Source organism: Rhizobium mulingense (assembly GCF_029194105.1).
GTDB lineage: Bacteria > Pseudomonadota > Alphaproteobacteria > Rhizobiales > Rhizobiaceae > Rhizobium > Rhizobium mulingense.
Window position 1 is genome coordinate 333,584 of the sequence record NZ_JARFVE010000006.1, and the last position, 56,424, is coordinate 390,007.

A 56,424-nucleotide genomic window follows, 5' to 3' on the forward strand; every position below is an offset into this window, starting at 1 on the left:
CTTGCCGAGGGCAGCGACATCGTCGTGATCGGTTTCCACACCGACCGCCCGACCGGCTACGGCCGCCTGCTCGTCAAGGACGGTGAATTGATCGCCATCCGCGAAGAGAAGGATGCGACCGATGCCGAGCGCACTGTGACCTGGTGCAACAGCGGACTGATGGTGATCAACGGCCGCAAGGCGCTCGATCTCCTCTCGCGCATCGGCAATTCCAATGCCAAGGGCGAATTCTATCTGACCGATCTCGTCGAGATCGCCCGCTCGCTCGGCTGTCGCGTCACCGCCGTCGATGCCCCCGAAATCGAAATGACCGGCTGCAACAACCGCGCGGAACTCGCGATTATCGAGCGCTTGTGGCAGGAGCGCCGCCGCCGCGAGATGATGCTGGCGGGCGTCACCATGATCGCACCGGAAACGGTGTTCCTCTCCTACGATACAGTCATCGGCCAGGATGCGCTGATCGAGCCGAACGTTGTCTTCGGTCTCGGCGCCGTGATCGACAGCGGCGCCGTCATTCACGCTTTCTCGCATATCGAAGGCGCTCATGTCAGCCGGGGCGCGACCGTTGGTCCCTTCGCGCGGCTGCGGCCGGGTACCGATCTCGCAAACGGCGCGAAGGTCGGCAATTTCTGCGAAGTCAAGAATGGCCGGTTGGGTGAGGGCGCCAAGGTCAACCACCTCACCTATATCGGCGATGCCGTCATCGGCGCCGGCAGCAATATCGGCGCCGGCACGATCACCTGCAATTATGACGGGGTCAACAAGAGCGAGACGGTGATCGGCGAGAACGCCTTTATCGGCTCCAACTCCTCACTGGTCGCGCCGGTGACGATCGGCGACGGCGCTTATGTCGGCTCCGGTAGTGTCATCACCGCCGACGTGCCGGCCGATGCGCTGGCGCTCGGCCGTGCCCGCCAGGAGATCAAGCCCGGCCGTGCTTCCCTGCTGCGCGAGCGCGCACTCGCCATCAAGGCGGCGAAGAAGGCCAAGACTTAGAGCCCGCTTTCCGTAACCGGCGGAAATTGAAAGTGACCGCCGAGACCATTGAGAAATAAGCCGAAATCGTTAGGACTGGCCGCGTTATCGGAGGCTTAGGGGATATTGCATGTGCGGAATTGTGGGGATCGTCGGAACTCAGCCTGTTGCCGGGCGCCTGGTCGATGCGCTGAAGCGCCTCGAATATCGTGGTTATGATTCCGCTGGCGTCGCCACCGTCCACGAGGGGGTGATGGATCGCCGCCGCGCCGAGGGCAAGCTCTTCAACTTGGAAAAGCGCCTCGACGTCGAACCGCTGCCCGGCACGGTCGGAATTGCCCATACGCGCTGGGCTACCCATGGCGTGCCCAATGAGACCAATGCCCATCCGCATTTCGTCGAAGGTGTCGCCGTCGTCCATAACGGCATCATCGAAAACTTCTCCGAGCTGCGCGACGAACTGACCGCGGACGGCTCGGTCTTCGAAACCCAGACCGACACCGAAGTCGTCGCCCAGCTGATGGCGAAATATCTGCGCGAAGGCCTCGAGCCGCGCGCCGCCATGCTGAAAATGCTCAACCGGGTGACCGGCGCCTATGCGCTGGCCGTCATGCTCAAGGCCGATCCCGACACGATCATGGCCGCCCGTTCCGGCCCGCCGCTTGCCGTCGGCTACGGTCGCGGCGAGATGTTCCTCGGCTCGGACGCCATCGCGCTTTCGCCCTTCACCAACGAGATCACCTATCTCGTCGACGGCGACTGCGCCGTCATCACCCGCGATAGCGTCTCGGTCCTGGATTTCGCCGGCAAACCGGTCAAGCGCGCCCGGCAGATCTCGCAGGCGACCGCCTATGTCGTCGACAAGGGCAATCACCGCCACTTCATGGAAAAGGAAATCTACGAGCAGCCGGAGGTGATCTCCCATGCGCTCAGCCACTATGTCGATTTCGCCGAGAACACCATCGGCGCCAATGCCGCAGCGATTGACTTCAAGGCGGCGACCGGCCTGGCGATCTCGGCCTGCGGCACCGCCTATCTCGCCGGTCTCGTCGGCAAATACTGGTTCGAGCGTTATGCCCGCCTGCCGGTCGAGATCGACGTCGCCTCTGAATTCCGTTACCGCGAAATGCCGCTCTCGCCCTCGCAGGCGGCACTCTTCATCTCGCAGTCCGGCGAAACCGCCGATACGCTGGCCTCGCTGCGCTACTGCCGCGACAACGGCCTGAAGATTGGCGCCGTCGTCAACGTCCGCGAATCGACGATCGCCCGCGAATCCGATGCCGTCTTCCCGATCATGGCCGGCCCGGAAATCGGCGTCGCCTCGACCAAGGCCTTCACCTGCCAGCTCGCCGTGTTGGCGTCGCTGGCGATCGGCGCCGGCAAGGCGCGCGGTACGGTGAGCACTGAGGAGGAGAGGGCCCTGGTGCGTCATCTCGCCGAAATGCCGCGCGTCATGAGCCGGGTGCTGAACCTCATCCAGCCGCAGATGGAAAGCCTGTCGCGCGAACTGTCGAAATGCAAGGACGTGCTTTATCTCGGCCGCGGCACCAGCTTCCCGCTTGCCATGGAGGGGGCGCTGAAGCTCAAGGAAATCTCCTATATCCACGCCGAAGGTTATGCCGCCGGCGAATTGAAGCACGGGCCGATCGCGCTGATCGACGAAAACATGCCTGTTATCGTCATTGCGCCCTACGACCGTTTCTTCGAAAAGACCGTTTCCAACATGCAGGAGGTCGCAGCCCGCGGCGGCCGCATCATTTTCATCACCGACGAAGCGGGTGCCGCGGCCTCGAAGCTGCCGACCATGGCGACGATTACCCTGCCTGTCGTCGATGAAATCATCGCGCCGATGATCTTCTCGCTGCCGATCCAGCTGCTTGCCTACCACACAGCCGTCTTCATGGGCACCGACGTCGACCAGCCCCGCAACCTGGCGAAATCCGTGACCGTGGAATAAGCCTGTAATGCCGGATTTCCGGCGCCGAAACATGTTGTACGACGCCCCGAATTCTGGCAATTTTGGAGTGCGGACAAGGGGGAGGGCCGGCGTTCCGGCCTGTCCAGGACTAGATGGAGTTCATCAGGAAACGATGACCGACAATACCCCCAGAATGCCGGTGGCAACCCGGCTGAGAAACAACTTTCTCGCGGGCCTGATTATCTGCGCGCCGATCGCCATTACCATCTGGCTGACCTGGACCTTCATCCACTGGTCGGACAGCTGGGTGAGGCCCTATATTCCGGCGCGCTGGAATCCGGAAAGCTATCTGAATTTCGCCATTCCCGGCTTCGGGCTGCTGATCGCCATCGTGCTGATCACCGTCGTCGGCTTCCTCGGCAAGAACCTCATCGGCCAGAGCATCGTCCGTTTCGGCGAATCGATCGTCCAGCGCATGCCGCTGGTTCGCACGATTTATAGAAGCGTGAAGCAGATCTTCGAAACCGTGCTGAAGGACCAGTCGAACTCCTTCAAGAAAGTGGGCCTCATCGAGTATCCGGGGCCTGGCCTCTGGGCTCTGGTTTTCGTCGCCACCGACGCCAAGGGCGAGATCGCATCGAAGTTCAACGCCATGGGTCAGGACATGGTGGCCGTTTTCCTGCCGCCGACCCCTGTGCCGACAGCCGGTTTCCTCATTTTCGTGCCGCGCGAAAAGATCGTCATGCTCGACATGAGCGCGGAAGACGCCGCCAAGTTCCTGATCTCCGGCGGCCTGGTGGCTCCCGAACACAAGCCGTCCGAGCCGAAGCAGAAGCATTTGCCGCGGCCGAAGCCGGTGGCGGTTTCGAAAGCCGATTAACCAGCCCTCAGGAAGCGGATCGCCTCGTCGCGGCGGAACAGATAGAGAAGCGTGCGAATCGCCTGTCCTCGTTCGCTCGTCAGCTCCGGATCGCGCTCGATGAGATAGGCCGCATCCTTGCGGGCGATCTCGAGCAGATCGGCATGCGCCTCGAGGCTGGCGATGCGAAAACCCGGCGTGCCGGACTGGCGGGTTCCGAGCAGCTCGCCTTCGCCGCGCAGCTTCAGATCCTCCTCGGCGATGCGGAAACCGTCTTCCGTCTCCCGCATGATCGAAAGCCGGGCATGGCCGGTTTCGCCGAGCGGCCCCTTGTAGAGCAGGATGCAGGTCGAGGCCTCGTCGCCCCGTCCGACCCGGCCGCGCAGCTGGTGTAATTGCGCCAGGCCGAAGCGTTCGGCATGTTCGATCACCATGATCGTCGCATCCGGCACGTCGACGCCGACCTCGACGACGGTGGTGGCGACGAGCAGCCGGGTTTCGCCGTTCTTGAACGCCATCATCGCCGCATCCTTCTCCGGCCCGCTCATGCGGCCGTGGATGAGGCCGATATCGGGGCCGAGTGCCGAGACCAACGTCGCATGCCGCTCCTCGGCCGACATCAGGTCGAGCTCTTCGGATTCTTCGACCAGCGGGCAGATCCAGTAGGCCTTCTTGCCCTCGGCAAGCGCGCTCTGCAACCGGCCGACGATCTCGCCGGTGCGCTCCATTGGCACGGTGATCGTCTGGATCGGCTTGCGGCCGGCCGGTTTTTCCGTGAGCTTGGAAACATCCATGTCGCCGAAGGCGGCGAGCACCAGCGTGCGCGGGATCGGCGTTGCCGTCATGACGAGCATGTGCGGCGAGATGCCCTTGGCGGTCAGCCGGAGGCGCTGATGCACGCCGAAACGGTGCTGTTCGTCGACGACGGCAAGCATGAGATTGGCGTAAGTGACGCTGTCCTGGAACAGCGCATGTGTGCCGACGACGATCTGTGCTGCGCCCGAGGCGATGCGCTCCAGGATCTCCTCCCGCTCGCGCCCCTTGGTGCGACCGGTCAGCACCTCGATGCCGAGGCCGGCGGAGGCGGCGAATTTGGAGATCGTCGCGTGGTGCTGGCGCGCCAGGATTTCGGTCGGCGCCATCAGTACCGCCTGGCCGCCGCTCTCGATCACCGCTGCCATCGACATCAGCGCAACCAGGGTCTTGCCGGAACCGACATCGCCCTGCAGCAGCCGCAGCATGCGTTCGGTGCCCGCCATGTCCTTCAGAATGTCGGCGATCGCCTCGTTCTGACTTGATGTAAGTGAGAAGGGTAGGGTCTTCTGAATCTTGGCGCTGACCGCCCCCGTCGCCTGCACCGGCTGGCCCGCTACCTTGCGCAGCCTCTGACGCACCAGGCTCAGCGAAAGCTGGCCGGCGAGGAACTCGTCATAGGCGAGCCGCCGCCGCGATGGGGCCTGAGGGTCGATATCGGACGGGTCGCGCGGCTCGTGCAGCATGTGGAAGCTGTCGCGGATCGACGGCAGCCCCTGCTTCTGCGCCAGCGCCGGGTCTATCCATTCCGGCAGCTCAGGAAAACGCGGCAGCGCGGCATCGATGATCTTGCGCAATGTCTTCGGCGAAAGCCCTGCCGTCAGCGGATAGATCGGCTCGACCAGCGGCAGGTTCTCGGCTTCCTCCGCTCTGACGATGTAGTCCGGATGCACCATCGAGGCGCGGCCGTTGAACCAGTCGACCTTGCCGCTGACCGTCACCTCGGCATCGATCGGCAGCTGCTTTTCCAGCCAGGCCGCCTGTCCGCGGAAGAACACCAGCGTCAGCTCGCCGGTCTCGTCATGCAGGAAGACGCGGTAGGGCACATTGCTTTTGCCGCGCGGCGGCACTTGGTGGCGGTCGACGCGCGCGGTGATCGTTACGATCGCGCCCTGCGGCGCCAAGGCTACCCCAGGCTGGTTGCGCCGGTCGATCAGCGAGAAGGGCGCATGGAAGAGAAGATCGATGACCCGGCAATCCTCCACCGTCTCGCGCCCGAGCAGCTTGACGAGTAGTTCGGCGATCTTCGGGCCGACGCCCGGAAGGCCCGAAATGGGGGAAAACAGCGGATCGAGAATGGCGGGGCGCATGAGGCCAAAATGCGATGAACAATGCGGCCTTGGCAAGGCTGACAAGCCGCTTTCGAGGGGCTATAGAGGCGCATCAACAGGAAGGTAATGCCATGACAGGTGTCACGCTCACGAGTGCCGGTCTCGACCCGCGCCGCCGCCGCATCCTTTTCCGCTGCTGGCATCGCGGCATCCGGGAGATGGATCTGGTCTTCGGTCAGTTCGCCGAAGCCGAGATCGCGACGCTTTCGGAAGCCGAGCTCGACGAGTTCGAAACGATCATGGCCGAGGAAGACAATGATCTCGTCCGCTGGATCATGGGAACCTGGCCGGTGCCTGAGCGTTTCCAGACACCGATGTTTGCCCGCCTTGCGGCCTATACGCCCGATTTCGACAAGCCCCTCAGGACGCCGGAATGATCCCTGGTTTCGATGCGAATAAGCTGGCGGCCATTGCCGAGCCGCTGACGATCGGCAATGTGCCTGCCGGCCTTGAACCGCTGCTGCTCGCCGAACTCGCCCGCACGGGAGAGCCGGTCGCCTATGTCATGTCAGACGGCCATCGCATGGTCGATCTCGAGCAGATGCTCGGCTTCGTCGCCCCCGACATTCCGGTTCTCACCCTGCCGGCCTGGGACTGTCTGCCCTATGATCGCGTCTCGCCGAGCGCCGATACCTCGGCCCGCCGGCTGGCCGCGCTCGGCGGCCTCATCGCCCATCGCAAAAAGCCGCATGCGGCAATCGTGCTCGTCACCGCCAATGCCATGTTGCAGAAGGTGGCGCCGCAGGACGTCATTGAAAGCCTCAGCTTTTCGGCCCGTCCCGGCAACCAGCTACGCATGGACGATCTCGCCGGATGTCTGGAGCGCAACGGTTTCGATCGTGTCGCGACCGTTCGCGAGGTCGGCGAATATGCCGTGCGCGGCGGCATTCTCGACGTCTTCGTGCCGGGATCGGAAGAGCCGGTCCGCCTCGATTTCTTCGGCGATACGCTGGAATCGATCCGCAGCTTCGATCCGGCGAGCCAGCGCACGACCGGCCAGGTACGTTCGCTCGATCTCAACCCGATGAGCGAGGTGACGCTGACGCCGGATACGATCAGCCGCTTCCGCAAGAATTACCTGTCGGCTTTCGGCGCGACGACTCGCGATGACGCGCTCTATCTCGCCGTCTCCGAAGGCCGCCGTTACCCCGGCATGGAACACTGGCTGCCGTTCTTCTACGAGAAGCTCGATACCGTTTTCGATTATCTCAGCGGTTTCCGAGTCGTCACCGACAATACCGTCCGCGAAGCCGCGGAAGAACGCTCCAAGCTCGTCCTCGATTATTTCGACGCCCGCCTGAATTCCGGCCAGCCGGCCAAGGGCCAGATGGCGCAGGGCACGCCCTACAAGCCGGTGGCGCCGGGGCAGCTCTACCTGGACAGCAAGCTTTTCGCCAAGACTCTCGACGCGCTCGGCTCGATCCGCATCAGCCCCTTCAACGAGATCGAGGGTGAGGCGAGGCGGGTCGTCAATATCGAGGCCCGCCAGGGCCAGCGCTGGGCCCGCTCGAGTGCCGAAGGCGGCGGTGACGCCGAACGTGTCAATATTTTCGACGTCGTGGTCAAGCATATTGCCGACCGGCGCGCCGGCGGGGCGAAGGTGCTGGTCACCGCCTGGACCGAAGGCTCGCTGGAGCGGCTGCTGCAGGTGCTGAACGAGCATGGCCTGGAAAAGGTGAAGCCGGTCGAGGCGCTGAAGGATCTCGGGGCGCTGGGCAAAGGCGAGGCCGCTGCCGCGGTGCTCAATCTCGAATCCGGCTTCGAGGCCGGTGATCTCGTCGTCATCGGCGAACAAGATATTCTCGGCGACCGCATGGTGCGCCGCTCCAAGCGTCGCAAGCGCGCCGCCGATTTCATCGCCGAGGTCGCCGGCCTCGACGAGGGCTCGATCGTCGTCCATGCCGAACACGGCATCGGCCGCTTTATCGGCCTCAAGACCATCGAGGCGGCAGGCGCCCCGCATGCCTGCCTCGAACTGCAATATGCCGACGAAGCCAAACTCTTCCTGCCGGTCGAAAACATCGATCTCCTCTCGCGCTATGGCGGCGAGGGGACGGATGCTCAGCTCGACAAGCTCGGCGGTGGCGCCTGGCAGATGCGCAAGGCCAAGCTCAAGAAGCGGCTGCTCGACATGGCGGATGCGCTGATCCGCATCGCCGCCGAGCGCCTGACGCGCCATGCGCCTGTTCTGACGACCCCGGACGGACTTTACGACGAGTTTGCCGCCCGCTTCCCCTATGACGAGACCGAAGACCAGGACAATGCCATCGAAGCCGTACGCTCCGATCTCGGCGCCGGGCGACCGATGGATCGCCTCGTCTGCGGCGACGTCGGCTTCGGCAAGACGGAAGTGGCCTTGCGCGCCGCCTTCGTCGCCGCGATGAACGGCGTCCAGGTTGCCGTCGTCGTGCCGACGACCTTGCTCGCCCGCCAGCATTTCAAGACTTTCTCCGAGCGTTTTCGCGGCCTGCCGGTGCGCATCCAGCAAGCCTCGCGGCTTGTCGGCGCCAAGGAACTGGCGCTGACCAAGAAGGAAGTCTCCGAAGGCAAGACCGATATCGTCGTCGGCACCCATGCTCTGCTCGGCGCCGGCATCAAATTCGCCAATCTCGGCCTGCTCGTCATCGACGAAGAGCAGCATTTCGGCGTGAAGCACAAGGAGCGGTTGAAGGAGCTGAAGAGCGACGTGCATGTGCTGACGCTTTCCGCGACGCCGATCCCGCGCACGCTGCAGCTCGCCATGACCGGGGTGCGTGAACTGTCGTTGATCACCACGCCGCCGGTCGATCGCATGGCGGTGCGCACCTTCATCTCGCCTTTTGACAGCCTGGTCATCCGCGAGACGCTGATGCGTGAGCACTATCGCGGCGGCCAGAGCTTCTATGTTTGCCCGAGGCTCGCCGATCTCGCCGATGTGCATGCCTTCCTGCAGTCCGACGTGCCGGAGCTGAAGGTCGCCGTCGCCCATGGCCAGATGCCAGCCGGCGAACTCGAAGACATCATGAACGCCTTCTATGAAGGCCGTTACGATGTGCTGCTGTCGACCACGATCGTCGAATCCGGCCTCGACGTGCCGACAGCCAACACGCTGATCGTCCACCGCGCCGATATGTTCGGCCTTGCCCAGCTCTATCAGCTGCGCGGCCGCGTCGGCCGCTCGAAGGTGCGCGCTTTTGCGCTCTTCACCCTGCCTGTAAACAAGGTGCTGACGGCAACGGCCGACCGTCGGCTGAAGGTGCTGCAGTCCTTGGATACACTCGGCGCCGGCTTCCAGCTGGCAAGCCACGACCTCGATATCCGCGGCGCCGGCAATCTGCTCGGCGAGGAGCAGTCCGGCCATATCAAGGAGGTCGGCTTCGAACTCTACCAGCAGATGCTGGAAGAGGCGGTCGCCGAGGTCAAGGGCATCGACGAAATCCATGATACCGGCTGGTCGCCGCAAATCTCGGTCGGTACGACGGTGATGATCCCGGAAGATTACGTTCCCGATCTGCATCTGCGCATGGCGCTTTACCGCCGTCTCGGCGAACTCACCGAACTCAAGGAGATCGACGGCTTCGGTGCGGAGATGATCGACCGCTTCGGCCCGATGCCGATCGAAGTCCAGCATCTCCTGAAGATCGTCTACATCAAGTCGCTCTGCCGCACCGCCAATGTCGAAAAGCTCGACGCCGGCCCGAAGGGCGTCGTCGTGCAGTTCCGCAACAAGGAATTCCCGAACCCGGCAAATCTCGTCTGCTATATCGGCAAGCAGGGCACAATGGCGAAGATCCGCCCCGATCACAGCCTGTTCCTGACCCGCGACCTGCCGACCCCGGAAAAGCGCCTGCAGGGCGCCGCTGTTATCATGACGCAACTGGCCGAGATGGCGAAATAAACAGAGGGAGGGAGGCAGGCATGGCCACATACGGCGCAACGATCGCCTGGGAGCGCAACGGCGAAACCTTCACCGACAGCCGCTACAGCCGCGCCCACCTCTGGACCTTCGACGGCGGCATCGAGGTGAGGGCGTCCTCCTCCTCACATGTCGTTCCGCTTCCTTATTCCGCCGGAGACGCCGTCGATCCGGAAGAGGCTTTTGTCGCCTCGCTCTCCAGCTGCCACATGCTTTGGTTCCTGTCGATCGCCGCCAAACACCGCTTTTGCGTCGACAGCTACACCGACGCCGCCGAGGGCATCATGGAGAAGAATGCCGAAGGCCGTCTCGCCATGACCGTCGTCACGCTCCGCCCACATGTGGCCTTTTCCGGCGACAAGCAGCCCTCGTTGAGCGAGCTCGAAGCGCTGCACCATCGCGCCCACGACGAATGTTTCATCGCCAACTCCGTGAAGACCGAGGTGCGCTGCATCCCGGTTCTGGGCTGAAAGCCGATACCGTTCAGTCGGCTGGCGGTTCTGACCAACCGATCAGTCTTGCCCATTCATTGGCGCCATCCATGATGATGTCAAACACCGGGTCCTTGATGTCGTAGTAGAAGTCGACGTCGTCGGGAAAACGCTGAGCGAGTCGCTGTTTGATTAGCGCATAGGCATTCGCTGCCGTCCCATGGGCACGCAGGAAGTCGCGGCAGAGAAGAGAGTAGCGCTGATTGAACCGGCCGTTTTCTCGGATGTGCAGATTGGCCGGGCGTCCTCTGCTGCGATAGAAGGCCTTGTGCAATTCGCCTTCCGCCAACTTAACTCCCGGAGGACAGTGGTCGATGACGATTGGCCTGTGCTCGAAACCGACCTGTTCGAATGCCTCGACATCAACGTCGGCCAGATCATTCACGGTCAGCTGGATATCGATGATATCCTTCGCGGGAAGGCCGGGAATGGCCGTCGATCCGATGTGATGCAGATAGGCTCCGGCAGGAGCTACGAGCATGATGGCGCGCTTGAGCGCAGCGAAATCCTCGGCCCAGCTTTGTTGCGGCTCTTCGATCTCGATGCGCGTCGGCACCTCAGTTGAGCCCCGATCGCGCCTCGGCCTTCGCCTTGGCAATATCGCGCAATGCACCCGCCAGCACATCGGGCGTCTGTGCGCCGCTGACGGCATACTGCTGGTCGAAGATGAAGAACGGCACGCCGTTGACGCCCATATCCTGCGCCGCCTTGATTTCGGCGACGATCAGATCGCGATCGGCGTCGGAAGCGAGCAGCGAGGCGATGACCGAGCGGTCCAGGCCGACCTTTTCGGCGATATCGAGTAGCACCGCATGATCGCCGACATTGCGGCCCTCTTCGAAATTCGCTTTGAACAGCGCTGCGACGACCGCGTCCTGCTTTTCGCGGCCTTCGATCATCGCCCAGTGGATCAGCCGATGCGCATCGAGCGTGTTGGGGCCAATTTTGATCGCCTCGAAATCGAAGGCGATGCCGACCTCGCGGCCGAGATCGGTCAGCATCTTATGGGCTTGCGCCACACGCTCCTCGCCGCCGAGCTTCTCAGCCAGCGCCTTCTTCTGATCGACGCCCTCTTTGGGATAGTCAGGATTGAGCCGGTACGGCCGCCAGTTGATGTCGACGCCGATCTCGTCCTGCACTTCGGCGATTGCGAGTTCCAGCCGCGCCTTGCCGAGATAGCACCAGGGGCAGACGACATCCGAGACGACGTCGATGGTAATACGCTCCATGATCACTTTCCTTATTCTCTGTGTCTCAGGAGGAGACATCGGCCCGAGGCGTTCGGCCGCTTCTATTGGGCGCTTGTATCCCACCATATAGGCAGCTGATAGCCGTAAAGCGGCGTCGTATCGGGATGGCCGATACGCTTGCTGCGCGCCACCCATTGCTGGTCCATATGATAGAGCGGCAGCACGTAGTGGCTGGACAGCAGCAGCCGGTCGTAGGAGCGAACCGCCGCGGTGAATTCTTCCGCCGAGCGCGCCCTCAGCAGATGATCGATCAGCGTGTCGAGATCTGCATCGTTGGCGCCGGCAAAGCTGTCCGTGCCCTCGCGCGTGCGGGCAGCCGAAGACCAGCGGCCGAGCTGCTCGTTTCCAGGCGACAGCGACGAGGTGAAGGACTTCATGATCATGTCGTAATCGAAGGTGTTCGTGCGGCTCTGATACTGCGAATCATCGACCGTGCGGATCGACGCGGCGATACCGATCGCCTGCAACGAACGCTGGTAAGCGACGGCGAGCTTCTCCTGGTCGGCATTCTGCGTCATGATTTCAAACGCGAGCTGGTGCCCTGAGGCGTCGGCCATCTTGCCGCCCTGAATCGTATAGCCGCTCTGTTTCAACAGCCCAACCGCCTGCTTCAGCACGTTGCGGTCGCGGCCGGAGCCGTCGGTGATCGGCAGCTTGTAGGTACCGTCGAGAATTTGGGGAGCGATCTTGTCCTTGATCGGTCCGAGTAGCGCAAGCTCCGCGGCATTGGCGGGCACGCCGAAGCTCGAAAGCTCGGAATTCTGCCAGAAACTTTGAGTGCGCTTGTAGGCGCCGGAATAGAGGTTTTTGTTCGCCCATTCGAAATCGAACACCAGTGACAGGCCCTCACGCACTTTCGGATCGGCAAAGATCGGCCGCCGCGTGTTGAAGACGAAGCCGAGCATGCCGCTCGGCAGTTTCGGCGTGAACACGTCCTTGATGATCGCCCCGGAGGTGGCTGCTGGGAAATTGTAGGCATTGGCCCAGTGACCGGGATTGCCGTCGGGATAGACGTCGACATCGCCCTTCTTGAAGGCTTCGAACAACGTCGTGTCCTGAAGATAATACTGGACGGTGATCTGATCGTAATTGTCGGTGCCGACCTTAGCAGGAATGTCCTTGCCCCAGTAATTCGGGTCGCGTTCATAGGTGATGCTTTCGCCGGGCTTCACCACCTTCACCTTGTAAGGACCGGAACCGACGGGGGGCGTCAGCGATGTGCGGTCAAAGGTTTCGGGATCGATCGCATGTTTCGGCAGCACCGGGAAAAGACCGAAAATCAAAGGCGTCTCTCGGTCGGCCTTGTCATTGAAGGTAAAGCGCACGCTGTGTTCGCCGACCTTCTCCATTTCAGCGACGACCTTGAGGCGGTTGGAGAATGGGACGCGGCCTTTGTCACGTAACAGCTCGAAGCTGAACATTACATCTTCGGGCGTCACCGGCTGGCCGTCGGACCATTTCGCCTTCGGATTGAGGTTGAACTGGATGAAGCTCCTGTCGTCGTCCCATTCGACCGTTTCGGCAAGCAGGCCGTACAGCGTGAAGGGCTCGTCCCTGGAGCGCTGCATTAGTGATTCGTAGACGAGGTTGCCATAGTCCGGGTCCCACATGCCGCGTGCCGTCGTGCGCATGCTCTTCAGAATGAACGGGTTGAGATTGTCGAAGGTGCCGACGACGCCATAGGTGATCTTGCCTCCCTTCTTGACGTCGGGATTGACGTAAGGGAAGTGCTTGTAATCGGGCGGCAGAGCCGGCTCGCCATGCATGGCAATGCCGTGCAGCGGCTCAGCGGCGACGGTGCCGCAGAGCAGCGAAAGGACGAGGGGGACGACGATCCGGAGCATTCGGCATTCCTTGAAATCCGCGAAAATGGGCACGATTCACGCCGGAGATTAGCATGGGGCCGACCGATTCCAACACGCGGACGCGATTTCTTTGCGCCGCCGATGAAATAGCTGCTCGAATTGCCAAAGAAATGCTGGATATCTTGAACGCTGCGATGTAACAGGTGAACCCGAAGTTTCGGGGTCATGCATTTGCCTCATTTTTCTATGAGGTGAGTGCCGAACGACCCGATGGTTGGGGCGGCACGTCGCTGCTCCGAACGGATATCAGGAGACGGAATTCGTTATGATGTTCAAGTCTGAAAAGAAAATGCGGGCAGCACTGTCCGTTCTGGCAGTGATGTTCGGCGCCGCTTCGGCTCCGGTCTCCTCCTTCGCGCAGGATGCAGGGGCACAGGCTCCGGCCCAGGGCGTCGGCGCTCCCAAGCTTGGTTGGTACAAGACCTGCAGCAAGCAGGAAGACAACGACATCTGTGTCGTCCAGAACCTGATCCTCGCCAATGGCGGCCAACTCGTCACGGCCGTCGGCCTGATCTCGGTCACCGGCAAGATCAACCGCAAGCTCCTGCAGGTTTCCGTTCCGACCGCGCGCCTGATTCCGCCCGGCATCATGATGCAGATCGATGGTGGCAAGGGCCAGAAGCTCGATTACGCCGTCTGCCTGCCGGACAAGTGCACGGCCGAAATCCCCCTGACCGATGCAATGATCGCCAGCCTGAAGAAGGGCAGCGACGTAATCTTCACCTCGATCAATTTCCGCCGCGCCCCGAACCCTATCAAGATCTCGCTCGAAGGCTTCACCGGCGCTTATGACGGCGAACCGGTCACCGAAAACAAGCTTGCTGAAAGCCAGCGCAGCCTGCAGGAAGGCATGCAGAAGAAGGCTGACGAAGCCCGCAAGAAGCTTGAAGACGCCCAGAAGGCAGCCAAGGCGCAGTAATCCTGCCGCCATATTGAATTAGAAACCCGGCTTCAGGCCGGGTTTTTTGTTGATAGGCATCTGTCTCACTTCGGCATTGGTAGTGGCTGTCCGGTTCGGACCGCGAATTTGCCCTCGCCCTAATCCTTGCCGAGGGCGAGCTGGTCTCGACCCATCCTGCGGAGGGCTTCCGAGCGACAAGCAAAGGCCGGATCTGGTGCCAAAAGAAAAAGGCCTCGCTGGGAGAGGCGAGGCCTTGTTTCATGGAGGGGACGCCTGACTTAATGGGCGAAGCTCATCTTGGGTTTGAACTGCCCTGACGGGCTCTGATCGAAAATCTGGTAGACCTGCTGGTTGCGAAGCGGCGTGCCGCTTTCGTCGTTCACCAGGTTCTGCTCGGAGACATAGGCGACATATTCGCTTTCGTCATTTTCCGCGAGCAGGTGGTAGAATGGCTGGTCTTTGCTGGGGCGCACCTCGGCGGGAATGGAATTCCACCATTCCTCCGTGTTCGCGAACTCCGGATCAACGTCGAAGATGACGCCGCGAAACGGGAAAACCTTGTGCCGGACCACTTCGCCGATACTAAACTTTGCTACTCTTTCTTTCATGGTACGACTTCCTTTCATCACCAAATTTGGTGATTGGTGTCGTGCAAATCAAGATTTTTGCACTTGTCCGTCACATGAACGTCATATCCTCCTTCTGCCGTTCATGACCTGGGGAGATGAAAGGCCCGGCGAACCGGGACTTTCAATATTCGCAGCCGATCAGGCCGAATAGTACATGTCGTATTCGACAGGGTGCGGCGTCATCTCGAAACGCATCACCTCTGCCATCTTCAACTCGATGAAGGCATCGATCTGATCGTCGTCGAAGACGCCGCCGGCCGTCAGGAACTTGCGGTCCTTGTCGAGGCTTTCAAGCGCTTCACGCAACGAGCCGCAGACGGTCGGGATCTTCTTCAGTTCCTTCGGCGGCAGATCGTAGAGATCCTTGTCCATGGCCTTGCCGGGATGGATCTTGTTTTTGATGCCGTCGAGCCCGGCCATGAGCATGGCGGCGAAGGCGAGATAGGGGTTGGCGGTCGGATCCGGGAAGCGGACTTCGACGCGCTTGGCCTTCGGATTGGAGCCGAACGGAATGCGGCAGGAGGCCGAGCGGTTGCGGGCCGAATAGGCGAGCAGCACCGGCGCTTCATAACCTGGAACGAGGCGCTTGTAGGAGTTCGTCGAGGGATTGGTGAAGGCGTTGATCGCCTTGGCATGCTTGATGATGCCGCCGATATAGTAAAGGCAGCTCTCGGAAAGACCGGCATACTCGTCGCCGGCAAAGGTCGGTTTGCCGCCCTTCCAGATCGATTGGTGCACATGCATGCCCGAGCCGTTGTCGCCGAAGATCGGCTTCGGCATGAAGGTCGCGGTCTTGCCATAGGCGTTCGCCACCTGGTGCACGACGTATTTGTAGATCTGCATCTTGTCGGCGTTGCGCACCAGCGTGTCGAACTTGATGCCGAGTTCGTGTTGGGCGGCTGCCACTTCATGGTGATGCTTTTCGACGACGACGCCCATTTCGGAAAGAACCGTCAGCATTTCCGAACGCATATCCTGGGCGCTGTCGACCGGCGGAACCGGGAAATAGCCGCCCTTGACGCGCGGGCGATGGCCGAGGTTGCCAGTTTCGTAATCGGTGTCGTCGTTCGACGGCAATTCGGTCGAATCCAGCTTGAAGCCGGTGTTGTAGGGATCGGCCTTGTACTTGACGTCGTCGAAAACGAAGAATTCGGCTTCCGGGCCGACGAAGATCGTGTCGCCGATGCCGGAGGCCTTGAGGTAGGCTTCGGCCTTTTTGGCGGTGCCGCGCGGATCGCGATTATAGGCCTCGCCGGAGACCGGATCGAGGATGTCGCAGACGATGACCATGGTCGACTGGGCGAAGAATGGGTCCATATGCACCGTTTCCGTATCGGGCATCAGCACCATGTCGGACTCGTTGATGGCCTTCCAGCCGCCGATCGAGGAGCCGTCGAACATCACGCCGTCGGCGAACATGTCTTCGTCGACGACGGCAACGTCCATCGTTACATGCTGCAGTTTGCCCTTCGGGTCGGTGAAACGCAGATCGACGAACTTCACGTCGTTTTCCTGGATCTGCTTCAGAATTTCGCTTGCGGTCGCCATTAAATACCTTCCTCCAATTTGCAATGACAATAGGTGGGCGCGGTGACGGTATCGGACTTTGCCCGGTAGGCAAAGTGGTCAGATGGCATCGATGCCGGTCTCGCCGGTGCGGATGCGGATAACCTCTTCGACATTGGAGACAAAGATCTTTCCGTCGCCGATGCGGCCGGTTTGCGCCGCCTTGCGGATCGCGTCGATGACCGCTTCCGCGTTCTCGTCGGCCAGCACGACCTCGACTTTCACCTTCGGCAGGAAATCGACGACGTATTCGGCGCCGCGGTAGAGTTCCGTGTGGCCCTTCTGACGACCGAAGCCCTTGGCTTCTGTGACTGTGATACCCTGCAGGCCGACTTCCTGAAGGGCTTCCTTCACTTCGTCCAGCTTGAAAGGCTTAATGATCGCTTCGATCTTTTTCATGAGAAAATGCTCTCCGCTTCTCCCGTTGTGGCAGGATGTTTCCCGCTCGCCGGATATGATGCAGATATCGTGCCAGTTTGAAATCCGTCTTTTCGAAAAAATACGCCGATTCTGTCAAAACCGGCGCGTTTGCGGGGCATTCGATGTGGTTTTGGTGATGGAGAAGTGAAAAAACATCGCCTCCTGCCTAAAATCAGATCGAAAACCGCGATAGTCAGATTTTCCAGCGATTGCTAAAGCAGATATCTGTGCGGTGAAAAGATAGGCAAATGCATAAAATAAGGGCTTCTGCTTGATCGTTCATGCGGTTGTTTTTTGTGCGTTTTTTGAATTGAATAGGCTGATGAGCAAACATCTGTCCGACCTTCTCCTTACGCCAGCCGAAATGGCAGCCGTCGATAAGGCTGCCGCCGCGTCCGGCATCGACTCCTTCGGTCTGATGGAACGAGCGGGCGCTGCGGTCGCCGCTGCCGCGCTCAGGCTTCATCCGGCTGCTCTGCGTTTCGTCGTGCTCTGCGGCCCGGGCAATAATGGCGGCGACGCCTATGTCGCGGCAAGGCATCTGCAGGAAGGCGGAGCGACAGTGGCGCTTTTCCATCTCGGCGATCCTTCCAAGCTGGAGGGCGACGCCGCCCGCGCTCGGGCCGGCTGCGCACTTCAGGCGCAGGGGCTTGAGCTCTACCGGCCCGAAAGCGGCGATGTCATCGTCGACGGCCTGTTCGGGGCCGGGCTCGGGCGCGCGGTGCCGGCCGCTGTCCGCACAGTGATCGAGCAAGTTGATGAGGCCGATATCCCCGTGCTTGCGATCGACCTGCCCTCCGGTCTGGACGGCCGCACCGGCAAGGTGCTGGGCGCAGCCTTCCGCGCGCGCAATACCATCACCTTCATGACGCGCAAGCCCGGCCATCTGCTGATGCCGGGCAGGGAGCTTTGCGGTGAGCTTGCCGTCTTCGATATCGGCATACCCGCCCGCATCGTCAGGGCCGAGGCAGGCGGTATCATCGCCGAGAACAAAACGGATGCCTGGAAGGCCGTGCTGCCGCCCGAGCAGTTGGAGACGCATAAATACAAACGCGGCCATCTGGTCGTCTTCTCGGGCGAGGCCGACAAGACGGGCGCCGCGCGCATGTCGGCGGCCTCCGGCCTGAGGGCCGGCGCCGGCCTGGTGACCGTCGCAGCGCCCCATGCGGCGATCGCCGCCAATGCCGCGCATCTGACGGCCGTTATGCTGCATGCGATTGACGGCGAGGCCGAACTCGAAGACTGGCTGTCCGACTCCCGGCTTCAGACCTTCGTCCTCGGTCCCGGCTTCGGCGTCGGCGCCAGGGCGCGCGCCTATGTCACTGCCCTTGCCGATCGCCGGCTGGTGCTCGACGCCGACGGCATCTCCTCGTTCAAGGACGATCCGCACCAGCTTTTCGATCTTTTCCAGGGCGAGCCGCGCCTGGTGCTGACGCCGCACGAGGGCGAGTTTTCGCGGCTGTTTCCCGATATCGGCGGCAACGATGCGCTGGGCAAGGTCGACAAGGCGCTCGCCGCTGCCCGCCGCGCCAATGCCGCGGTCGTCTATAAAGGCGCCGATACCGTCATCGCATCGCCGGACGGCCGCGCGCTCATCAATACCAATGCGCCGGCTTGGCTTGCGACCGCCGGTTCCGGCGATGTGCTCGCCGGCATTATCGGTGGATTGCTCGCCCAGGGCCTGCCGGCCTTTGAGGCGGCAGCCGCCGGCGTCTGGCTGCATGGAGAGGCCGCCCGCCGCGCCGGCAAAGGGCTGACGGCGGAAGATCTCGCAGCGGCGGTACTGCCGTTATAGCCAGATTTATTTCTCGAGCAATTTCTGCAGGGCGATCGCCCCATGCGGCGCATTCACCTTGCCCTCATGGATCATGAAGGCGAGGACGTCGCGCGGCTCGACCTTGACCTTACGGCCTTTATCGATCAGCGGCAGATCGTCGGGTACCTTGCCTTCCGCCCAAGTCTCGAGCCGGTCGGCCCAGGCCTTCAACTCCTTGTCGGGATAGCAGGTCGCAATATCGTCGGATCCCTTCTGCAGCCTGGCATAGACGAAATCCGCCGAGACGTCGGCGATCATCGGATATTCGAAGTGTTCCGCGCAAACTGGTGCCACGCCGTATTTGGCAAGCAGGGCCACGAATTCCGGCACCTTGAAGGAATTGTGCCGGACCTCGACAACGTGGCGAAGCGCCAGCCCGTCCTGTTTTGCCGGCAGCAGCTTCAGGAAGGCCTCGAAATCTTCCGGATCGAACTTCTTCGTCGGCGCGAACTGCCAGAGCAGCGGCCCGAGATGATCGCCGAGTTCGCTAATGCCTGACGTCAGGAAGCGCTCCATCGATTCTCCGGCTTCGGCAAGCACCCGCCGATTGGTGACAAACCGCGTCGCCTTCAGCGAAAAAATGAAACCGTCGGGCACATCGGCTGCCCATTTGGCAAAGACCGCCGGCTTCTGCGTGCTGTAATAGGTGCCGTTGACCTCGATGACCTTCAGCTGCCGGCTGGCATAATGCAGCTCGTCCTTCTGTTTGAGATCATCGGGAAAGAAATGCCCGCGCCAGGGCTCGAAGGTCCAGCCGCCGATGCCGGTGCGGATAGTGCCGGATTTCGTCATGTCGTCCTCCCCTTTGGCAGCCGCTCAGGCCGCAACAATCTCTTTCGCCATGTCGACGAGCGTCCATCCTGGCCGATAAGGATTTGGCCGGCGACCCGTTTCCTGAAACCCGAAGGCGCGATAAAGCGCGACGTTCCGCTCCATCCGCGCATTCGTATAGAGCCGGATCTCCGGCGTGGCCCATTCCCGCGCCTTGCCTTCAAGCCAGCGCAGCATCGCAAGCCCGTGCCCGGCGCCCTGAAAGGCAGGCGAGACCGCGATGCTGAACAGCATGAGGTGCTCGGGATGCTGCTCGACGACCACGAGGCCGGCCGTTTCATCGCCGATCTCGCGCAGCCAGACCTCGCCGCGTTCGATGCGCGGGACGTAATCTTCGGTCACTGGCACCGGTGGAGCGCCGAAAAGTTCGGTATAGGGCAGATAGGCGGCTGCCGTCAGCGAGGTGATCGTTTGGAGATCGTCGCGCGACGCCAGCCTCATCGTCATTCCGCCGCAGCCGCCCTCTTGGCCGGGCGCCGCTCCAGCAATTCCTTGAGGAACTGTCCGGTATAGGAACGCTTCTCCTTGACGATTGACTCGGGCGTGCCGGCTGCGACGATCTCGCCGCCGCCATCGCCGCCCTCGGGGCCGAAGTCGAGCACCCAGTCGGCCGTCTTGATGACTTCCAGATTGTGCTCGATCACCACAACCGAATTTCCCTGGTTGACCAGTTCGTGCAGCATTTCGAGCAGCTTGGCCACGTCGTGGAAATGCAGGCCGGTCGTAGGTTCGTCGAGAATATAGAGCGTGCGCCCGGTCGAGCGTTTCGACAGTTCCTTGGCCAGCTTGACGCGCTGCGCCTCGCCGCCCGAAAGCGTGTTGGCCTGCTGGCCGACCTTGATGTAACCGAGGCCGACATCCTTCAGCGATTGCAGCTTGTCGCGCACCGCAGGCACCGCCGCGAAGAAATCGACGCCTTCCTCCACTGTCATGTCGAGCACGTCGGCGATCGACTTCTGCTTGAAGGTGACGTCGAGCGTCTCTCTGTTATAGCGCTTGCCATGGCAGACGTCGCAGGTCACGTAGACATCGGGCAGGAAGTGCATCTCGATCTTGATGACGCCGTCGCCCTGGCAGGCTTCGCAGCGTCCGCCCTTGACGTTGAAGGAGAAGCGGCCCGGCTGATAGCCGCGCGCCTTGGCTTCCGGTAGGCCGGCGAACCAGTCGCGGATCGGCGTGAAGGCGCCGGTATAGGTCGCCGGGTTCGAGCGCGGCGTGCGGCCGATCGGCGACTGGTCGATGTCGATCACCTTGTCGATATGCTCGAAACCATCGATCCGGTCGTGGTCGGCGGGGATTTCGCGCGCACCCATGACGCGGCGCGCCGCCGATTTATACAGCGTCTCGACGAGGAAGGTGGACTTGCCGCCGCCGGAAACGCCGGTCACCGCGGTAAAGACGCCGAGCGGGATCGAGGCCGTGACATTCTTCAAATTGTTGCCGCGCGCGCCGACGACTTTGATCTCGCGGCCCTTCTTCGGCTTGCGGCGCTCGTCTGGAACCGGCACGCCGAGTTCGCCCGAGAGATATTTTCCGGTCAGCGACTTCGGATTGTCCATGATGTCCTGCGGCGTGCCGTGGGCGATAACCTGGCCGCCATGGATGCCGGCCGCCGGGCCGATGTCGACGACGTCGTCGGCCGTCAGGATCGCATCCTCGTCATGTTCAACGACGATGATCGTATTGCCGATATCGCGCAGGTGCTTGAGCGTGTCGAGCAGCCGGGCATTGTCGCGCTGATGCAAGCCGATCGACGGCTCGTCGAGCACGTAAAGCACGCCGGTCAAGCCCGAGCCGATCTGCGAGGCGAGGCGAATGCGCTGGCTCTCCCCGCCCGACAGCGTGCCGGAATTGCGCGACAGGCTGAGATACTCCAGGCCGACATCGTTGAGGAAGCGCAGCCGGTCGCGGATTTCCTTGAGGATGCGCACGGCGATCTCATTCTGTTTGGCGTTGAAGCTGGCTGGCAGCGTTTCGAACCAGTCGCGCGCAACACGGATCGACATCTCAGTCACTTCGCCGATATGCAGCCTGTTGATCTTCACGGCGAGCGCTTCCGGCTTCAGGCGATAGCCGCTGCAAGCCGGGCAGGGGGCTGCCGACATGAAACGCTCGATATCCTCGCGCGCCCAGGCGGAATCCGTCTCCTTCCAGCGGCGCTCGAGATTGGTGATGATGCCTTCAAAATTCTTGTGGGTGGTATAGGAGCGCGCGCCGTCGGCGTAGTGGAACTCGATCTTGTCGTCGGTGCCGTTGAGAATGACGTCCTTGGCGACGTCGGAAAGATCGTTCCAGCGGGTGCCGAGCTTGAAGCCGTAATGTTTGCCGAGCGCTTCCAGCGTCTGATTGTAATAGGGCGACGTCGATTTGGCCCAGGGCGCGATCGCCCCGTCACGCAGCGTCCGCTCCGGCTCGGGTACGATCAGATCAGGGTCGATCTTCTGCTGGGCGCCGAGGCCGTCGCAGGTCGGGCAGGCGCCGAAGGGATTGTTGAAGGAAAACAGCCGGGGTTCGATCTCCGGGATGGTGAAGCCCGAGACCGGGCAGGCAAATTTCTCCGAAAACAGCACGCGCTCATGCGTCTCGTTCAGCGACTTGTTGGCCGAGCCGCCGGCCGAGGTTTCCTCCGGCGGCAGCGGCTTGTCGGCGAATTCGGCGACTGCCAGCCCGTCGGCGAGCTTCAGGCAGGTCTCCAGGCTGTCGGCCAGGCGCGCCGAGACATCCGAGCGCACGACGATGCGGTCGACGACGACGTCGATGTCGTGCTTGTATTTCTTGTCGAGAACCGGCGCCTCGGCGATCTCGTAGAACTGACCGTCGACCTTGACGCGCTGGAAGCCTTTCTTCATCAGCTCAGCCAGTTCCTTCTTGTATTCGCCCTTGCGCCCGCGCACGAGCGGCGCGAGAATATAAAGACGGGTGCCTTCGCCGAAAGCGAGGATGCGGTCGACCATCTGGCTGACCGTCTGGCTTTCGATCGGCAGGCCGGTCGCCGGCGAATAGGGAACGCCGACACGGGCAAAGAGCAAGCGCATATAGTCGTAGATCTCGGTGACGGTGCCGACTGTCGAGCGCGGGTTGCGCGAGGTGGTCTTCTGCTCGATCGAAATGGCCGGCGACAGCCCGTCGATCTGGTCGACATCGGGCTTCTGCATCATTTCGAGGAACTGCCGGGCATAGGCCGACAGGCTCTCGACATAGCGCCGCTGGCCCTCGGCGTAGATCGTGTCGAAGGCGAGCGAGGATTTGCCCGAGCCCGAGAGACCGGTCATGACGATCAGCTTGTTGCGCGGCAGATCGAGATCGATGCTCTTCAGATTGTGCTCGCGCGCGCCGCGGATGGAGATCGTCTTCAGTTCGCTCATCGTCTCTGCTTTGGTTTTCTGGGTAACAGCCCTTATTTAGTGATGCCGGCGGGCGAGTCGAGGCTGAATATCCGGGAAGGTTCAAGGTTTTCGATTCTGTTGACAGGATCATACGGATAAACTAGAACAAATAAAGAACAAAATTCCTGATGAATGCATGCGGCTTTCTGATGGATAAACATGTGGATTAAATGCCGCCCATGCGCATCGGCGGTCCGTGATGGTTTAAGGTGCGCCGATCGATTGAAACGCCGCCGGGCAGGGCGGCAGGCAGGGTGAGAAGCATGGCTGGTAGCGTGAACAAGGTAATTCTGGTTGGAAATGTGGGTGCAGATCCCGAAATCCGCCGGACTCAGGATGGCCGGCCGATCGCCAATCTCCGTATCGCGACCTCGGAGACCTGGCGTGACCGCAATTCCGGCGAACGCCGCGAAAAGACCGAATGGCACACCGTCGTCGTCTTCAACGAAGGCCTCTGCAAGGTCGTCGAGCAATATGTGAAGAAGGGCGCCAAGCTCTATATCGAAGGCCAGCTGCAGACCCGCAAATGGCAGGACCAGCAGGGCCAGGACCGCTATTCGACGGAAGTGGTGCTGCAGGGCTTCGGTTCGACGCTGACCATGCTCGACGGACGAGGCGATGGCGGCGGTGCCAGCTCCGGCTTCGGCGGCGGCCGCGGCAGCAGCAACAATGATTACGGCGACGATTACGGCGCCCCGGCATCGTCCTCATCGTCGAACCGCGGTGGTGGCGGCGGCAACTTCTCGCGCGATCTCGACGACGATATCCCGTTCTGATCGGTCATAGTTCCTGATTTTATGAGCAGCTGAGAGCATGATGTCCTGAACGGCATCATGCTCTCTCTGTTTTCCCGCGACGATTGCTTCCGCCGACGCCTTTGTCAGTGCGGCGTCGCGCTGATGAGATTGAGTGCCGATTTCGCCCCGTCGACGACGAATTGCGCCGCTAGCGCGGCGAGGATGACGCCGAGCAGCCGCGTCAGGATTGCCCGGCCGGTGACGCCGAGGAAACGGTCGAGTCGTTCGGCGACGAGCAGCATCAGGAAGGTCAGCAGCAGGTTGGCGGCGATGACGCCGATCAGTTGCGCCTTCTCGATCGAGGTCGCGAGCGTCCCCGCAAGCAGGATCGTCGCCGAAATCGCCCCGGGGCCGGCGATCAGCGGCAGGGCGAGGGGAAAAACGGCGACATTTTCGATATGATCCTTGGTGATCGCCACCTCGGTCGCCTTCTCCTTGCGGTCCTGTCGCTTCTCGAAGACCATCTCGAAGGCGATCCAGAAGAGCAGCAGCCCGCCGGCGATGCGGAAGGCACCGATCGAAATTCCGAGCACGCCGAGTACGCCGGCGCCGAACAGGGCGAAGACGGCGAGGATGATGAAGGCGATGGTCGAGCCGCGTAGCGCCACCTGCGTGCGCTGGGCTCTGCTCATGCCGCTCGTCAGCCCCAGGAAGAGTGGTGCCAGCCCCGGCGGATCGATGGTAACGAGAAGCGTCGTGAAGGCATTGATCAGTTGGTCGGCGCTTGCCATCGTCTCTCCGGAAGCCCATATGGGTGCGTGGTTTTCGACGATTGTGAAGCGGGGTTTTCGATTTGGCAAATAAACCGCGGCGGTCCGCGGCGGATTTGCCAGGCCTGGCTGCACAACTCCCGTGTTTTACCCTTTTTCGGCCGCAAAAGCCTGTTCAAAACGCACTCGGAAATTGGCGCGGCAACAGGCTTTCCGCTATAAATCTTCAAGTGATTCTAGAAGAGATCGTGATCTGTTTTGACTGAGCAAACACCCACCGGCGGCGGGAAGCTCCCGCCAGGCATCGAGCCCATCTCCATCATGGAGGAAATGCAGCGGTCGTACCTCGATTACGCCATGAGCGTCATCGTCAGCCGCGCGCTGCCCGACGTGCGCGACGGCCTGAAGCCCGTGCACCGGCGCATCCTCTACGGCATGTCCGAGCTCGGCATCGACTGGAACAAGAAATACGTCAAATGCGCCCGCGTCACCGGTGATGTGATGGGTAAATACCATCCGCACGGCAATGCCGCGATCTATGATGCGCTCGCCCGCATGGCGCAGCCTTGGTCGCTGCGGCTGCCGCTGATCGACGGTCAGGGCAATTTCGGCTCCGTCGACGGCGATCCGCCGGCGGCCGAACGTTACACCGAATGCCGCCTGGAGAAGGCCGCCCATTCGCTGCTCGACGATCTCGACAAGGAAACCGTCGATTTCCGCGACAACTATGACGGCACGCTCTCCGAGCCGGTGGTGGTTCCCGCCAAGTTCCCGAACCTGCTCGTCAACGGCGCCGGCGGCATCGCCGTCGGCATGGCGACCAACATTCCGCCGCATAACCTGTCGGAAGTGATCGACGGCTGTATCGCGCTGATCAACGATCCGGCGATCGAACTGCCGGAACTGATGCAGATCATTCCCGGCCCGGATTTTCCGACGGGCGCAAAGATCCTCGGTCGCGCCGGCATCCGCTCGGCCTACGAGACCGGCCGCGGCTCGGTCATCATGCGCGGCGTCGCGGCGATCGAGCCGATGCGCGGCGACCGCGAACAGATCATCATCACTGAGATTCCCTATCAGGTGAACAAGGCGACGATGATCGAGAAGATGGCCGAATTGGTGCGCGAAAAGCGCATCGAGGGCATCTCCGACCTGCGCGACGAATCCGACCGCCAGGGCTATCGCGTCGTCATCGAGCTGAAGCGCGACGCCAATGCCGAGGTCATCCTCAACCAGCTCTATCGTTACACGCCGCTGCAGACCTCCTTCGGCTGCAACATGGTGGCGCTGAACGGCGGCAAGCCGGAGCAACTGACGTTGCTCGACATGCTGCGCGCCTTCGTCTCCTTCCGCGAAGAAGTCGTTAGCCGGAGAACGAAATTCCTGCTGCGCAAGGCTCGCGAGCGTGCCCATGTGTTGGTCGGTCTCGCCATTGCGGTCGCTAATATCGATGAAGTCATTCGCGTTATTCGTCAGGCACCCGATCCGCAGTCGGCCCGCGAAGAACTGATGACCCGCCGCTGGCCGGCGGAAGATGTCGAAAGCCTGATCCGTCTCATCGACGATCCACGCCATCGCATCAACGAGGACATGACGTACAACCTGTCGGAAGAGCAGGCCCGCGCCATTCTCGAACTGCGTCTTGCCCGCCTCACGGCCCTTGGCCGTGACGAAATTGGCGACGAACTCAACAAGATCGGCGAGGAAATCCGGGATTATCTCGATATTCTGTCCTCGCGTGTCCGCATCCAGACCATCGTCAAGGATGAACTCACCGCCGTGCGCGACGAGTTCGGCACACCGAGACGCACCGAGATCGTCGATGGCGGCCTCGAAATGGACGATGAGGATCTCATCGCCCGCGAGGACATGGTCGTTACCGTCTCGCATCTCGGTTATATCAAGCGCGTACCGCTGACCACCTACCGCGCTCAGCGCCGTGGCGGCAAGGGCCGCTCCGGCATGACTACCCGCGACGAGGATTTCGTTAGCCGGCTATTCGTGGTCAATACCCATACGCCGGTTCTGTTCTTCTCGTCGCGCGGCATCGTCTACAAGGAGAAGGTCTGGCGCCTGCCGATCGGCACGCCGACCTCGCGCGGCAAGGCGCTGATCAACATGCTGCCGCTCGCACCCGGCGAGCGCATCACCACCATCCTGCCCTTGCCCGAGGACGAGGCGAGCTGGGACAATCTCGACGTCATGTTCTCGACGACGCGCGGCACGGTTCGCCGCAATAAGCTGTCGGACTTCGTCCAGGTGAACCGCAACGGCAAGATCGCCATGAAGCTCGAGGAGGAGGGTGATGAAATCCTCTCCGTCGAGACTTGCACGGAACATGACGACGTTCTGCTGACGACCGCGCTCGGCCAGTGCATCCGCTTCTCCGTCGACGACGTTCGCGTCTTCGCCGGCCGCAACTCGATCGGCGTGCGCGGCATCAATCTCGGCGAGGGCGATCGCATCATATCGATGACGATTGTCGGCCATGTCGATGCCGAGCCGTGGGAGCGCGCCGCCTATCTGAAGCGCTCTGCCGCCGAACGCCGCGCGACGGGCGTCGATGAAGAAGATATCGCTCTCGTCGGCGAGGAGGTCACCGAAGAGGGACAGCTCTCCGATGAGCGTTATGAAGAGCTGAAGGCACGCGAGCAATTCGTGCTCACCGTCTCCGAGAAGGGCTTCGGCAAGCGCTCGTCGTCTTATGACTTCCGCATCTCCGGCCGCGGCGGCAAGGGTATCCGCGCTACCGACACGTCGAAAACCGGCGAAATCGGCGAATTGGTCGCCGCTTTCCCGGTCGATGACGGCGATCAGATCATGCTGGTTTCGGATGGCGGCCAGCTGATCCGCGTGCCGGTCGGCGGCATCCGAATCGCCAGCCGCGCCACCAAGGGCGTCACCATCTTCTCGACGGCCAAGGACGAGAAGGTCGTTTCGGTCGAGCGCATCAGCGAGCCGGAAGAGGACGACACGGAGGAGGCTGCCGACGTCGCCGAAGGCTCCGCGGCCGCCGGCGAGGCGCCGTCCGCCGATGGCGATCCGGCGAGGCCTGCCGAGGAATGATCAAGTGAAAGGGCGGCTTCGGGCCGCCCTTTTCTTTTGCGTTAGCCTGGCTTATCCCCAAGAAAAAAGCCGGACGCTGGGTGCATCCGGCTTTGAAGGACCCGAGGCGGCTGAAGGGTGCCGCTCTTGGGTGGGGAAGGGAGGAATGTCAGAATGCGCTATGTTTTTCGTTCAGCGCTTTCACCTCTGCGTCTTCGCGCCGGAGCGCTGAAATCGTCGAGGCCACAGACACGATGAACATCACGCTGATGAGGGCGGTGAGTGCGGTCAAGATCGTGAACATAGGCATTCCTTTCACTGGGGAGTTGCGTCCTCGCCCCTCAGTACTGGCCCAGTACGGCCGTGCGGGCCGAAGCATAGGGACCATAAACCTTGGACGTATCGACCTTCTGATCATAGAGAGCGACAGTTGCGGTGAGCATGCCCGTGACCATTACCATCCAGAGCACGTTAATCATCGTAATCTTGCCGGGCATCTTTAGTCCTTCCTGCCGCGATAATCGCATCTATGGGTCGGTTGAGTGAACGCATCCGTTTGAAAATGGTTCCGCCGGATGTTGAGGGGGTGTTTACCAATGACGATCTGAAGCCTCCTTGAATGTCTCGTTCATCTGGCGTTCAGATTCGAGACTCGGTTTTGTTCGCGCAGCCGGCCTTGGGCGCGCATGATCGCGGCATGTTCGGCAAGCTCCGGCCGCACCCAGCTCACCTCGTAGCGATCGGCGAAAAAGCCATAGGCCATTTCAGCGGCGAAAGAGAAAAGGACGGCAAGCGCAACGAGCACGATCAGCATGGATATGGTCTTTCGGGGAACGCCGGATGCCGGAATGGCATCGGCTGCCTTGATGATCCGAGTTAAGCAGCTTCTGTCTGAAACAGCCTTGAATGGCATGTTCATTCGCCGTTCAGCCATGGGAAATGGCGGGGCAAATCACTTGCGGCAAGGCAGCATCCATGACAAAAGGCGTCAAACCAACGGTCGAGCCAGATGACGACAGCTTTTTATCCTGGGTCCTTCGACCCGATCACCAACGGACATGTGGATGTTCTGGTCCAGGCCCTGAACGTCGCCGAAAAGGTGATCGTCGCGATTGGCATCCATCCTGGCAAGGCACCGCTCTTTTCGTTCGACGAGAGAGCCGAGCTGATCCGCCTTTCCCTGGCGCAAGCGCTGCCCGGCAAGACCGGCGACATCACCGTCGTGGCCTTCGACAATCTGGTCGTCGATGCCGCCCGTGCCCATGGCGCAGCGCTTTTGATCCGCGGCCTTCGCGACGGAACCGACCTCGATTACGAAATGCAGATGGCCGGCATGAACAGGGCGATGGCGCCCGACATCCAGACCATCTTTTTGCCGGCGGGCACGGCTTCGCGGCCCATTACCGCCACATTGGTCCGCCAGATCGCCGCCATGGGCGGCGATGTCAGCGCTTTCGTGCCGGCCGCCGTCCTGCAAGCCCTCACATCCAAGCGCCCGAACTAGCAAGTAAGAAGTCTCGCAAGCGCAAAGACCAGGCGGAACCCGCCGCAACGGAGCCCATATGAAACTCTTTTATCTCGCATTTGCCGGCGTGCTGTATCTGGCCTCCTTCGCGGGGGATGCCTTCGCTCAGACGGCCGATCACTATCTCACCATCCAGCTGAAGAACGGCCCTGTCGTCATCCAGTTGATGCCTGATGTCGCACCGAAGCACGTTGCCCAGATCGAGGCGCTGGCCAAGAAGGGCGAATATGACAACGTCGCCTTCCACCGCGTCATCGAGGGCTTCATGGCCCAGACTGGCGACGTCAAATACGGCAACATGGAAAAGGGTTTTGATGCCAGCCTTGCCGGCACCGGCTCCTCCGATCTGCCCGATATTCCGGCTGAGTTCTCCAAGACCCCGTTTGTGCGCGGCACGGTCGGCATGGCCCGCTCGCAGGATCCGAATTCCGCCAATTCGCAGTTCTTCATCATGTTCGCCGACGGTTCTTTCCTGAACGGCCAGTATACCGTCGTCGGCAAGGTCGTTTCCGGCATGGAGAATGTCGACAAGATCAAGCGCGGCGAAGGCCAGAACGGCGAAGTCAAAAATCCCGACCGGATGATCAAGGTCACGCTGGGCAAGAAGTAAGTTACGAGACAAACAAGAGGAGAAGGCAATGGCCGAGATCAAGGATCCCGAAAACACCGTCATTCTGGAAACCACCAAGGGCAAGGTTGTCATTCAGCTGCTGCCGCAGGTCGCCCCGGAGCACGTCGCCCGCATCAAGGAACTCGCCCGCGAGAAGGCATATGACGGTGTCGTTTTCCACCGCGTCATTGAGAATTTCATGGCCCAGACGGGCGATGTCGAATATGGCAAGAAGGGTTCTGAAACTTTCAATCCCGGCCGGGCCGGCATGGGCGGCTCCTCCAAGCCGGACCTGAAGGCTGAATTCTCCGCGACCTCGCATGTTCGCGGCACCTGCTCAATGGCCCGTTCTCAGAACCCGAACTCGGCCAACTCGCAGTTCTTCATCTGCTTCACCGACGCGCCGTGGCTGAACAAGCAGTATTCCGTCTGGGGCCAGGTGATCGAAGGCATGGACAATGTCGACAAGATCAAGCGCGGCGAGCCGGTTTCCGATCCGGACTCGATCGTCTCGATGCGGGTTGCCGCCGACGTCTGATTGTGATTTCTGCTGAAACCCGCCCTTGCGCGAAAGCGCGGGGCGGGTTTCGCTTTGCCTGAAAGTACCTCGATGCGCGTAGAACTTTTCGATTTCGACCTGCCGGATGAACGCATTGCGTTGCGGCCTGCCGAGCCGCGCGACAGCGCGCGCCTGCTGCTCGTTGATCCCAATGCGGAAAGCGCGCTCTCGGATCATCACGTTTACGATCTGCCGTCGTTCCTGCGGGCCGGTGACGCGCTGGTCTTCAACGATACCAAGGTCATTCCCGCCCGGCTCGAGGGCATCCGCCATCGCGACGGCGCCGGCGGTCAGCAGGTGTCGGCAACGCTGCATATGCGCATCGGCCCCAGCCGGTGGAAAGCCTTTGCCAAGCCCGGCAAACGCATCAAGGAGGGCGACCGCATCACCTTTGGCCATTCCGGCGAAAGCTGCATGATCGGCTCGCTCGATGCGACGGTGGAGGAAAAGGGGGAAGCGGGCGAAGTGACGCTCGCCTTCGATCTGTCCGGCCCGGCGCTCGATGAGGCGATCGCCGCCGTCGGCCATATTCCGCTGCCACCCTATATCGCCGCCAAGCGCCCGGAGGACGAGCGCGACCGCGCCGACTACCAGACGATCTATGCCCGCGAGGAAGGCGCCGTCGCCGCCCCCACCGCCGGCCTGCATTTCACGCCTGATCTGTTCGAAGCGCTCGACAAGGCCGGCATCGAACGCCATTTCGTCACCCTGCATGTCGGTGCCGGCACTTTCCTGCCCGTCAAGGCCGACGATACCGACGATCACAAGATGCATCTCGAAAGCGGCTATGTCAGCGCCGAAATCGCCGCCCGGCTGAATGCCGTCAAGGCAAGAGGCGGGCGTATCGTCTGCGTCGGCACGACCTCGCTGCGGCTCATCGAAAGTGCGGCTGAAGAAGGCGGAGAGATCAAGCCCTGGGCCGGTGCCACCGGTATCTTCATCACGCCGGGCTACCGCTTCAAGGCGGTCGACATGCTGATGACCAATTTTCACCTGCCTCGCTCGACGCTGTTCATGCTGGTCGCGGCCTTTTCCGGCTTCGAAACCATGCACGCCGCGTATGAACACGCCATTTTGACAGGCTACCGCTTCTACTCCTACGGCGACGCGAGCCTTCTCTTCCGGAAAGACAAATGACCGAGAACTTCCAATTCACCTTGAAGAAGACCGATGCTGGCGCCCGCCTCGGCGAAATCTCCATGCCGCGCGGCGAAATCCGCACGCCGGCCTTCATGCCGGTGGGCACGGTCGGCACCGTCAAGGCCATGTATCTCGATCAGGTGCGCGAGACCGGCGCCGACATCATCCTCGGCAATACCTATCACCTGATGCTGCGCCCGACGGCCGAGCGCGTCGCCCGCCTCGGCGGCCTGCACAAGCTCATTCGCTGGGAACATCCGATCCTAACGGATTCCGGCGGCTTCCAGGTCATGTCGCTCTCCGGCCTGCGCAAACTCGACGAACAGGGCGTCACCTTCAAGTCGCATGTCGACGGCAGCCTGCACCATATGTCGCCGGAGCGCTCCATCGAAATCCAGGGATTGCTCGGCTCCGACATCCAGATGCAGCTCGACGAATGCGTGGCGCTGCCGGCCGAGCCGAAGGAGATCGAGCGCGCCATGGAAATGTCGCTGCGCTGGGCTGAACGCTGCCGGGTCGCCTTTGGCGAGCAGCCGGGCAAGGCGATGTTCGGTATCGTCCAGGGCGGCGATATCCCGGCGCTGCGCATCCGCTCGGCCGAGGCGCTGAGCCAGCTCGACCTCAAGGGCTATGCGGTCGGCGGCCTCGCCGTCGGCGAACCGCAGGACGTCATGCTGCGGATGCTGGAAACGACGCTGCCCATGCTTCCTGTAGAAAAGCCGCGTTACCTCATGGGCGTCGGCACGCCCGACGATATCCTCAAATCGGTCGCCCGCGGCATCGACATGTTCGACTGCGTCATGCCGACCCGCTCCGGCCGCCATGGTCTGGCTTTCACCCGCCGCGGCAAGGTCAATATCCGCAATGCCCGCCATGCCGAGGATATGCGCCCGCTCGACGAACAGTCGAACTGCCCGGCTTCACGCGATTATTCGCGTGCCTATCTCCACCATCTCGTCCGCGCCAACGAAGCCCTCGGCGGCATGCTGCTCTCCTGGCACAATCTCGCCTACTATCAGGAACTGATGCAGGGCATTCGCAAGGCGATCGCCGAAGGCCGCTTCGCCGATTTTATGGCGGAAACGATGGAGGAATGGGCAAGGGGTGATCTCGACCCGGTGTAACACTAGCTCGCCTCCGCGGGAACCTCGGATGCTGGTCTCGGCGCAACCATAATTTTGAGCTTTTTGCGCACTGGCTCGTCGAAGTGAATGGCGATGATGCCGGCCATGATGAAAATCGCGATTACGACGACCATACCGGCGCCCGGCGAGGCCGGGAGGTCAAAGCCCTTTTGCCGCAGTAGATGTAGCAACTCGAAGATGGGCGCGTGCAGGATATAAATCGGGTAGGAAACGATCCCCAGCCAGCGAAATGCTAGCTCGACAACGCCGCTCTGCCTCGTGCGCATTGCGACCCAGACAACGGCCGGGAAAATCGTCAGGCATATTAAGAGATCAAAATAGGGAAAGCCGTAGAATGTGCTGGCGGGTATATTCGTGATCACAATCAGGCAGCCACAGAGGAGAATTCCGACCGTGTTGCCTCTATTGGCCACATTCGGCGTCCGAACCTCGTACAACCTGTGAAGGCAGATCCCGAGCGAGAATGAGAACAAAATTCTCGAGAATCCAAATCCGAAGTAGCCCGCCTGATGGCCAATGTCGAAATTGCCTCCGAGGGCGCCGTACAAGGTGATACCCGCTGCTCCGAGGGCGATGGCGAGCAAGATTCTGGACGATAGCCGTACCAGAAGAACGGAAAACAGCACTCCAGCCCAGAGTTCGAAGAAGAGCGACCAAGTCGGTCCGTTTAACGGAAAGGCGCCATCCGTGCCTGCATTTGGAATGAACAGAATCGCCTTCAGCAGAAGGCCGGCCAGGGTGAGGTAATCGAAGCCGAACTGAATTGCATAGCTGACAAGGCCAACAGGAAGAGCAGATAGACAGGATAAAGCCGAATAATGCGCTGCAGCAGAAATCTCGCGGGCGAAATCTGTCCCGTTGCCAGTTGCCTTTCGTATGAATTTGCAAGAACGACGCCGCTCAAAAGAAAGAAGAGGTCCACGGCGAGATAGCTGATATTCACCGGTATCGGACCGAGCGTGCCGCCAGTATGCAGGAACATGACCATGATGGCCGCGATTCCTCGCAACGCTTCAAGAGCCGTGAAAAATCGCTTGCCAGTATTCACATGCCAATCCCCCGCTGGCAGTTTTTTACTCCAGCACGATTTCAAAATAGTTAGTGCAACCAGTCAAAGTGCTGGGCAGTGTTGATCCAGCCAAGAACAGCACATCAGATGCCGCTCATCCGGAACTGACGCAGGATGCGCGGGGCGATCGCTGAAGACCGCTTCGTCCTCTACCTTGGTGCGCTTGGTCAATCAGCGGGTGGGCGTGCAACTTCCGACATCGGCCGGTTTGACGCGCCCAGCCTGAAGATCGCTCCATTGCGGTATGGACGGATCAGGGCCACCGATCGATGCCTCAAACGCGGCACGGTCCAGCTTGACCAGCCGTCCGCTTGAAAGGATGCTCACCATCTCCTTCCTGCTGACATAGGCCAGGCTGGCATCCACCCGGCAGAAGAACTGCTTGCTGCCGTTCGAGACGACCCAGCCATAGCCGCCGGCCTTTCCTCTGGTCAGTTTTCCGACGGCATAATCTGCTGCGCGAGCTTTGAAAAGGATTCCGCCTGCGCCACACCTGGGACGGTGGAAAGACCGATGATGAGCGTTGCGAGCGACCGCGTGAAGGAAATGGGCATTGAGGTTCACCCCTGACAGAAAAACATCAGTTCTCTACGTGCTGGAGATGCAGAGCACAACTTTAATCTGAAAAAATATACTCAATCGTCTAGATGCCCTTGCTGTCCGCGTCCGGCATGATCTGCACGCCGTTGATGCCGTAGCTGCCATCCGGCTGGCGGGTCATCTGGTAGATCGCCGTCCAGTCCTTGCCGTCGCGGCCTGATATCAGCACCTCGTGGTAAATCAGCGCGCCGTTGTCGATCGAGCGGCTGCGGCCGAAGGCGTAGTTGCCGGGGTGATAGACTGGCTCGTAGCTCTTCTTGACCATAGCAAAGAACAGGTTCTTGTCGGGATACATCGCCTTGATACCGGGAGCGGCGAAGGAATAGGCGGTCTCGGCATCGTCCTTGAGGAAGGCTTTGATCTGTTCCTCGATCATCGTCCGCGTCGTATCGATCGGATCTTCGGCGCGGGCCGAGACGGTGGAGAGGAGGGACGCGGCACACAGAATTACAACTGCGAAGAAGGCGCGCATGGGTTGATCTCCAACTCTATCGGCGAATGATCCCCGACAGAGTGGAAGTGTAGGCCATTTCCAGCGCAAGGAAAGCGGACTTTACGACCAGCGCCGGAAGAGGGCGCTGGCATTCACCCCGCCAAAACCGAAACCGTTGGTGATGGCATAGTCCATCGCCAGCGTCCGCGCCGTCTTGCCGACGATATCGATGCCGTAGGCATCAGGATCGGCTTCATCGAGGTTGCGGGTCGGCGGCGCGATCTGGTCGCGCAGCGCCAGGATGGTGAAGATCGCCTCCAGCCCGCCGGCGGCTCCGAGCAGATGGCCGGTCGCCGATTTCGTCGCGCTGACGGCGATGGCTCCATCGCGGCCGAAGACGGTGCCGATCGCGGCGATCTCGCCTTTGTCACCGACCGGTGTCGAAGTTGCGTGCGCATTCAGGTGTTTGACCTCGGAAGCGGGGACCTTCGCCTGCCTGAGCGCGGCTTCCATTGCCCGGCGCGCGCCGTCGCCGTCTTCGGGGCCTGCGGTCATGTGGTAGGCATCCGCCGCCGTGCCGTAGCCGACGAGTTCTGCAAGTGGCGTCGCCCCGCGGGCAAGCGCATGCTCCAGCGTCTCGATCACCAGGATGCCGGCGCCTTCTCCCATGACGAAACCATCGCGCGCCGTGTCGAAGGGCCGCGAGGCCAGCTCCGGCGTCTCGTTGAAGCCGGTGGAAAGGGCACGCGCAGCGGCAAAGCCGCCAAGGCTCACCTTGTCGATGCAGGCCTCGGCGCCGCCGCAGATCGCCACATCCGCCTCGCCGGAGCGGATCAGCCGTGCCGCATCGCCGATCGCCTGGACGCTGGCCGCACACGCTGTCACCGGTGCGCCGAGCGGCCCCTTGAAGCCGTAGCGGATGCTGACTTGGCCCGCCGCGAGATTGACGAGGAAGGAGGGCACGGTGAAGGGCGACAGTCGCCGGACGCCGCGCGCCTCACCGATCCGCACCGCTTCGGCAATGGCCGGAAAGCCGCCGACGCCCGACGCGATGATCGTCGCGGTGCGTTGGCGTTTTCTTTCGTCGGTCGGCATCCAGCCGGCCTGCTTCACCGCTTCCTCCGTCGCCGCCATGGCGAAATGGATGAAGCGGTCCATCTTCTTCTGATCCTTGGGGGTGATGTAGCGGTCGGGATCGAAGCCCGCCTCGACATCCTCGCTGATACGGGGAACGATACCCCCGACTTTGGCCGAGAGTTCGCCGACGATATCGTCCGCGAGCGTCTTCAGCCCCGAGCCACCTTTGAGAAGACGCTTCCATGCGGGCTCGACGCCAGTGCCGAGGGGCGAGACAAGTCCCATGCCGGTGACAACGATGCGGTCCATGATATTTTCCTTTCTATGCGTCGATGCCGAGATACCAGGCGCGCATGCGGGCGATCCGCGCACGCACCTCGTCATCGGCTGCAGGGCCTGCAAGCAGGCCGGTGTTTTCGGGTGTCACTTGTTCGCCGGTCCGCGCGTCGACCAGCATGGTCTCGCGCGTTCTGCCGGAGTTCGCATCGCTGAGAAGAAAGGCGAGATCCTCTTCCGGAATGTGGCGGCTTCCCCAGGAAAACAGCGCCATCAGCACCGGAAAGAAATCGCGGCCCTTCTCGGTCAGCAGATATTCGTAGCGGGCAGGGCGCTGCTGGTAGAGCCGCCGTTCGAACAGCCCCTGATCCGTCAGATGTTTGAGCCGCCGCGTCAGGATGTTCGGCGCCACGCCGAGGCTTTTCTGGAATTCATCGAAACGCGAGAGCCCCTGGAAGGCATCCCGCAGGATCAGAATGCTCCACCAGTCGCCGACGCTGTCGAGCGCGCGCGCCGCCGGGCATTTGAACTCACTGAAGCTTGTTCGTTGCATGATCATAGCCACTACAGCAGCGACTATCATCATGCAAGTAACCTGTGCGCGGGAAATGCGCTAGATTGCGTCGCCGGCGAAAAAACGGGCGAGCACGACGCCGGTCACGAGCATGCCTGCCGCGGCGAAGATCGTATCGCCCGGAGTGCCGATATAGAGCGGCCCGATATTGGCAAACAGCAGGAAGGCGATGAGGAAGTTCACCCAGCCCCATAGGACGTTCACGGTCGGGGAACTGCGCTTTGCGAACGGAGTGCGGAAAGGCCGGCCGCTGACGCCATTCACGAAATGCGGCATGCCGTTGGTGACAAATGCTGCGGCGATGAAATGGGCAAGATAGGCGATCCAGGGCAAAGGCTTCTCCGGTGCTGCGAGTAGCGTTAGCGGAGAATGTGGTCGGGATTGCCGCTCCGGCAAGGGGAGGTTTGTGACGCGGGTAACGCGGCAGCCCACCGCCGAAAGCGACGGACGGTCAGGCAAAGCCGAGCGGCAGCTTTTCCAGTTTTCTGTCGGCGCCGTAGTCGCGCTCATGCGGCGAGGGCCGCCGGCCATGGCGGCTGAAGGAAAGGTCGATGCGGTTTTCGGCAAAAATCCCGTCGGCATAGGTGCCGGTATCATGATAATCGGCATCTGTCTTAGGGGCGAGTATTTTCAAGATCATCGGGGTTCCTCCGCGGCGCAGCATCAACACTCGGAAAGGCCGCTTGGTTCCATTTATAGGCTCTGAATTATTAATAAATTAACCATAAATGCGGGAGCAAGACTGAGTTGCAAGGCGCCGCGCGGCGTGCCCCAGTGCTGAAATGGCGTAGCCGTGGAACTCCTGATGTTGATCGCCGTTGATCCGGCATGAACACAGGAGGTTTCCATGCAGTTGATCGATACACGCGTGACACAGTCCGGCGACTTCTTCACCGTCGAATTCCTGGGCGAGGGCGGAGAATCGGTTTCCGTCAAAATCGATAATTCCCATGGCGAGCTCGACGCCTCGACGGTGCTCGACCACGCCAAGGTGATGATGGTTCAGCTGACCGCCTTTCCGGGCCGCGGCGCAGACGGCAGCATCAACCGTTACGACGCCTTGAGCAACGGCAACTTCGACGAAGGCAGCAAGGGTTTGAAAGGCCAGCCGAGCGCGCGTTCGACGCATGACAGCGAAACGCTGGAAGAGGAGCTGAACGAAGGCCTCGAAGATAGCTTTCCGGCAAGCGACCCAGTCTCGGCAACCGTGTCGTCTATTCCCGCCACCGCGCCCCGGCACTGATCTCCGTAGACCTGCCGCTGGCCGCCCCCATTCTCGGGGGCGGTCTGTGCCTGCATGACGGATTGATGTCAAAACTGAAAAACAGCTGAAAACCGCGGATGCCTGATTGACATGCGAGCCTTCTAGAGAGGGTCCGAGAAGGGAGCGTCCGTGACGCGCTTCCCAGGTCTCGGAGACGCGCCCTCATGAAAATCATCCAGATCACCGACACCCATTTCAGCCCGAACAAGCCGCATTTCAACGGCAATTGGGCGCCGCTTCTGAGCTGGATCGAAGCGACCGGCGCCGATCTGATCGTGCATACCGGTGATCTCACCGTCGACGGCGCCGACAAGGACGAGGACATCACCTTCTCGATGGATCTGATGCGGCAAGTGCCGATCCCGATGCTGATCGTCCCCGGTAATCACGATGTCGGCCATCTCAAAGGGTCCGACCAGCCCGTCAACGCGGAGCGGTTGGCCCGTTGGCGCAGCCTTGCCGGTGACGATCGCTGGCTGGAGGATGCGGCCGGCTGGCGCTTCATCGGCCTGAATTCGCTGCTTCTCGGTGATAAGGATGATGAGGAAGAGGCCCAGTTCGAATGGCTCGCCAAGGCGCTCGAAGACAGGGCAGGGCGGCGCGTGGCTCTCTTTGCGCACAAGCCGCTGTTCGTCGATGCACCCGACGAAGGCGATACCGGCTATTGGAGCGTTCGCCCGGCTCAGCGCCGCCGGCTTTATGATCTGATAGCAGCCCATGACGTGGCGCTGTTTGCCAGCGGCCACCTTCACTGGGCCTGGCAGGGTCGCTTCGACAACACCCAGCTGAGCTGGGGTCCGTCGGCTGCCTTCATCATCGACAAGATGGAACGCGAGATGCCGGGCGAGCGCCTGATCGGCGCCGTCGTTCACGAGTTCGATACATCGGTCAAAAGCCAGATTGTCGCCGTTCCTGGCATGACCGCCCATGTGCTCGACGATGTCGTGCTCGAGGTCTATCCGCAGGCGGTCAAACAGCGGGAACCTGTCGAATGAGAGCGCTCTCGCTTCGCGACATCACCAAGGCCTTCGGCGGCAACCAGATCCTCAACGGCGTCAGCCTCGATGTCGGGGCCGGTGAATTCATCGCCCTGGTCGGCCCCTCCGGCTGCGGCAAGAGCACGCTCTTGCGCGTCCTTGCCGGCCTCGACCATGCCGATAGCGGCGAAATCCTGATCGGCGGGAAAGATATGTCGGGTGTGGCGGCCGCCGAGCGCAACATCGCCATGGTCTTTCAGTCCTACGCGCTCTATCCGCATCTGACGGCGTCTCAGAATATCGCCGTGCCGCTGGCGATGCGCCGGCTGTCGACGACGCAGCGGCTGCCCTTCATCGGCTCGTTGATGCCGGGCCAGCGCGCCACCCGCGCGGCGATCGCCCGCGACGTCCGAGAAATGGCGACATCACTCAAGATCGAACACCTGCTCGACCGCAAGCCCGGCCAGATGTCCGGCGGCCAGCGCCAGCGCGTGGCGCTCGCTCGCGCCATGGTGCGCCGGCCGAGCATTTTCCTGATGGACGAGCCGCTGTCCAATCTCGACGCCAACCTGCGCGTCCATGCCCGCGGCGAGATCGTCGACCTGCATCGCCGCGCTGGCGTGCCGACGCTCTATGTCACCCATGACCAGGCGGAAGCACTGTCGATGGCGGACCGTGTCGCCGTGATGATGGGCGGCCGATTGCTGCAGATCGCAAGTCCTCAGCTCATCTACGACGATCCCGCCCATATCGAGGTCGCCCGCTTCATCGGCCAGCCGCGCATCAACCTTCTTCCAGCCTTTGCGGAAGGCGGCGTCGTTCTCTGCGGCGGCCTGCGGCTGACGCTTGAAAATGCACCCGCCGGGAAGATGCCGGTCACGCTCGCCATTCGCCCCGAATTCGTCTTTCTCGCCAAGAGCCGGCATGACGGCCTTGCCGCCAGGATCGAACGCGTCGAATTCCTGGGGTCCGAGGTTATCCTCCATTGCCGGCTCGACGCGATCGGTGAGACCGTCATCGCCAAGGTACAGCCGTCCGAAGCCTCCGGGCTTGCAGCCGGCGATGCCGTGGGACTGCGATTGTCGCCCGGCCGGACGCTGATCTTTGCCGAGGACGGCAGCCGTCTGGCCGGCTTCGCCGCCGGCGGCGATGCCGGGCTCAGCTCTGCTGATGCCGGGCTCAGCTCTGCTGATGCCCTGCTCGCCGCTGCTGATGCCGGGCTCGCTGGCGCTTCCGATGCCCAGCGGGAGAGGGCGCATGGCTAGTATCGCCTCCCTGGCCATCCCCGATAATTCCGCCCTTGCTCATCGCCGAAGCGAGGCCCGCATCGCCTGGATGCTGGTGCTGCCGGCGATGATCCTGCTTTTTCTCTTCGTGCTGTTGCCCGTTGCAGCTGTCGTTGTGCTCGGCTTTACCGATTTCGAACTCGGTTACGGCAAGTTCCGTTTCGTCGGCTTCGAGAACTACGCCCACCTGATCACCGACCGAACCTTTCGCAAGTCGCTATGGAATACGACGGTCTATACGGCAATCGTGGCGCCGGTCTCGATCCTGCTCGGTCTCGGCATCGCCTTGCTGATCGAGAGCGAGACCGCGGCCCGCAGCGTCTTCCGCACCGCCTATTTCCTGCCGGTCGCCTCGCTGATCGTCGCCATGGCGACCGTCTGGCAATATATGTTCCACCCGACGATCGGCCCGCTCAATGCGTTGTTGGCGCTGGTGGGATTGCCCGGCCCGAACTGGCTGGGCAGTTCCGGCACGGTGCTTTACAGCCTGTCGATCATCGGCGTCTGGCAATCGGCCGGCTTCAACATGGTGCTGTTCCTGGCCGGCCTGACGGCGATCCCGCGCGAGCTTTATGCAGCAGCCGAAGTGGACGGCGCGAGATCCTCACTCGATCGCTTCCTGCTGGTCACCTGGCCGATGCTCGGGCCGACGACGCTGTTCGTCATCACCATCAGCATCACCAATGCGGTCAAGGTCTTCGAGACGGTCAAGACGCTGACCGAGGGCGGCCCGAACAAGGCATCTGAAGTGCTGCTCTTCACGATTTACCAGGAAGGCTTCGTCTATCTGCGTGTCGGCTATGCCTCAGCGATGACCGTGGTCTTCCTCCTGATCCTCGTGGTGCTGATGTTCCTGCAGTACCGCATCCTCGACCGCCGGGTGCATTACACATGACCGCAAGCGCTTTTTCCCTCGGCAGGGTCATCCGCCTGAGCCTGCTTTCCCTCGGGGCGATCATCTTCCTGGCCCCTTACATCTTCATGATCTCGGCGGCCGGGAAGACGCAGAGCGACATCTTCACCTCGTCGCTGTCGCTCATCCCGGCGCATTTCGCCTATGCCGAGAATTTCGCCAAGGCCTTGAGCCGGGTGCCGATGGCGCGGCTCCTGTGGAATGGCGTCGTCGTCTGCGGGCTGATCTTCTTTTTTCAGGTGCTGGTGGCCATCCCCTGCGCCTATGCCATGGCGAAGCTGCGCTTCGCCGCCGCCCGAGCCATGATGGTGCTTGTTATGCTCGGCCTTCTCGTGCCGATCCATGCGACCGCGCTGCCGCTCTATGTCGCCTTCGACCGCGCCTCTCTGCTCAACAGCTATGCCGCGCTCATCGCGCCCTTCACCATTTCGGTCTTCGCGATCTTCATGTTCCTGCAGTTCTTCCGCGCCATGCCGGATGATCTCATCCATGCCGCTCGTCTCGACGGGATGTCGGAGCTCGGCACCGTGGCCCGCGTCATCGTGCCCAATGCCTGGCCGGCGGTTACCGCCTTTGCCATCTTCTCGGTCGTCGCCCATTGGAACGATCTCTACTGGCCCCTGATCGTCATCAGCAAGCAGGACTACGCCACGCCGCCGCTGGGGCTGATGTATTTCCGCGCCGCCGAGGCCGGCGACGACTACGGCGCGCTGATGGCGGCGACCCTCATCATTACCCTTCCCCTCGTCGCCGCCTTCCTGCTTGCGCAGAAGCGTTTCGTCGAGGGCATCACCATGACCGGTCTCAAAGGCTGACCGGCTTTATCAAGGAGAACGAGCGATGAAACATATCACCCAGATTCTCGCCGCAGCGGCCGTATTGATGGCAGTCGCGCTTCCCGCGCATGCCGAGACGACGCTGACGGTTCACTACCCGATGCCGGGTTTCTTCAAGGACGTGATGGACACGATCTCGAAGAAGTTCATGGCTGAGAACCCCGATATCAAGATCCAGTTCGCCAGCCCCTCGGCCACCTATGAAGAAGGCATCCAGACGATCCTTCGCCAGGCCGGCACCAGCGAAATGCCCGATATCACCTTCATCGGCCTGAACCGCCTGCGCATGCTCGACGAACGCGATGTCGCCGTCGACCTCGGCCCGCTCGTCAAGAAGGACGGCAACATGGCCGAGCAGGGCTTCTCCGACACGATCCTCAAGCTCGCCCAGGTCAAAGGCAAGCAGGTTGGCCTCGCTTTCGCGACCTCCAACCCGATCATGTATTACAACGCCGATCTCGTGAAGGAGGCCGGCGGCGATCCCGACAATCCGCCGAAGACCTGGGACGAGGTCATTGCACTTGGCGGCAAGATCAAGGCGCTCGGCAACGGCGTCGACGGCATCGATTTCCGTTGGCAGGGCGACGACTGGATGTTTTCGGCGCTGCTCTTCGGCGCCGGCGGCAAGATGTTGAACGACGACGAAAGCAAAGTCGCCTTCAACGGTCCGGAAGGTCAGAAGGCCGTTGAGGTGCTGCATCGTCTGGTCACCGAGGGCGGCATGCCCGTCTTCACCAAGTCGGCCGGCGAACAGGCTTTCGCCGCCGGAAAGGTCGGTTTCGAGTTCCAGACCACAGGCGCGCTGCGCAACACGATCAAGAATGTCGGCAACAAGTTCGATCTGCGCACCGCCAAGATCCCGCTGATCGATCCGGTGAACGGCCGTCTTCCCACGGGCGGCAACGCCGTCGTCATCCTGACCCATGACGCCGCCAAGCAGGACGCCGCCTGGAAATTCGCCAAATTCGCCGCCGGCCCTTATGGCGCCTCGGTCGTCGTGCCCGGCACCGGTTATGTCCCGAACAACGAGCTTGCCGCCAAGTCGGCCGACCATCTCGGCGACTTCTACAAGCAGAACCCGCTGTTCCAGGCTGGGCTCAGCCAGATGCCGGTCATGATCCCCTGGTATGCCTTCCCCGGCTCCAACGGCGTCAAGGTCACCCAGACGATCGTCGACAACCTCTCGCGCATCGTCGACCAGTCGGCCGAGCCGAAGGAAGCGCTCGACGACGCAGCCGCCGACGTCGAGGGCATGCTGCCGCGCAGCTGATCGCTATCCGCGTCAGAAGAAGGGGCCGCCACGCCGAGCGCGCGGCGGCCTTCTACTTCCGGGTGGTTTAGATGGCGCGCACCGTGCCGCCGCGGCGCAGCGTATAGGCGACGTCGAGGTGGCGGGCAGGGGCTGCATTCTCCGCCATGTCGAGCAGCAGCGAGGCGGCCGTCGCGCCCATGCTGGCGTCCGGCATTTCAATGGTTGTCAGTGGCGGATCGATCAGCCGGCCGATGGCGATGCCGTCGAAGCCGGCGACCGAAACATCCCCCGGCACCGACAGCCCCTCGCGCTTCAGCGCGCCGATGACGCCGAGCGCCAGAAGATCGTTGGAGGCGATAATCGCCGTCGGCGAAAGCGAGATCATCGCCGCACTGAGATCGAGCTGGTCATAGCCGCCGACGAAGGAGATCTGGATCGCGTCAAGCGGCGTCAGGCCGTTCTCGGCCATGGCGTCGAGGTAGCCTTGGTAGCGAAGACGAGCGCGATCGGAGGCGCCAAAATTGCCGGAGAGAAAGAGAATGTGGCGGTGGCCCATGCCGATCAGGAATGTCGTGATCTCCCGGCCGGCGCCGCGATTATCGGCGGTGACCGCCGCCGGAAACTGCGCCGTCGGCAGGTTGTTGAGAAGCACGGTCGGCGGCAGCTTGGGCAGCAGCGCCTCGCTCGTCGACGGGTCGCAGACGGTGAGGATCAGCCCGGTCGGCCGGTCATTCAGAAGTGCGACGACGGCATCGGCCTCGCGTGCCGGATCGTAATTCGACTGGGCGATCAAGACGCCATGGCCGGCGACCAGCATGCGGTTCTGGATGCTCGACAGCGACGAGGCAAAGACCGGATTGGTGATGCTCGGGATCAACACGCCGATTACCGGCCTGCGCCCGAGCCGCCCGACAGCATGGCCGGCCGGGCGATAACCGAGTTCGGCGGCGGCACGGCGCACCTTGCGCACCATCAGATCGCTGGCCGGTCCGTTGCGATTGAGAACCCGGCTTGCCGTCGCCAGCGAACATCCTGCCCGGAATGCGACTTGCTGCAATGTCGCCATCGAATGCGCCCTCCTGGTCACAGCGTCGAAGCGCAATCCTTTAGTCGGGCTCGATGACAGTGATCTGACAATTGACGAGCTGTGGGGAATTCATCGGGAATGACGACGGAAGTCACGATCATAAGATTTAAATATCAACAGCCTATACAAAAATTCTAAGATTTCTATGGAGCTCCCTAACCCGAATTATCTGCGTCTTATCCATTCACACATGGAAGTTGAAGCAATATGCAACTTATGGAATGGTCGGGTCAAAGTCGTTTCCTCTCTTCATGTTCATCGCCTGGATAAGAATGTCTCCCAAACAAATGGAATGCGCCGCCGCTTGGCGGTTTCTCGCGACGGTCTCCCTTGTCGCAATTTTTGCATCGCCGGCCTATGCCGACACGCCGTCCACCGCCTGGCCGCAAACGCAAAGCGACATCCAAGCCGATTCCAATGTCCATTTCGGCGTGCTCGCCAACGGCATGCGCTTTGCAATCATGCGCAACGCCACGCCATCTGGACAGGCAGCGATCCGCTTTCGCATCGGCTCCGGCTCACTGGAGGAAAACGACGACCAGCAGGGCCTGGCGCATGTTCTCGAGCACATGGCCTTCAAAGGTTCGACGCATGTCGCCGAAGGCGAAATGATCCGTATCCTGCAGCGCAAGGGCCTGGCCTTTGGACCGGACACCAATGCCCGTACCTCTTATGACGAGACTGTCTATGCACTCGATTTGCCCGAGGTCGATCCAGAGACGCTATCCACGGGCCTGATGCTGATGCGAGAAACCGCGAGCGAGCTGACCCTCGATGCCGGCGCCCTCGATCGCGAGCGCGGCGTCATCCTGTCGGAAGAGCGGCTGCGCGATACGCCGCAGTACCGCGCGGGGCTCGCAATCATGAATTCGTTGCTCGCCGGCCGGCGCGTGACCATGCGCCCGCCGATCGGGAAAGCCGATATTATCAGCAATGCACATGTCGACCTCGTCCGCGATTACTACCGGGCCAATTATCGGCCCGATCGGGCGACGCTGATCGTGGTGGGCGATATCGACCCGGCTGCCATGGAAATCGAAATCCGGCAGCGCTTCGGCGACTGGAAGGCCATAGGACCGACGCCTGCAAGTCAGGATACCGGCGCGCTGCAGACGAAAGGCGAAAGCGCGGACGTCGTCGTCGTGCCCGGCGGCATGACCAGCGTCCAGATCGCCTGGACGCGTCCTTATGACGCCGCCCCCGACACCTTGGCCAAGCGCCGCACCCAGCTTATTGAAGATCTCGGTCTGATGGTGCTCAAACGCCGGGTCAGCACCATCGCCAGCAAGGCGGATGCGCCTTTCATCAGCGCCGGCGTCGGGTCCCAGGATCTCCTCGATTCCGCTCATGTCGTCCTGGTCACGGCGAATTCCGAACCGGACAAATGGCAGGCGGCACTCGGGGCCATTGACCAGGAACAGCGTCGTATTCAACAGTTCGGCGTTGCCCAGGCTGAGATCGATCGCGAAATCCTCGAATATCGCTCGGCCCTGAAGGCTGCTGCCGCCGGAGCCGCGACGCGCACGACCACCGACATCGCTTCGGCGCTGGCTGGCAGCGTCGATGACGACCAGGTCTTCACGTCGCCTGCCGACGACCTCTCGCTGTTTGAGAGGGTAACGAACGACGTCACCGCGGCCGAGGTCAATCAGGCCTTGCAGCGTGCCTTCTCCGGTAATGGCCCGCAGATCGTGCTCCAGACCGCCCAATTGCCACAAGGCGGAGCCGACGCGCTCCGGCAGGTCTATCACGCTTCCAAGGCGATTGCGGTCTCGGCGCCGTCCAGTGCAGCCGATATCGCCTGGCCCTACACCCATTTTGGCGCGCCGGGCGCTGTGGTCGAACGCCGCGCCGTCGAGGATCTCGGCCTGACCATGGTGCGCTTTTCCAACGGCGTACGGCTCACCGTCAAGCCAACCAAGCTGCGCGCCAATGAAGTGCTGGTGCGCGAGGGTATCGGTGGCGGCCGGCTGGACTTGCCGCATGACCGTCCCCTCCCGATCTGGGCATCGCCGGCGGTCGCGCTGTCCGGCGTCAAGGCCATGGACTACCAGGATATCCAGAAGGCGCTGACCGCCAACATCGTCGGCCTCGACGTCTCGGTAGGCGACAGCTCCTTCAAGTTCGACGGTCGTACGCGGACTGAAGATCTGGCGACGCAATTGCAACTCATCACGGCATACACCTCCGATCCCGCATACCGCCCCGAGGCGTTCAAGCGGGTGCAGCAGGCCTATTTGAGCGGCCTCGATCAGTATGAGGCCACCCCTGGCGGCGTTGTCAGCCGCAGCCTCGGAGGTCTCGTCCACTCCGGCGATCCGCGCTGGACCTTTCCCGATCGCGCCCAGTTGTCCGCCGCCAAGCCGGACGATTTCGAGGCACTGTTCCGCCCCGTAGTCTCCAATGGCCCGATCGATATCACCATCGTCGGCGACGTGACGGTGGACGACGCCATCCGGCTGACAGCTGAAACATTTGGCGCTTTGCCGCCACGCCCGGAGGCGGCGCCGAGCAATGTTTGGGGTAAAGTGCGTTTTCCGGCGGCCACCGAGAAGCCCGTTCTGCAGACCCATAAGGGAAGGGCAGACAGCGCCGCCGCCGTCGTCGGGGCTCCCATCGGCGATTTGCTCTCCGATCTCCCACGCTCCTTCACAGCCAATGTTGTCACCCAGATTTTTCAGAACAGGCTGACCGACAGGTTTCGCATTGCAGAAGGGGCAAGCTACGCGCTGGAGGGCGACATTAATCTGTCGAGGGAAATTCCCGGCTATGGCTACGCCTATTTCTACGTCGAGACGGATCCGACAAAGCTGGCGCGCTTCTATGCACTTGTCGACGAGATCGCCAATGATCTCAGGTCGCATGATGTCTCCGCCGACGAGCTCGCACGCGCTCGCGAACCTATCATCGAGACGCTGAAGCACCAGCGGCAGGGCAACGAATACTGGATTGAATATCTGCGCGGCGCCCAGACGGATCCGCGTCGTTTGGACCGCATACGCGGCAATCTCAGCGGCTACGACGAGGTTACGGCCTCAACGATCCGCGAATTCGCCACAACCTATTTCAGCCCGGAAAAATTCTGGAAATTCGAAGTGCTGCCGGCGGCCGTAAGGTAGTTTCTTGAATCGAAGCCCCTAAATTGGACGTTGCCGGGGAGGAGACACCGTCCCGGCCATTGAGCACCAGCTCAGGCGCGGCGTTTGACCACCCGCATGTTCATCTCCGAGCGAAGCGTGAAGCCTTGCGCCTTGTAGAGGGAAATGGCGGAGGTGTTCCCCGCATAGACATGCAGATAGGCCGTGTCGCCGCTGGAAGCGATTTCGCCGGCAACGAAACGGAACAGCAGGGTGCCGAGGCCACGCCCTTGGAATTCGGGATGGGTGCAAAGGCCACTCAGTTCGATGAAACCGGTCTGCCGCATACGCTGCCCGGCCATCGCCACCAGACGGCCTTCATGCCTGATCCCCCAGAAGCTGCCGAGGCTCTGGGCGCGCAGGGTGAACGGCCCGGGTCTTGTCAAGCTCGCCAGATCAAGCATGTCGGCGGCGTCGGCCTCGGTTAGCGGCTCAATGCGGGAATCCGAAATCCTCTCATGAGGTCGCTCGGCAACCATCTGGGTCACCGGCGCCTCCATGACGACGGCAAGACCCGCTGGAATGGCGATCGGCCCGGCCTCGACGAGAAACATGCTCTCTTCCGCCGACGGCAGCTTCTCCAGGGCATCGAGGCTCTCAGGGCTATCGTCGGCAGAGGCTGCGAAGGGGACGATGGAGGGCGGGTATCGCCGTGCGTAGCTGTTGCCTTCGGCAAGAGCGGCATGTGTGGTTTTGAGCGCGCTCCAGATCGGCCGGTCGAGCACATGATTCATCGTCTTTCTTTCCCTATTGCGCGGTGGAAAGGGCGTGCGGGCCTGTAACCGTGCTCCGGCGTAGGAGCGGCAGTGCTGCCAGCCCGTCTTCGATGGCGGCGAGTTGCTCGAGGATCGGTCCGTCGAGGTCGCCGCAGAGATCCGCAACCGCAGCCGCAACGCGCGGCCAGATGGTTGCCTTCGAATGATCGACAAGTTCCCGTCCTTTGTCGGATAGCGACACCAATCTGCGGCGCTGATCATCCGGCGCCGGCTGCATATCGACGAAGCCGAGTTCGAGAAGTTGCCCGATGGTCCGCGTTGCGCCGGGCTGGGTGATGCCGACCGCCTGCGCAAGCTCGCCGATCGTAAGCGGCCCGGCTCGGTCGATCGCTGCGAGGAATGGATACTGACCTGCCTGGATGCCGACGCCGGCCTCGTCGATGACCTGCTGCGTATCGGCCTGCAGTCTCTCGCCGATGCGACGCAGACGGCTGCCTAGGCACAAAAAGCCAAGCGTTCGCACCACATCCTCGACCATTCAATATCTCCAATTGCATTGAATGTTATATAACATGTTATATTTCTGACGGCTATCGAAATTCAAGAGTAGTATCTCGCGGCCGGAGGGGACTTATCGAAAGCACGCGACGTCCTTCATTGGTCACGCCGCCCCGCGACCAACAGAGAGATCGCCAGGACACAACAGAGTAGCGCGAGGGACGATGGCAACCCCTGATGCCCGATAAGCTGCATCGCCAGTCCGGCCGCGGACGAGCCTGCCATGCCGCCGACGCCCCATGCGAAGGCGAATGCCGCATTGCCGGCGATCAGCGTCTGGCCGGTAAAGCGCTCGCCGAGCTGGATCAGCGACATGGTGTAGAGCCCGAACGAGACCCCGCCCCAGACGAAAACGAGCGGCCAGATCAGCCAGGTGGTGAAGGTTGGTGCCAGCAGCAGGCAGCCGGCGAGGCATGCCAGGATGCAGTACGACATGATCCGCGCCGAGCCGAACCACTCGGCCGCCCGCCCAAGCAGGACCTGCAGCACGGCATTGCCGGCGACGAAACAGGTGATGAGCGAAGCGATGCGTCCCTCGGCGCTGCCAAGCGCCGCCCCATAAACGGCAAACAGCGAAAGCAGGATCTGCTCGAAGGCGGCTGCGGTGAAAATGGCAAACAGCAGCAGCGGCGCCAGTGCGAAGAAGCCACCAACCGACACCGCCTGGCCTTCGCCGGGCATCTCGGGCAAACGTCGGGCAACGGCAAGCACGATCAGGCCGCAGACAAGGAAGGCTGTCACGCCGATCATGAAAGGCGGCCAACCTTCCGTGCCGACAAGGCCGAGCGATAACGGACCGACCGCGAAGCCACCCGAGACGATCGACGAATAGAGGCCCATGATGCGGCCGCGGCGCGGTGCCGGCGTGATCGCGATCAGCCAGGTTTCGCTGATCACGTAGAGCGGATTGGCAAAAAAGCCGAGCAGGAGGCGCAGTGGCATCCAGGCCCAGACCTGTTGGCTCCGGGCAATCACCATCAGGGTGAGGGCAGCCAGGATCGAACACAGGATCGCAAGCCGCGCCGCGCCCACACGCCGCGAAAGCGCTGGAATAACAGGCGCGGATAGGATGAAACCTAACGGCGTCATCGCGGCCGAGAGGCCGATCATCCCAGATGATATTCCTTGACGCTCCAGGATGAAGCTGAGAAGCGGATAGGTCAGTCCCTGCGCTACGGCAAACACAGTGACGGTCGCGATGATGCCTGCCATCCCGGCCCACGGGGTTCGGTCTTCGTCACGTGACGTCGTGCTTGCCGCTGTCATGCAAATGTCCTCGTCGGTCGCTGTGGTCGCAGGGCAAGCCCTAGACCTGAAAGAGGCTGGAATTCTGCGGGATCGGGGAAGCGGCGTAATTAAGCCCCGCCAAAAAGTTCTCAAAAACTTCCAAACGGACTATAGATCGGCTCTATGAAGGAAGTGCGCTTTGCCTTTGGCCCATTCGTGCTCGATCCGGAGGCGGGAACGCTCCTTCGGAACGACGATCCTGTTGCCATTGGCCATCGCGGGCTGAAGCTGCTTGCGGCGCTCGTCGGACGATCCGGCGAAATCCTTGCCAAGACCGAGTTGATGGACGCGGCTTGGCCGGGCATGGCGGTCGAGGAAGGCAACCTCACCGTCCAGATCGCGCAGCTGCGCAAGCTGCTCGGCCCCGGCGCCGGCGGCGGCGAATGGATTGCGACGGTTCCGCGCGTCGGCTACCGCTTCACGGGTGCCATGCAGCGGCTCGGCGGCGTGAAGCGAAAGGCCTTGCCGCTGCCCGAAAAACCGTCGATCGCCGTGCTGCCCTTCCTGAACATCGGCAACGATCCCGAACAGGAATCTTTCGTGGACGGGCTGACCGAAGACCTGATTACCGACCTTTCGAGAATGCCGGGTCTGTTCGTCATCGCCCGCAATTCGGCCTTCGCCTATAAGGGCAGGGCGGTAGACGTGCGGGAGATCGCCGAGGAGCTCGGCGTGCGATACCTGTTGGAGGGCAGTGCGAGGCGCGCCGCGGGACGCGTGCGCGTCAACGCCAAGCTGGTCGACACCGTCAGCGGCACTCATTTGTGGGCGGAACGCTTCGATCGCAGCCTGGACGATATTTTCGTCGTTCAGGACGAGGTGACCGCCAGGATCGTCGAGGCGCTGCTGGGCCGGCTGCGTACCCCGCCGCCGCGCCGTCGGCCTAGAAGTCTTGAGGCCTACGATCTCTGCGTGCGGGCGCGCAAGCTGATGGATGATTCCCCGCAGGCGGCTGAGGAGGCGCATCTGATGCTGACCCGCGCAGTCGCCCTCGACCCCGACTATGCCGAGGCCTATCGGTGGCTGGCCATGAACCACTGGATGGGGTGGATTCATAGCGGCGGGCCGACGGAAGCGACCCGCAGCATCGCCTTACACTTAGCGCGCAAGGCCGTTGCGATCGACCCCAACGATGCCGGCTGCCGCTGGGTGCTGGCCTACCTTCTTGCCTATGAACGCGATTTTGCCGCGGCGGATGCGGAGTTCGCCAAGGCGATCGAACTTGACCCGAACGAGGCCGATACCCTTGCCGCATTATCCGACGTTACCGTCCTAGCGGGGCGGGTCGAGGAGGGGCTCGAGCAGATTCGCAAGGCGTTCCGGCTGAACCCGTTTCCGGCAAGCTGGTATTATTTGACGCTCGGCCAGGCGCAGTATGCGGCGGGCCAATATTCAGCCGCCGTCGAGACGCTGCGCCGTGACGAGACCTGTCGCACAAGCTCGCGCCGTTTCCTGGCGGCAAGCCTTGCTCAGCTCGGCCGGCTCGACGAGGCGCAGGCGGAGACCGAACTCTTCCTTGTCGCCAACCCCGGCTTTTCCATCCGCCATTGGGCGGCGACCGAACCGTTTCGCGACGCTCTCACGCATGACCATTTCGTAGAGGGCTACCGCAAGGCCGGTCTTCCGGATTAATCCGCCGCAGCACTCACGGCCGGCGAGCGTGCCATGGATGGCGCGGCGATGTCCGGATCTCGACAAGAGGCCGCCCGGACACGCCTTCGCCGACCGCGGGCGCCGGCTTCGCATTCCGGATCAGGTGATTTAGGGCGGCCGCTTCAGACCGCCATATTCGCCGCCGCCGACATGACTTCCCGTGGCGCGGGAACGCCGAACATATGGCGGCCGGCCTCCTCGACTTCGGTGAAGCACCAGCGCACGACGCCGTCACGATCGAGCAGGAATTCGCCGACAAGCTGGCCTTCGCCGGGGGAGATCATCCGCTTGTCATCATCGGTCATCTCATAGCCGTCAGCCTTGTCGAGAAATTCCATCGCGGCGATCGGGTTCATCGGTTCGGGGAGCTCGCCCGGCATGTCGACGCGCATCGACATCATCGTGTCCATGCTGACCTTGTGCGGCCACTCGTTCTCGGTCTCGGTGAATTGAAGGCGCGGTAGGCCGAAGGCGCGATGCGATACCCGTTCGGGGTCGGAGGCCGCCAGCAGGTTGGGAAGCGGGTGGTAGCGGAAATAAAGGCGGGCTCGCTCGATCGGGGTATTGACGACGGTCAGGCTGTCGATGCCTTTCTCCTGCAATGCATCGGTCAGTTCGGCCATGGCGGCGATCTGCCTGCGGCAGAAGGGGCAGTGCAGTCCGCGGAACAGGCCGACGAGCAGCGGCCTCTGGCCGCGAAAGTCGTCGATGGCGATCTTGCCCTGGCGGGTGATCGCATCCAGCACCACGTTGGGCGCGCGATCTCCGGGTTGTAGTGGTCTATCGGCGTGGTTCTCCTGCATTGTTCGTTCCTCCCTTTATGTGTTTGAATCGCTTGATCTATTCGATGTTTCGCGATCATTGCGACGCGAACCATTCAGTCGAGAAACGGCAAGACGACGAGCGTACCTGGATCCAGGTTGTGGCGGATGCACACATCCTGGGCCAGCGTGAAATACCGTTCCGCTTCGTCCATATCGTCATGTTCGAGGCTCAGCGTCGCCAAGCCATCATAACACGGAAAGAGCAGTTGCGGCTCGTCAATTTCCTTCGCAACCTCAAGAGCTTCCTCGTAATACTTACGAGCTAGCTTCGGCTGCCCATGGCATTGATGAATCTGGCCGAGCACGATCAGCGGGACGGACAAATGATCGCGCTGATCGAGCGCCCGGTCGATTTCGACTGCCCTTTCCGCCGCCGGCACGCCTTCGGCCGCACAGTGATCGGTAAAGGTGCAGCAGGAGACTGCGAGGTTGGCGAGAAGGCGCGCCTGGAAGCCGAGATCGCCGATGCGGGTTGCGACCTCCAGCCCCCGGCGGCAGACCGTGATGGCGTTGGCCGGATCGACGATCGTGTAGAGAACGCCGAGATTGGAATAGGCCCGGCAGGCGGCACTTTGCAGATCGGCTCTTTCGGCGACCGAGAGGCTGCGCTCCACTTCCTGCACGGCATCGCGCCGGCGTCCGAGCCGCGCGAGCGCTGCACCCTTGGTGTTCAACGCTTCCGCCATCGCCCGGGCTGCCTCGCGGCCGGCTTCGGTCGTTCCGTCGATCGGCAGCGTTTGCAGGCATTGCAGCGCCTGTGTCGCCCACTCGGCGGCGGCGGCCTGATCACCCATGCGGAAGGCCAGATGGCCGCGCTCCTGCAGTAGGTGGGCATGTTCGACCGGCGCATCGATCGTCGCGATCATCGCTTCCGCGGCGGCGCAATGCGCCTCCGCCTGGTCGCGGCGCCCCGCATCGAGATGCAGGCGGCCGATCTTTCGCAATATCCTTGCTGCGGCGATCCGGTCGTCATTGGCGCGGTGGATGGCAAGTGCCTGCTGATAATGGGTCAAGGCATCGTCGCGCCGGCCGGCAGGGCCGCAGAGGTCGGCAAGGCGCTCCAGCAGCGCTAATTGGTCCGGCGTCACCTCCGGCTCGTCAGCGAAGGCCGCGAGGGCTTGCCGATAGAGGCGCATCGCATCGTCATTGGCATAGGTCTTACGCGCCTGATCGCCAGCCGCCATCAGGTAGGCGGCGCCCTTGGCTTTATTAGTAGTCAGGCTGAAGTGATGACCGAGTTGCGCCAGATGCTCGGGACGCTCAGGCGCCACGCCATATTGGCGCTCCAGAACCCGGCCGATCCTGCCATGGAGCTCCATGCGCCGTTGCAGCAGCAGATTCTGGTAGATGACGTCGTGCATCAGCGTCTGGCTGAAGCGATAGCCCGGCGACCCGCCGGCATCGGGGCCGCGCAATTCCTCGATGATATTGGCATCGCAGAGATAGTCCAGCGCGGCATCGATGGCGGCCGGATCGGTCGCGACGGCGCGGAGCAGGGCGGTATCGAATTTCGGGCCGACCACCGCCGCCTCCTGCGCCAACCGTCTCATCTCCTGCGGCAGACGATCGACGCGGGCAAGCAACAAGGCTTGCAGGTTCACCGGGATGGCGACGTCGGTGTCATCGGCGGCAACATGCCAGCGCTCACCGTCATGATGCAACGTACCCATGTCGATCAGCCCACGCAGGATTTCTTCGATGAAGAGCGGATTGCCACCGGCGCGGTCGAGAATGCGTTTGCGCATTGCAACCGGCAGCTTGCCGTGCGCCTCACCAAAAAAGGCGGCAAGCAGCCTCTGCCCGTCGGCCGCGGCGAGTGGGCCAAGACGTTGCACGGTGACATTGACGCGATCGGAGTTCAGCGGGTCGGTCTGCGACGTCGGCCGGTAGATCACCAGCAGCATCAGCCGACTGCGCTCCAGCCGGTCCATCATGAAACGAAGCACTTCCAGCGAAGCCGCGTCTGCCCAATGCAGATCCTCGATGACCAGCAGGAGAGGGCCTTGCGCCAGCCGCCGCTCGAAGACGGTGCGGATCGCATAGAAGATCTGCCGCCGCAACTGCTCCGGCTCGATGTGCCGCAACGCGCCATCGGGATTACCGAGGCCGAGCACATGCAGAAACAGCGGAAGCAGCCCGTCAACATCGTCCTGCGTCAGATCGAGTGCGCGAAACCCCGTCGTCAACAGCTGTCGTGTCCTGTCACGATCGTCGCGCTCGCCGATCCCGTAGGCGCTTCGCACGACCGCGGCGAGGGTGCCGTAGGATTGTTCGCCAAGGGGGGAGCAGGTGGCTTTGCGGATAGCAAGGCCAGGGAAGCGGGTCGCATTCGTGGCGAGCCCGACGAATTCGGTGGCGAGACGCGATTTACCGATACCCGCTTCGCCGATCAGCCGGACGAGCTGCGCGGCGCCGTCGCAAGCAAGATCGAGGCAGGCGAGCAGCCGCGACAATTCCGCATCCCGTCCGATCATCGGCGCCTGAAGGCCGAAACTTTCGAGCCCGCGCGCCGTATGCGGCGCGTCCAGCAGCCCGGTCAGCCGATGGACGTGGACGTTTCCGCTTTTGCCGCGCAAGGTTTGCGCGCCGAGACTGTCGAAGGCAAAGGCATGGCGGGTGAGGCGGTAAGTCAGGGGACCGACAAGAATATCGTTTTCGCCGGCCATCGATTGCAGCCGTTGGGCGGTGTTCACCGTATCGCCGGTCACGGAATAGGATTTGGCGCCAGCCGCGCCGAAGCCGCCGGTGACGACAGGGCCACTATTGATGCCGATATGCAGGCGCAGCGGCACGCCGGCGCGCGACTGCCAGCGTGTGCCCACCGCAGCGGCCCGGTCGATCATATCAAGTGCGGCGCCAAGCGCCCGCACCGGATCGTCCTCATGGGCAACCGGCGCGCCGAACAGCGCCAGAAGGGCGTCGCCGACGAACTTGTCGACGAAGCCGCCATAGGCTTCCACCGCCCGGGTCATCTCTTCGAACAATTCGTTCTGCAGCACCCGCATGGTTTCGGGGTCGATCTGCTCGCTCAGCGTGGTGAAGCCGCAGAGATCGGCAAACAGCACCGTCACCGGACGTCGGTCGGCATCGCTGTCGGATTTCGCCGGCACCAGCTCAATAATTGGCTTCGGCGCAGGTGGGGCTATACCTGAGATCGATGCGCCGCATTTGGGGCAGAAGGCAAAATCTGGCTGACACGCATAGCCGCAGGCGGCGCAGGAGAGGGGTTGCCTTGCGCCGCATCGCGGACAGAAAGCAAAACCGCTCTGAATATCGAAACCGCAGCCGGCGCAGTCCATCGCTGGCATCTCACGAAACCCGATCTGCAATGGCCATTTCAGCCGGCGGGCTTCACAAGAGATAAGAATGAACCTGCTGACGAAAGCTCGCAAGCACAAACAGACGGCGCAATAACGATCGTCATTTGAATGCGGCCGAGTATCGGCCCGCCTTTGCCGCTTCTCTATCCTTCATCCGGCAAAATTCGATCAACTGCTCCGAGGTCATGGGTCGGGCCAGAGCGTAACCTTGCAGCAAATGGCAGCCAAGATCTTTCAGGATCTTGGCATGCTCCATTGTCTCCACGCCTTCGGCAACGATGTCGATGTTCTGAGACCGGCCGATTTCGATAATCGAGGAAACCAGACGGCGTTGAGATGCAGACGCGATGATCGGCTTGATGATTTCCCGGTCGATCTTAAGCCGTCGCGGTTCAAATCGAAGCAGGCCGACAATACTGGCATGTTCCGTGCCGAAATCGTCGATCTCGATTTCAATGCCGAGCGCTTTGATTGCCGGAATGACCTCGTTCAGAGCAGGCTGAAGCTCGTCGAAGGAGATCGTCTCAAGCAGCTCGAAACACAGGCGACCCTTCGCTGCGGGAAGCTCGGACAGCTCGGCGAGCAGATTGGCCTGCGCCAGCCGGCGCGCTGAAATATTGACTGAAACCCGTGGAATTTGCATTCCCAAGCCGTCCCATCGTGTCAGCTCGAACAGGGCCTTTTGCAGGATCAGCCTGTCCATGTCGCCACTGCGGCCCAGTCTTTCCGCAGCATCCAGAAACGCGTTCGGGCCGAGCAGACCTTTTCGCGGATGATCCCAGCGGGCGAGCGCTTCGACGCCTGCGAT

Annotated in this window: 52 protein-coding genes (2 of these 52 only partly in view); 23 read left to right on the top strand and 29 right to left on the bottom strand. The window is 61.9% G+C overall.

Annotation, left to right across the window (positions count from 1 at the left end; genetic code table 11):
• From glmU to PYR71_RS16685, 3 genes are all read left to right on the top strand, one after another.
• A protein-coding gene (gene glmU / locus PYR71_RS16675; protein WP_183915579.1) for a bifunctional UDP-N-acetylglucosamine diphosphorylase/glucosamine-1-phosphate N-acetyltransferase GlmU crosses the window boundary here: on the top strand, positions 1-996 show its 3' portion. 366 nt of this gene lie to the left of the window's left edge; only the last 996 of its 1,362 coding nucleotides appear in the window; its start codon lies beyond the left edge, outside the window; it ends in the stop codon at positions 994-996.
• Between the two features lie 109 nt (positions 997-1,105).
• Entirely contained in the window at positions 1,106-2,932 is a 1,827-nt protein-coding gene (glmS, locus tag PYR71_RS16680) for a glutamine--fructose-6-phosphate transaminase (isomerizing) (protein ID WP_183915577.1), read from the top strand.
• 133 nt (positions 2,933-3,065) lie between these two features.
• The gene (locus tag PYR71_RS16685) at positions 3,066-3,773 is read left to right on the top strand and encodes a DUF502 domain-containing protein (RefSeq protein WP_183915575.1); all 708 of its coding nucleotides are present in this window, start codon (positions 3,066-3,068) and stop codon (positions 3,771-3,773) included.
• Here the strand turns inward: PYR71_RS16685 and recG are convergent.
• Complete coding sequence (recG, locus tag PYR71_RS16690; protein ID WP_275620133.1) at positions 3,770-5,875, bottom strand: ATP-dependent DNA helicase RecG; 2,106 nt, start codon at positions 5,873-5,875, stop codon at positions 3,770-3,772. The genes PYR71_RS16685 and recG overlap by 4 nt on opposite strands.
• Before the next feature lie 92 nt (positions 5,876-5,967).
• Between recG and PYR71_RS16695 the strand changes: the two genes are divergently transcribed.
• Genes PYR71_RS16695 through PYR71_RS16705 form a run of 3 tightly spaced genes read left to right on the top strand, consistent with a single transcriptional unit; the run spans position 5,968 to position 10,261 of the window.
• Positions 5,968-6,273 carry an FAD assembly factor SdhE gene (locus PYR71_RS16695; protein ID WP_003579224.1) on the top strand — a complete coding sequence of 102 codons (306 nt, stop codon included), beginning with the start codon at positions 5,968-5,970 and terminating at the stop codon, positions 6,271-6,273.
• On the top strand, positions 6,270-9,773 hold the full coding sequence (gene mfd / locus PYR71_RS16700; protein WP_275620134.1) for a transcription-repair coupling factor: 3,504 nt from the start codon (positions 6,270-6,272) through the stop codon (positions 9,771-9,773). The genes PYR71_RS16695 and mfd overlap by 4 nt, the downstream gene beginning before the upstream one ends.
• A 20-nt stretch (positions 9,774-9,793) precedes the next feature.
• Positions 9,794-10,261, top strand: coding sequence for an OsmC family protein (locus tag PYR71_RS16705; protein ID WP_275620135.1), 468 nt, complete (start codon positions 9,794-9,796; stop codon positions 10,259-10,261).
• Between the two features lie 13 nt (positions 10,262-10,274).
• Here the strand turns inward: PYR71_RS16705 and PYR71_RS16710 are convergent, their stop codons facing one another.
• From PYR71_RS16710 to PYR71_RS16720, 3 genes are all read right to left on the bottom strand, one after another.
• Positions 10,275-10,838 carry a GrpB family protein gene (locus tag PYR71_RS16710; protein ID WP_275620136.1) on the bottom strand — a complete coding sequence of 188 codons (564 nt, stop codon included), beginning with the start codon at positions 10,836-10,838 and terminating at the stop codon, positions 10,275-10,277.
• Position 10,839: 1 nt separating this feature from the next.
• Positions 10,840-11,511: a DsbA family oxidoreductase gene (locus PYR71_RS16715; protein WP_275620137.1), complete on the bottom strand. Its 672-nt coding sequence runs from the start codon at positions 11,509-11,511 to the stop codon at positions 10,840-10,842.
• A 62-nt stretch (positions 11,512-11,573) separates the two neighbouring features.
• A complete protein-coding gene (locus PYR71_RS16720; RefSeq protein WP_275620138.1) occupies positions 11,574-13,376 on the bottom strand; it encodes an extracellular solute-binding protein in 1,803 nt (600 codons plus the stop codon).
• Between the two features lie 286 nt (positions 13,377-13,662).
• Between PYR71_RS16720 and PYR71_RS16725 the strand changes: the two genes are divergently transcribed.
• Positions 13,663-14,316: an invasion associated locus B family protein gene (locus PYR71_RS16725; RefSeq protein ID WP_183915562.1), complete on the top strand. Its 654-nt coding sequence runs from the start codon at positions 13,663-13,665 to the stop codon at positions 14,314-14,316.
• 260 nt (positions 14,317-14,576) lie between these two features.
• On the opposite strand, the gene hspQ is transcribed toward PYR71_RS16725, so the two are convergent.
• The 3 genes from hspQ to PYR71_RS16740 form a co-directional block, all read right to left on the bottom strand.
• Positions 14,577-14,906 carry a heat shock protein HspQ gene (hspQ, locus tag PYR71_RS16730; protein WP_097579276.1) on the bottom strand — a complete coding sequence of 110 codons (330 nt, stop codon included), beginning with the start codon at positions 14,904-14,906 and terminating at the stop codon, positions 14,577-14,579.
• Positions 14,907-15,065: 159 nt separating this feature from the next.
• Positions 15,066-16,475 (bottom strand): type I glutamate--ammonia ligase, encoded by a 1,410-nt coding sequence (gene glnA, locus PYR71_RS16735; protein ID WP_038688890.1) that lies wholly within the window; start codon positions 16,473-16,475, stop codon positions 15,066-15,068.
• Positions 16,476-16,553: 78 nt separating this feature from the next.
• A complete protein-coding gene (locus tag PYR71_RS16740) occupies positions 16,554-16,892 on the bottom strand; it encodes a P-II family nitrogen regulator (RefSeq protein ID WP_003539626.1) in 339 nt (112 codons plus the stop codon).
• A 343-nt stretch (positions 16,893-17,235) separates the two neighbouring features.
• Between PYR71_RS16740 and PYR71_RS16745 the strand changes: the two genes are divergently transcribed.
• Positions 17,236-18,708: an NAD(P)H-hydrate dehydratase gene (locus tag PYR71_RS16745; RefSeq protein WP_275620139.1), complete on the top strand. Its 1,473-nt coding sequence runs from the start codon at positions 17,236-17,238 to the stop codon at positions 18,706-18,708.
• Between the two features lie 6 nt (positions 18,709-18,714).
• Here the strand turns inward: PYR71_RS16745 and PYR71_RS16750 are convergent, their stop codons facing one another.
• The 3 genes from PYR71_RS16750 to uvrA are packed head-to-tail and all read right to left on the bottom strand — an operon-like array spanning position 18,715 to position 22,925.
• Positions 18,715-19,521 carry a DUF72 domain-containing protein gene (locus PYR71_RS16750; RefSeq protein ID WP_275620140.1) on the bottom strand — a complete coding sequence of 269 codons (807 nt, stop codon included), beginning with the start codon at positions 19,519-19,521 and terminating at the stop codon, positions 18,715-18,717.
• Between the two features lie 24 nt (positions 19,522-19,545).
• Complete coding sequence (locus PYR71_RS16755) at positions 19,546-20,007, bottom strand: GNAT family N-acetyltransferase (RefSeq protein ID WP_275620141.1); 462 nt, start codon at positions 20,005-20,007, stop codon at positions 19,546-19,548.
• Positions 20,004-22,925, bottom strand: a complete 2,922-nt coding sequence (gene uvrA / locus PYR71_RS16760) for an excinuclease ABC subunit UvrA (protein ID WP_275620142.1) — start codon at positions 22,923-22,925, stop codon at positions 20,004-20,006. Before uvrA ends, PYR71_RS16755 begins: the two co-directional genes overlap by 4 nt.
• A 284-nt stretch (positions 22,926-23,209) precedes the next feature.
• Between uvrA and PYR71_RS16765 the strand changes: the two genes are divergently transcribed.
• Positions 23,210-23,722 carry a single-stranded DNA-binding protein gene (locus PYR71_RS16765; RefSeq protein WP_183915553.1) on the top strand — a complete coding sequence of 171 codons (513 nt, stop codon included), beginning with the start codon at positions 23,210-23,212 and terminating at the stop codon, positions 23,720-23,722.
• Positions 23,723-23,826: 104 nt separating this feature from the next.
• Here PYR71_RS16765 and PYR71_RS16770 read toward each other — a convergent pair whose 3' ends face one another.
• Positions 23,827-24,474: a MarC family protein gene (locus PYR71_RS16770; RefSeq protein WP_183915551.1), complete on the bottom strand. Its 648-nt coding sequence runs from the start codon at positions 24,472-24,474 to the stop codon at positions 23,827-23,829.
• A 237-nt stretch (positions 24,475-24,711) separates the two neighbouring features.
• On the opposite strand from PYR71_RS16770, the gene gyrA reads away from it, so the two are divergent.
• The gene (gene gyrA / locus PYR71_RS16775; RefSeq protein WP_275620143.1) at positions 24,712-27,519 is read left to right on the top strand and encodes a DNA gyrase subunit A; all 2,808 of its coding nucleotides are present in this window, start codon (positions 24,712-24,714) and stop codon (positions 27,517-27,519) included.
• Between the two features lie 148 nt (positions 27,520-27,667).
• Here the strand turns inward: gyrA and PYR71_RS16780 are convergent, their stop codons facing one another.
• The 3 genes from PYR71_RS16780 to PYR71_RS16790 form a co-directional block, all read right to left on the bottom strand.
• Positions 27,668-27,802, bottom strand: coding sequence for a hypothetical protein (locus tag PYR71_RS16780; RefSeq protein WP_275620222.1), 135 nt, complete (start codon positions 27,800-27,802; stop codon positions 27,668-27,670).
• Between the two features lie 37 nt (positions 27,803-27,839).
• Positions 27,840-27,995, bottom strand: a complete 156-nt coding sequence (locus PYR71_RS16785; protein ID WP_003539654.1) for a hypothetical protein — start codon at positions 27,993-27,995, stop codon at positions 27,840-27,842.
• Positions 27,996-28,126: 131 nt separating this feature from the next.
• Positions 28,127-28,417, bottom strand: coding sequence for a hypothetical protein (locus PYR71_RS16790; RefSeq protein ID WP_275620144.1), 291 nt, complete (start codon positions 28,415-28,417; stop codon positions 28,127-28,129).
• 90 nt (positions 28,418-28,507) lie between these two features.
• Between PYR71_RS16790 and coaD the strand changes: the two genes are divergently transcribed.
• From coaD to tgt, 5 genes are all read left to right on the top strand, one after another.
• Positions 28,508-29,002, top strand: coding sequence for a pantetheine-phosphate adenylyltransferase (gene coaD / locus PYR71_RS16795; protein WP_275620145.1), 495 nt, complete (start codon positions 28,508-28,510; stop codon positions 29,000-29,002).
• Between the two features lie 58 nt (positions 29,003-29,060).
• Positions 29,061-29,633 carry a peptidylprolyl isomerase gene (locus PYR71_RS16800; protein ID WP_183915545.1) on the top strand — a complete coding sequence of 191 codons (573 nt, stop codon included), beginning with the start codon at positions 29,061-29,063 and terminating at the stop codon, positions 29,631-29,633.
• Between the two features lie 28 nt (positions 29,634-29,661).
• Positions 29,662-30,171, top strand: coding sequence for a peptidylprolyl isomerase (locus PYR71_RS16805; protein ID WP_183915543.1), 510 nt, complete (start codon positions 29,662-29,664; stop codon positions 30,169-30,171).
• 72 nt (positions 30,172-30,243) lie between these two features.
• On the top strand, positions 30,244-31,329 hold the full coding sequence (queA, locus tag PYR71_RS16810; RefSeq protein ID WP_275620146.1) for a tRNA preQ1(34) S-adenosylmethionine ribosyltransferase-isomerase QueA: 1,086 nt from the start codon (positions 30,244-30,246) through the stop codon (positions 31,327-31,329).
• Entirely contained in the window at positions 31,326-32,456 is a 1,131-nt protein-coding gene (gene tgt, locus PYR71_RS16815; protein WP_275620147.1) for a tRNA guanosine(34) transglycosylase Tgt, read from the top strand. Before queA ends, tgt begins: the two co-directional genes overlap by 4 nt.
• Positions 32,457-32,458: 2 nt before the next feature.
• Here tgt and PYR71_RS16820 read toward each other — a convergent pair whose 3' ends face one another.
• The 8 genes from PYR71_RS16820 to PYR71_RS16855 form a co-directional block, all read right to left on the bottom strand.
• Positions 32,459-33,313: an acyltransferase family protein gene (locus PYR71_RS16820; protein ID WP_345774756.1), complete on the bottom strand. Its 855-nt coding sequence runs from the start codon at positions 33,311-33,313 to the stop codon at positions 32,459-32,461.
• Positions 33,196-33,525, bottom strand: a complete 330-nt coding sequence (locus tag PYR71_RS16825; RefSeq protein ID WP_275620148.1) for an acyltransferase family protein — start codon at positions 33,523-33,525, stop codon at positions 33,196-33,198. The genes PYR71_RS16820 and PYR71_RS16825 overlap by 118 nt, the downstream gene beginning before the upstream one ends.
• 192 nt (positions 33,526-33,717) lie before the next feature.
• Positions 33,718-34,110, bottom strand: a complete 393-nt coding sequence (locus tag PYR71_RS16830) for a hypothetical protein (RefSeq protein ID WP_275620149.1) — start codon at positions 34,108-34,110, stop codon at positions 33,718-33,720.
• A gap of 79 nt (positions 34,111-34,189) precedes the next feature.
• On the bottom strand, positions 34,190-34,618 hold the full coding sequence (locus tag PYR71_RS16835; protein WP_183915533.1) for a DUF4864 domain-containing protein: 429 nt from the start codon (positions 34,616-34,618) through the stop codon (positions 34,190-34,192).
• Between the two features lie 81 nt (positions 34,619-34,699).
• Positions 34,700-35,965 (bottom strand): beta-ketoacyl-ACP synthase II, encoded by a 1,266-nt coding sequence (fabF, locus tag PYR71_RS16840; RefSeq protein ID WP_275620150.1) that lies wholly within the window; start codon positions 35,963-35,965, stop codon positions 34,700-34,702.
• Positions 35,966-35,978: 13 nt separating this feature from the next.
• Positions 35,979-36,485, bottom strand: coding sequence for a winged helix-turn-helix transcriptional regulator (locus PYR71_RS16845; RefSeq protein WP_275620151.1), 507 nt, complete (start codon positions 36,483-36,485; stop codon positions 35,979-35,981).
• A gap of 60 nt (positions 36,486-36,545) precedes the next feature.
• On the bottom strand, positions 36,546-36,839 hold the full coding sequence (locus tag PYR71_RS16850) for a hypothetical protein (protein WP_183915528.1): 294 nt from the start codon (positions 36,837-36,839) through the stop codon (positions 36,546-36,548).
• A gap of 118 nt (positions 36,840-36,957) precedes the next feature.
• Positions 36,958-37,146, bottom strand: a complete 189-nt coding sequence (locus PYR71_RS16855; protein WP_183915526.1) for a hypothetical protein — start codon at positions 37,144-37,146, stop codon at positions 36,958-36,960.
• Positions 37,147-37,353: 207 nt separating this feature from the next.
• On the opposite strand from PYR71_RS16855, the gene PYR71_RS16860 reads away from it, so the two are divergent.
• From PYR71_RS16860 to PYR71_RS16885, 6 genes are all read left to right on the top strand, one after another.
• Positions 37,354-37,749 (top strand): hypothetical protein, encoded by a 396-nt coding sequence (locus PYR71_RS16860; RefSeq protein ID WP_010035230.1) that lies wholly within the window; start codon positions 37,354-37,356, stop codon positions 37,747-37,749.
• A gap of 185 nt (positions 37,750-37,934) precedes the next feature.
• The gene (locus PYR71_RS16865) at positions 37,935-38,765 is read left to right on the top strand and encodes a metallophosphoesterase family protein (protein WP_275620152.1); all 831 of its coding nucleotides are present in this window, start codon (positions 37,935-37,937) and stop codon (positions 38,763-38,765) included.
• Positions 38,762-40,012, top strand: coding sequence for an ABC transporter ATP-binding protein (locus PYR71_RS16870; RefSeq protein WP_275620153.1), 1,251 nt, complete (start codon positions 38,762-38,764; stop codon positions 40,010-40,012). Before PYR71_RS16865 ends, PYR71_RS16870 begins: the two co-directional genes overlap by 4 nt.
• On the top strand, positions 40,005-40,928 hold the full coding sequence (locus PYR71_RS16875; RefSeq protein WP_275620154.1) for a carbohydrate ABC transporter permease: 924 nt from the start codon (positions 40,005-40,007) through the stop codon (positions 40,926-40,928). Before PYR71_RS16870 ends, PYR71_RS16875 begins: the two co-directional genes overlap by 8 nt.
• A complete protein-coding gene (locus PYR71_RS16880) occupies positions 40,925-41,761 on the top strand; it encodes a carbohydrate ABC transporter permease (protein ID WP_275620155.1) in 837 nt (278 codons plus the stop codon). Before PYR71_RS16875 ends, PYR71_RS16880 begins: the two co-directional genes overlap by 4 nt.
• A gap of 25 nt (positions 41,762-41,786) precedes the next feature.
• On the top strand, positions 41,787-43,052 hold the full coding sequence (locus tag PYR71_RS16885; RefSeq protein WP_275620156.1) for an ABC transporter substrate-binding protein: 1,266 nt from the start codon (positions 41,787-41,789) through the stop codon (positions 43,050-43,052).
• A 67-nt stretch (positions 43,053-43,119) separates the two neighbouring features.
• Here the strand turns inward: PYR71_RS16885 and PYR71_RS16890 are convergent, their stop codons facing one another.
• A complete protein-coding gene (locus PYR71_RS16890) occupies positions 43,120-44,100 on the bottom strand; it encodes a substrate-binding domain-containing protein (RefSeq protein WP_275620157.1) in 981 nt (326 codons plus the stop codon).
• 293 nt (positions 44,101-44,393) lie between these two features.
• Between PYR71_RS16890 and PYR71_RS16895 the strand changes: the two genes are divergently transcribed.
• Complete coding sequence (locus PYR71_RS16895) at positions 44,394-47,240, top strand: M16 family metallopeptidase (protein WP_275620158.1); 2,847 nt, start codon at positions 44,394-44,396, stop codon at positions 47,238-47,240.
• Positions 47,241-47,311: 71 nt separating this feature from the next.
• Here PYR71_RS16895 and PYR71_RS16900 read toward each other — a convergent pair whose 3' ends face one another.
• The 3 genes from PYR71_RS16900 to PYR71_RS16910 form a co-directional block, all read right to left on the bottom strand.
• Positions 47,312-47,992 carry a GNAT family N-acetyltransferase gene (locus PYR71_RS16900; RefSeq protein WP_275620159.1) on the bottom strand — a complete coding sequence of 227 codons (681 nt, stop codon included), beginning with the start codon at positions 47,990-47,992 and terminating at the stop codon, positions 47,312-47,314.
• Positions 47,993-48,005: 13 nt separating this feature from the next.
• The gene (locus tag PYR71_RS16905) at positions 48,006-48,512 is read right to left on the bottom strand and encodes a MarR family winged helix-turn-helix transcriptional regulator (RefSeq protein WP_275620160.1); all 507 of its coding nucleotides are present in this window, start codon (positions 48,510-48,512) and stop codon (positions 48,006-48,008) included.
• 116 nt (positions 48,513-48,628) lie between these two features.
• Positions 48,629-49,798 carry an MFS transporter gene (locus PYR71_RS16910; RefSeq protein ID WP_275620161.1) on the bottom strand — a complete coding sequence of 390 codons (1,170 nt, stop codon included), beginning with the start codon at positions 49,796-49,798 and terminating at the stop codon, positions 48,629-48,631.
• A gap of 144 nt (positions 49,799-49,942) precedes the next feature.
• On the opposite strand from PYR71_RS16910, the gene PYR71_RS16915 reads away from it, so the two are divergent.
• A complete protein-coding gene (locus tag PYR71_RS16915) occupies positions 49,943-51,451 on the top strand; it encodes a winged helix-turn-helix domain-containing tetratricopeptide repeat protein (RefSeq protein ID WP_275620162.1) in 1,509 nt (502 codons plus the stop codon).
• Positions 51,452-51,594: 143 nt separating this feature from the next.
• On the opposite strand, the gene PYR71_RS16920 is transcribed toward PYR71_RS16915, so the two are convergent.
• The 3 genes from PYR71_RS16920 to PYR71_RS16930 form a co-directional block, all read right to left on the bottom strand.
• Positions 51,595-52,275, bottom strand: coding sequence for a peroxiredoxin-like family protein (locus PYR71_RS16920; RefSeq protein ID WP_275620163.1), 681 nt, complete (start codon positions 52,273-52,275; stop codon positions 51,595-51,597).
• 74 nt (positions 52,276-52,349) lie between these two features.
• Positions 52,350-55,595 carry an adenylate/guanylate cyclase domain-containing protein gene (locus PYR71_RS16925; protein WP_275620218.1) on the bottom strand — a complete coding sequence of 1,082 codons (3,246 nt, stop codon included), beginning with the start codon at positions 55,593-55,595 and terminating at the stop codon, positions 52,350-52,352.
• A 121-nt stretch (positions 55,596-55,716) separates the two neighbouring features.
• Positions 55,717-56,424 carry the 3' portion of a bifunctional diguanylate cyclase/phosphodiesterase gene (locus tag PYR71_RS16930; RefSeq protein ID WP_275620164.1) on the bottom strand. The gene runs 1,572 nt beyond the window's last position, so only the last 708 of its 2,280 coding nucleotides appear in the window; its start codon lies off the right edge, out of view; its stop codon occupies positions 55,717-55,719.

What these genes read in the sequence shown, in the direction of transcription:
- PYR71_RS16790 (WP_275620144.1), bottom strand. Translation starts at nt 28,417, where the DNA reads ATGAACATGCCATTCAAGGCTGTTTCAGACAGAAGCTGCTTAACTCGG.
- PYR71_RS16685 (WP_183915575.1), top strand. Translation starts at nt 3,066, where the DNA reads ATGACCGACAATACCCCCAGAATGCCGGTGGCAACCCGGCTGAGAAAC.
- recG (WP_275620133.1), bottom strand. Translation starts at nt 5,875, where the DNA reads ATGCGCCCCGCCATTCTCGATCCGCTGTTTTCCCCCATTTCGGGCCTT.
- uvrA (WP_275620142.1), bottom strand. Translation starts at nt 22,925, where the DNA reads ATGAGCGAACTGAAGACGATCTCCATCCGCGGCGCGCGCGAGCACAAT.
- mfd (WP_275620134.1), top strand. Translation starts at nt 6,270, where the DNA reads ATGATCCCTGGTTTCGATGCGAATAAGCTGGCGGCCATTGCCGAGCCG.
- PYR71_RS16855 (WP_183915526.1), bottom strand. Translation starts at nt 37,146, where the DNA reads ATGATCTTGAAAATACTCGCCCCTAAGACAGATGCCGATTATCATGAT.
- PYR71_RS16800 (WP_183915545.1), top strand. Translation starts at nt 29,061, where the DNA reads ATGAAACTCTTTTATCTCGCATTTGCCGGCGTGCTGTATCTGGCCTCC.
- tgt (WP_275620147.1), top strand. Translation starts at nt 31,326, where the DNA reads ATGACCGAGAACTTCCAATTCACCTTGAAGAAGACCGATGCTGGCGCC.
- PYR71_RS16745 (WP_275620139.1), top strand. Translation starts at nt 17,236, where the DNA reads ATGAGCAAACATCTGTCCGACCTTCTCCTTACGCCAGCCGAAATGGCA.
- PYR71_RS16885 (WP_275620156.1), top strand. Translation starts at nt 41,787, where the DNA reads ATGAAACATATCACCCAGATTCTCGCCGCAGCGGCCGTATTGATGGCA.
- PYR71_RS16755 (WP_275620141.1), bottom strand. Translation starts at nt 20,007, where the DNA reads ATGACGATGAGGCTGGCGTCGCGCGACGATCTCCAAACGATCACCTCG.
- PYR71_RS16900 (WP_275620159.1), bottom strand. Translation starts at nt 47,992, where the DNA reads ATGAATCATGTGCTCGACCGGCCGATCTGGAGCGCGCTCAAAACCACA.
- PYR71_RS16905 (WP_275620160.1), bottom strand. Translation starts at nt 48,512, where the DNA reads ATGGTCGAGGATGTGGTGCGAACGCTTGGCTTTTTGTGCCTAGGCAGC.
- fabF (WP_275620150.1), bottom strand. Translation starts at nt 35,965, where the DNA reads ATGGACCGCATCGTTGTCACCGGCATGGGACTTGTCTCGCCCCTCGGC.
- PYR71_RS16725 (WP_183915562.1), top strand. Translation starts at nt 13,663, where the DNA reads ATGATGTTCAAGTCTGAAAAGAAAATGCGGGCAGCACTGTCCGTTCTG.
- PYR71_RS16780 (WP_275620222.1), bottom strand. Translation starts at nt 27,802, where the DNA reads ATGTTCACGATCTTGACCGCACTCACCGCCCTCATCAGCGTGATGTTC.
- PYR71_RS16750 (WP_275620140.1), bottom strand. Translation starts at nt 19,521, where the DNA reads ATGACGAAATCCGGCACTATCCGCACCGGCATCGGCGGCTGGACCTTC.
- PYR71_RS16715 (WP_275620137.1), bottom strand. Translation starts at nt 11,511, where the DNA reads ATGGAGCGTATTACCATCGACGTCGTCTCGGATGTCGTCTGCCCCTGG.
- queA (WP_275620146.1), top strand. Translation starts at nt 30,244, where the DNA reads ATGCGCGTAGAACTTTTCGATTTCGACCTGCCGGATGAACGCATTGCG.
- PYR71_RS16785 (WP_003539654.1), bottom strand. Translation starts at nt 27,995, where the DNA reads ATGCCCGGCAAGATTACGATGATTAACGTGCTCTGGATGGTAATGGTC.
- glnA (WP_038688890.1), bottom strand. Translation starts at nt 16,475, where the DNA reads ATGGCGACCGCAAGCGAAATTCTGAAGCAGATCCAGGAAAACGACGTG.
- PYR71_RS16895 (WP_275620158.1), top strand. Translation starts at nt 44,394, where the DNA reads ATGTCTCCCAAACAAATGGAATGCGCCGCCGCTTGGCGGTTTCTCGCG.
- PYR71_RS16875 (WP_275620154.1), top strand. Translation starts at nt 40,005, where the DNA reads ATGGCTAGTATCGCCTCCCTGGCCATCCCCGATAATTCCGCCCTTGCT.
- PYR71_RS16720 (WP_275620138.1), bottom strand. Translation starts at nt 13,376, where the DNA reads ATGCTCCGGATCGTCGTCCCCCTCGTCCTTTCGCTGCTCTGCGGCACC.
- PYR71_RS16805 (WP_183915543.1), top strand. Translation starts at nt 29,662, where the DNA reads ATGGCCGAGATCAAGGATCCCGAAAACACCGTCATTCTGGAAACCACC.
- PYR71_RS16765 (WP_183915553.1), top strand. Translation starts at nt 23,210, where the DNA reads ATGGCTGGTAGCGTGAACAAGGTAATTCTGGTTGGAAATGTGGGTGCA.
- PYR71_RS16770 (WP_183915551.1), bottom strand. Translation starts at nt 24,474, where the DNA reads ATGGCAAGCGCCGACCAACTGATCAATGCCTTCACGACGCTTCTCGTT.
- glmS (WP_183915577.1), top strand. Translation starts at nt 1,106, where the DNA reads ATGTGCGGAATTGTGGGGATCGTCGGAACTCAGCCTGTTGCCGGGCGC.
- PYR71_RS16920 (WP_275620163.1), bottom strand. Translation starts at nt 52,275, where the DNA reads ATGCAGGAGAACCACGCCGATAGACCACTACAACCCGGAGATCGCGCG.
- hspQ (WP_097579276.1), bottom strand. Translation starts at nt 14,906, where the DNA reads ATGAAAGAAAGAGTAGCAAAGTTTAGTATCGGCGAAGTGGTCCGGCAC.
- PYR71_RS16925 (WP_275620218.1), bottom strand. Translation starts at nt 55,595, where the DNA reads ATGGACTGCGCCGGCTGCGGTTTCGATATTCAGAGCGGTTTTGCTTTC.
- PYR71_RS16845 (WP_275620151.1), bottom strand. Translation starts at nt 36,485, where the DNA reads ATGCAACGAACAAGCTTCAGTGAGTTCAAATGCCCGGCGGCGCGCGCG.
- PYR71_RS16890 (WP_275620157.1), bottom strand. Translation starts at nt 44,100, where the DNA reads ATGGCGACATTGCAGCAAGTCGCATTCCGGGCAGGATGTTCGCTGGCG.
- PYR71_RS16695 (WP_003579224.1), top strand. Translation starts at nt 5,968, where the DNA reads ATGACAGGTGTCACGCTCACGAGTGCCGGTCTCGACCCGCGCCGCCGC.
- coaD (WP_275620145.1), top strand. Translation starts at nt 28,508, where the DNA reads ATGACGACAGCTTTTTATCCTGGGTCCTTCGACCCGATCACCAACGGA.
- PYR71_RS16860 (WP_010035230.1), top strand. Translation starts at nt 37,354, where the DNA reads ATGCAGTTGATCGATACACGCGTGACACAGTCCGGCGACTTCTTCACC.
- PYR71_RS16870 (WP_275620153.1), top strand. Translation starts at nt 38,762, where the DNA reads ATGAGAGCGCTCTCGCTTCGCGACATCACCAAGGCCTTCGGCGGCAAC.
- PYR71_RS16865 (WP_275620152.1), top strand. Translation starts at nt 37,935, where the DNA reads ATGAAAATCATCCAGATCACCGACACCCATTTCAGCCCGAACAAGCCG.
- PYR71_RS16915 (WP_275620162.1), top strand. Translation starts at nt 49,943, where the DNA reads ATGAAGGAAGTGCGCTTTGCCTTTGGCCCATTCGTGCTCGATCCGGAG.
- PYR71_RS16835 (WP_183915533.1), bottom strand. Translation starts at nt 34,618, where the DNA reads ATGCGCGCCTTCTTCGCAGTTGTAATTCTGTGTGCCGCGTCCCTCCTC.
- PYR71_RS16880 (WP_275620155.1), top strand. Translation starts at nt 40,925, where the DNA reads ATGACCGCAAGCGCTTTTTCCCTCGGCAGGGTCATCCGCCTGAGCCTG.
- PYR71_RS16705 (WP_275620135.1), top strand. Translation starts at nt 9,794, where the DNA reads ATGGCCACATACGGCGCAACGATCGCCTGGGAGCGCAACGGCGAAACC.
- PYR71_RS16910 (WP_275620161.1), bottom strand. Translation starts at nt 49,798, where the DNA reads ATGACAGCGGCAAGCACGACGTCACGTGACGAAGACCGAACCCCGTGG.
- PYR71_RS16740 (WP_003539626.1), bottom strand. Translation starts at nt 16,892, where the DNA reads ATGAAAAAGATCGAAGCGATCATTAAGCCTTTCAAGCTGGACGAAGTG.